The sequence below is a fragment of the Peribacillus sp. NPDC097198 genome, assembly GCF_044762055.1.
Taxonomy (GTDB): Bacteria; Bacillota; Bacilli; order Bacillales; family DSM-1321; genus Peribacillus.
In genome coordinates, this window is sequence record NZ_JBIWDO010000003.1 from 57,672 (window position 1) to 115,342 (window position 57,671).

Below are 57,671 nucleotides of genomic sequence, written 5' to 3' on the forward strand. Positions count from 1 at the left end.
ATTAAAGCCTGACGTATATTTATTGGATGAGCCAACATCCGCTCTTGATGAAGAGTCAGAGTTGGATGTCATGAACCGGTTTTTAACTAAAGTGAAACAGGAAATGGGAACCGTGGTCATGATTACTCATTCCAGGCAACTTGTGGATGAATATGCTGAGGAAAGGATCGTTCTTAAAAAGTCAAAGGAGGGGGACTATTAATGGAGAGTAGTGGGATAATAAATATTGAGCTTTGGCGTTTATGTGCGGCCTATGTATTCGTGGTTCTCCTGCTTATCATTGTAAAATGGCGAGGGATATCGAGGGAAAAACAAATTTTGCTCGCTACAGTACGCATGACGGTCCAACTTATTCTTGCAGGGTATGTATTGACGTATATATTCGAGAATCCCCATCCCTTGCTTTCAATAGGATTTTTATGTTTGATAGCCTGGTTCTCTATCCGAAATATTTTTAAACAAATATCCTTTACGCTCAGCAAGAAAATCAAACGAATGGTCATTTTGAGTATGCTCACAGGTCCGATAGCCGCTTTGCTTTATTTTAACTTGGTCGTCATCCATTTCACGCCATGGTATGAACCACGTTACTTTATCCCGATTGCTGGTATGATTGTGGGGAATGCGATGACCGGCGTTACGTTAGCTTTAAAGAACCTGCACGACGGCATCACAAGTAACCGCGATAAGGTGGAGGCGATGTTGATGCTTGGCGCCACGCCGCAGAAAGCCGTCAAAAAATATGTGGATGCCGCTTTCGATTCGGCAGTGCTGCCGACTTTGAATAATATGTTGGGTATGGGGATCATTTTCCTTCCGGGAATGATGACTGGGCAAATTCTATCGGGAATCAGTCCGCTCATCGCCATAGAATATCAAATTGCCATACTTATTGGGATTCTTGGTAGTGTCTCCATAACGGTCATCCTCTTTATCTTACTGAGTTTTAAGGCGTTTTTCACAAAGTCTGCACAACTGTCCATCTAAAACTTTTTAAAGGAAATAAATTAATTGTTGCAGTTTTATCCTAATTTTTGTACGATTCTTTAGAAACAGGATAGTTATGGTTTGTTTGTTGAGAATGATAATGATATTCTGAAAAGGAAATCGTAGATTTTCGTATCTTTCTTAAATGAATAGGGAAAAACCTTACATATCCTATTCTTGTTAGTTTATTTTATATTAAAGGAGAATGATTTATATGGTAGAAAAAACGTTTACAGTAACTGCAGAAACAGGAATTCATGCTCGTCCCGCTACATTGCTTGTACAAGCAGCTGGTAAATTTGATTCAGAAATTAACCTTGCATATAAAGAGAAAAAAGTGAATCTTAAATCCATTATGGGTGTTATGTCTCTTGGAATCGGTAAAGGTGCAGAAATCACGATTACTGCAGAAGGCAGCGATGAAAATGATGCTCTAAAAACACTTTCTGACACATTGAGCAGAGAAGGTTTGGCAGAATAATGTCCACGCTGATAAGTGGAATCGCAGCGTCAAGCGGCATAGCCATCGCGAAAGCCTATCGTCTTATCGAACCGGAATTGTCGGTTGAAAAAAGGAGTATTGAGGATGTTGAGGCTGAAGTAATCCGTTTCAAGGAAGCCATCCAAAAATCTACTTCAGAATTGGAAATCATCAGGAACAAGGCCGAGCAGGATTTGGGGGCCGATAAGGCAGCCATTTTTGATGCCCATTTACTAGTACTTTCCGATCCGGAACTTTTGAACCCTGTTCAGGATAAAATCAAGTCCGAAAACATAAATGCTGAATCTTCTTTACATGAAGTTGCAAGCATGTTCATTACGATGTTTGAACAAATGGATAATGAGTACATGAAGGAAAGAGCCGCTGATATCCGTGATGTAACAAAACGTGTCCTATCTCATCTTTTGGGTATACATATTCCGAATCCAAGCATGATTGCAGAAGAAGTGATCATCATTGCCGAGGATTTGACGCCTTCTGATACGGCCCAGTTAAATCCGATGTATGTTAAAGGGTTCACGACTGATATCGGTGGCAGAACATCACATTCAGCCATTATGGCTCGTTCATTAGAGATTCCGGCAGTTGTAGGAACTAAAACGGTGACCGCTTCCATCGAAAATGGGGACTTGGTCATCATAGACGGGCTTAATGGCGAAGTGCATATTAACCCGACCCCTGAACTTGTGCAACAGTACGAGGAAATGCAGAAAAAATATGCCTTGCAGAAGGCTGAATGGGCAAAGTTGGTCCATGAACAAACGGTTACAAAAGATGGGCACCAAGTAGAGCTGGCAGCCAATATTGGGACACCAAAGGATTTAGATGGTGTTCACAAAAATGGTGGGGAAGGAATCGGTTTGTACCGGACAGAATTCCTCTACATGGGAAGAAATGAAATGCCTAGTGAAGAAGAGCAGTTTGAAGCCTATAAGACGGTGCTGGAAGGGATGGCCGGAAAGTCGGTTGTCGTCAGAACACTTGATATAGGCGGGGACAAAGAGTTACCCTACTTGCAGTTACCTAAGGAAATGAACCCATTCCTTGGCTATCGGGCAATTCGTTTATGCTTAAATGAGCAAGAAATTTTCCGTATCCAGTTACGGGCGTTGCTACGGGCAAGCATATACGGAAACTTGAAAATCATGTTCCCAATGATTGCGACCTTAACGGAATTCCGCGAAGCCAAAGCTGTGTTGGAAGAAGTGCGGCAGGAATTACTTGAAAAGGATATCCCGGTGGCAGAAAAGATTGAAATCGGCATCATGGTTGAGATTCCTTCCACTGCGGTCATGGCAGATATTTTTGCCAAAGAGGTCGATTTCTTCAGCATTGGTACGAATGACTTGATTCAATATACAATGGCAGCGGACCGGATGAATGAGAGAGTCTCGTATTTATATCAACCATATAACCCGGCAATATTACGACTTGTTAAAATGGTAATTGATGCTGCCCATAAAGAAGGAAAATGGGCAGGAATGTGCGGCGAGATGGCGGGAGATGAAGTGGCTGTCCCTATTTTAATTGGGTTGGGCCTTGATGAATTCTCGATGAGTGCCACCTCTATCTTAAAAGCTCGATCTCTAATCAGGAAACTTTCACTTGAAGAAATGAAAAAACTATCACAAGATGTCTTGGTGATGGATACAAACGAACAAGTGAAAGAAGCTGTACTTGAAAAAGTGAATAAATAGCATGACAAACGGCGCTTTCGTCCAATGAAACTTCAATGGATGAAAGCACCGTGTTTATTTTTTTGAAATCTTCCAAAAGATGTTTAACAACGTTATACATGGGTAAATAAAGGACAAGCACAGTTGTTTAGCTCGATATGAGCAACTGACATTCTCATTTCCCCCTTTTAAAGCCGGCTGGGTTTTCCAGCCGGCGATTTTTTTTGGGGGGATAGGATAAAACTCTCCGGGGAATTGGGATATTGATAATTCAGATTTTTCACTTTATACAATAAAGGATATAATAAAATCATGTTTGGTATTTTTTATGAAAAAGGGGGAAGTACAGTGGATTTATATTTACAAAAGAAAAATGCTTTAATTCTGGCCTCGAGCCAAGGGTTGGGAAAAGCAATAGCGGAAGAGCTTGTTAAAGAAGGTGCCAACGTCATGCTCGCTGCGAGAAGTGAAGAAAAATTGGTGGCAGTTCAAAAGGAATTATCAAAGATCGGCAAGGGGAAAGTGTCGTATAAAGTGACGGATATTACAAAACCTGATGATATTAAGTCGTTGGTGGAGAAAGTGGCTGAAGAATTTGGCGGGCTAGATATCCTTATCAATAATGCCGGAGGTCCTCCAGGGGGGACATTTAATGATTTTAGTGATGCAGACTGGCAACATTCATTTGAACTGAATTTATTGAGCTTTATCCGAACCATTCGTGAAAGCTTACCGCTTCTAAAAAAACAAGGCGGCAAGATCGTTAACATTGCATCGTCTTCTATTAAAGAGCCAATACCTGGCCTATTGCTATCGAATACTTTCCGCACGGCAATCGTGGGATTGGCGAAAACATTGGCTACTGAGCTAGCACCAGACAAGATATTGATCAATACGGTTGGACCGGGTCGAATCTCAACCGAGCGCATTCAACATCTGGATCAATTCAATGCCGAGAAACAGGGTGTCTCAACTGCAGATATCACAGGGAAAGCCCTTAGTAACATCCCGCTTGGGCGTTATGGCGAACCAGAGGAATTTGCGAAGTTCGTAACCTTCCTCGTTTCTGGGGCCAATACATATTTAACCGGCCAATCTTATTTGGTAGATGGAGGGATGGTTAAATCCATCTAGTTTGCATTAATTCACAGATGATTCGAAGGGAGAATGAACATGAAAGAGAAAAACACAGTAATCGGATTTATTGGTACAGGGGTTATGGGAAAGAGTATGGCGGGAAACTTGCTTAAAGCAGGTTACAAGGTACATGTTTATACCAGGTCCAAGGAAAAGGCAGAAGAGTTGATTGGTAAGGGGGCAAAGTGGGCAGCAACACCTAGGGAGATTGCCCAACAAACGAATGTGATCATTTCCATGGTCGGGTATCCGAGTGATGTCGAGGAAATTTATCTGGGGGAACAGGGACTTATTGAATGTGCAAAAGAAGGGACACTTTTAATAGATATGACAACCTCCACACCCTCCTTGGCCATGAAGATAGCGGGAGAAGCACGGAAAAAGGGGCTGGAAGCTCTTGATGCCCCAGTTTCCGGAGGAGATGTGGGTGCCCGTGATGGCAATCTAACCATCATGGTGGGCGGAGATCCTGCTGCATTTGAAACAGTACGCCCAATTCTTGAGTGCATGGGAAGCAATATTGTTCATCAAGGCCCTGAGGGTTCAGGTCAGCATACGAAAATGTGCAACCAAATAGCGATTGCCTCCAACATGATCGGGGTTACGGAAGCCATCTCATACGCTACAAGGGCAGGGCTTGATCCGGAAAAAGTCCTCCAAAGCATTTCCTCGGGCTCTGCCGGCAGTTGGTCCCTATCCAATCTTGTCCCACGAATGGTCAAAGGTGATTTTGAACCAGGGTTTTATATCAAGCATTTTATTAAAGATATGAAAATTGCACTTGATGAAGTGGAGAAAATGGGGTGGGATGCGCCTGGATTAACTTTGAGCAAATCTCTGTATGATGGGCTTGCAGAGGCTGGTGAGGAGAACAGCGGCACCCAGGCTTTATATAAACACTATAATTAAAAGTGCTATCCGCTCCTTTTTTGAATAAGCTGTAAGCGACAGCCTTTACAAAAAGGAGAGATACGTATGGGTGACTTTGACGATATCCACATGAAGTTCCAGGAACTTGAAGATGGCATATATATTGTCCGAATCGAGGGGTATAAACGGGAAAAAACGATTCACCAAACAAAGCCCATTCGTTGGGAATTGAAATTGATGAATGAGAGCCCCTTGATCTTACCGGTGAAATTCAGTCATATCGAGACCGATGCTGGTTTTCAAATATTAATGAGGGAGTTAAAAAACCTAGGGCATTCGAAACCGCGAAACGCCAGGGAATTTGAAGAGGTGATGACGGATCTATTGGGTTCAATAGTCGAGGTCAGCCTTACGACAACCAATAAGGAAGAAGGCTATCGCGAAGTGCGATTCTTACGAAGGTTGTATTAATATTGCCATACTCTCTTTTTTACAAAGAAAATGGCCTCAACGGTTCCTACTGTTGATGGCCATTTTTTTGTGCATACTATATTCACAGTTATTTTAAAAAGGCTGCGATACGATCCAATCCTTCTTTAAGTGTTTCCATGGAATAGGCATAGGAAATCCGGAAGTATCCTTCCCCCAGTGGCGAGAAGGCATCTCCAGGAACGACAGCTACCTTTTCCTGTTTTACTAGTTCCAGGCAGAACTCCAAGGAGGATGGGTAGCCTTCAGGCAGTTTTACGAAAAAGTAAAAGGCACCATCCGGTTTGACCACATCCAGATCCATTGCTTGTAATCGGTTGTACACGTAGTCCCTCCTACTAGCATATTCCGTTTTCATGGACATGCTATCGTCTTTTCCAACTGTTAACGCAGCTAAGGCAGCACGTTGCGAGATGGAGGAGGCACAAGTTACGTTATACTGATGGACCTTTAACAAATGTTTAGAAATCGACTCGGGAGCAAATAACAGACCAATCCTCCAACCAGTCATTGAATGGGATTTTGATAAACCATTTAACACAATGGTTTGTTCCCTTAAAAAAGTGGCGATTGAAACATGATCCTGGTCAAAAACCAACTCGCTATATATTTCATCGGCTAAAATGAAAATATCCTTGCCACGCACGAGCTCTGCGATGTCCTGTAGCTCTTCTGCCGTTAGTGTGACCCCGGTTGGATTTGAAGGGTAAGGCAAAACGATGCAACGGGTTTTTTCGGTTATGTATGCTTTTAGGATATCAGCGGTCAAACGAAAACCGTTCTTAGTCGTGTCAGCGTAAACAGGCTCGGCCCCGCTCATTTTAATGATCGGCTCGTAGCCTGGATAGACAGGGCCTGGGAGGATCACTTCATTTCCAGGGGTGAGGATGGTCCGAAATGTAATGTCGATTCCTTCGCTTGCTCCCGAAGTGACGATGACTTCATTGACTGGATTGTATGAAAGCTGGTATTTATCTTTTACATAAGCGCTCGCGGCTTCCCTTAATTCCAAATATCCGGCATTATGGGTGTAAACCGTATAATCATCATCAATCGCCTGTTTTGCGGCTTCCTTAATATGTCGCGGTGTAGGGAAGTCGGGCTGACCTATCGTTAAAGAAATGGTCCCTTTAATATCGGCTACTAGATTATAGAATTTTCGGATTCCAGATATTTGAACCTCTTTTACAAGCGGGTTTACTAAATGTTCCATTTGAATATCCTCCTTGTTCTTATCAGTTTGTGAATGGTTATATGAATGTATCAAATCCATTCTATTTTATCATTTTGTAAGGGGAGAGGAAAAAATACTTTTTGTGATTAATGTATTGAAGGTATAATGAAGTTCAAGATCAAGAAAATTTTGAGGATTGATATAAATGATTAGAACCTGTGCCATAACAAAAGAAAAAGAGGTCATTTTTGATTTAGAGCTAAAAAAATTAGGTGATGATTATATTGAATGGTATTGGGTGGATTTTTCAAAACCTACTGTAGAGGAAATAAAGGTGCTATCGAGCCATTTCCACTTTCACCATTTAGCCATCGAAGATTGCCTTGATGACTATAACCAGCGGCCAAAAATGGATTTTTATGAAGGCTATCAATTCCTCGTGATACATGCCATAAGGCAGAAAATCTTCAAGGCTGTCGAATTGGGTCTTTTTATCGGGGAAAAATGGTTAGTCACATTTCATAAGGAAGAACTCCAGGAACTAGAAGAGGTTTGGAGGGAAATCCCTGAGTTGGAAACCTTAAAGCAAGGGCCGTTCTTCTTGATGCATAGACTGATTGACCGGGTCGTCGATGAATTCTTTCCTCCTGTTTATAAAATGGAAAGCGAGCTTAACAGTATCGAGGATAACACGGAGAATGAAACGATATCGGAATTGATGAATCAGCTATTCGATTTGAGAACGGATTTGTCGAAGCTTCGTCGTACAATCCTGCCCATGCGTGACTTATTGTATCGGATGATTACTTCTGATAGGTTGAACTATTTAAAGGATCAGCATCTATATTTTCATGATGTATATGATCATCTTATTAAACTAACGGAGATGCTTGAATCCTATCGGGATTTTTCTTCAGATATTCGCGATAGTTATCTATCGGTCAATTCGAATAATATGAATTCTACGATGATGACTTTGACTGTCATTACGACCATTTTCATGCCACTCACTTTCATAGTGGGCGTGTATGGTATGAACTTTAAGTATATGCCTGAATTGAATTGGCACTATGGCTATTATGTAATCCTTGGGATGATGGGTGGCATTGCTTTTATGATGTTTTTATATTTCGTCAAAAAAGGCTGGTTGGAAATAGGTAAAAAGTCTCGTAATAGGTAAAATCGATTAAGCGATCTGCCATATTGATGGAACAATGATAAAAGTCTTTGTTATAATGGATAGGTTATCATTAATTTCCAAAAATGTGAAAGGGAGGTAGTTTATTATGGAAAGATTAGTAGAGGTTTATCCAGATGAAGGAAGAGAGTATGCAGGTTTTTGGATACGATTTGGTGCCAATATCATTGATGGAATCATAATCGGTATCCCCACAGGAATCCTGATGACCATCGTGAATCTAATTTGGCTCGGCAGCATGTCAAGCGTTCAGGAAGACATGCTTGATCCCAATTATGAGCCGGGAGGCGGAGAAATCTTGGCCTTCATGGGCGGGACTTTCATCACCTTATTTTTAGCTATACTTATTAGCTTTCTATATTATACTCTATTACACTCTTCGAAATGGCAGGGGACTGTCGGGAAAAAACTGCTTAATATTAAAGTGGTGGATTTAAATGGAAATCGTATCGGTTTCGGCAAGGCTGCGGGCCGCTATTTCGCTACGATTATTTCAGGAGTCATCCTTTATATCGGCTATATCATGGCCGGGTTCACGGAAAAGAAACAAGCGCTCCACGATATGATAGTCGGAACGCTTGTCGTAAAAAAGTAAATGAATCAAAGTAGGGAGGCTCAAAGGTGGGCCTTCTTTTTTTCGTGTGCCTCGGTAATTCATTTTCACAATATTATTTTTTGCCCAGGATTCTAAACAATCGGCGTAAATAACCGAATTATTAGGTAGAAGTCATTTATCTATAAGGTATAGGTCTTTTTTGCTAAAATGTATTATTTTTCAATCTAGAAAAGTAGTATATTGAATAAATAAATGATAGATGTAAGGGAAGGGCGAGATAAATAAATGGAAGCCAATAAAGGAATATTACTTGAAAGCGGTACGAATGAACTTGAAATCGTCGAATTCGGGATTGGAAAGAATAAATTCGGCATAAATGTAATTAAAGTGAAGGAAATCATAAATCCTGTACATATTACCCTTGTGCCTCACTCCCATCCGAATGTGGAGGGGATCATTGAGCTTCGTGGTGAAGTGCTTCCTGTCGTTAATGTAGCTGATGCCTTAGGGTTTCCTGCATCGGAAAATCCAGAACAGGATAAATTCATAGTCGCTGAATTCAATCAGCAAAAAGTCGTCTTCCATGTCCATACGGTGACACAGATCCATCGTATCTCATGGACACAAATCGAAAAGCCTTCGGATATGTATCAAGGCTTGGAAAGCCAGATTATCGGCGTTATCAAACTAAACAGTGAAATGATATTATTGCTGGATTTTGAGAAAATCGTCGTCGAAATCAATCCTGAGTCAGGAATCAATGTTCAGCAGGTTAGAAAACTTGGTCAACGTCAAAATTCCGAAAAGAGAATCTTGATTGCTGAGGACTCGCCATTACTGCGTAAGTTGCTGTTCGATACATTGACTGAAGCCGGATTTAAGCAATTGGAGTTCTACGAAAATGGTCAGGATGCCATCAATTATTTGGAAGGGCTCGTAGAAGCCGGCAAAACGATTGTGGAGGAAATCCAACTGGTGATTACGGATATTGAGATGCCTCAAATGGACGGGCATCATCTTACTAGAAGAATTAAGGAGAATGGCAAACTCGCTGAATTGCCGGTCATTATATTTTCATCGTTGATTACAGATAGCCTACGCCATAAAGGGCAGGTAGTCGGTGCGGATGCACAGATCAGCAAACCGGAGATTGCGGAACTGATAAGATTGATCGATCAATTTGTTTTATAACCTATGAAAATGGGACGAGGATATTAGATCCTCGTCCCGTTTTTTTCTTTTAATACTTTGAACCTTTTCCTAAAAAAGAAGAGGGGAATGGATTATGAAAGGGCTGTTTAACTTGACTCCGTCCATATGACTTTTTTTCGGCCTTTACAGGGCTGGTTTGTTTTTCGCCAGCTTGTCCAACGTAAGTTTGTAAAATTTGCTTTGCTTTTGATAGTGACAAGGCAGCTTTAGGATTTCGTATGGACGCTGCGCGACTGCCGAGATGGGGGAGGGTTTTTAAGTCTTCCTTCGTAGGCGGTAGGTGAAAGACGTATGATCCACATTCAACAATGACATCGGATTGTTGCGCGGCAAAGCGAGGGTTGTCAGAAAAATGGAGTCCCATCTTCTTCGCTTTTCCTTCTTGCATGAGCTTATTTAATGCGAGCTTCTTTAGATTGTACAGATTTTTAGGCTCCAATGCAGTCTTAGCATGTTTATTTACTATAAACACGGCTTGGGCAAGGGAGTTTATCGAAAACTCATCCATTTCAGAATGTCCTTTCGTTTGATTCATAGTAGAAACTCCTTTTCATCATAGGTTTAGAAGTAATGCTATTGAAATAGATTTCTTCAATCAAGTCTACCGTTTATTTATATTGGTGTGATATTAGGCTTGTAAGGTAGAGTCGGATGGAAAATAGTTCAAAAATTTATAATTTAAAGTTATTCCCAACACTTTACCATCTATGCATTTCATATTATACCACTACAAAATATATAAGGAAGCAAATTCTAATACTGTGACGCTTTAATTTGTGAAAAACTATAAGGTAAAGAACTTGTATCCATTAAGAAAAGAAGGCGGTTCATTCCGCCTTCTGTGCAACCCTTATTGGGTGTAGATATTAATATTTTCATTGACTGCGGCTTGTGCGCCGAATTGTTGTGGGTAGCCCTGAAAACCTTGGTACCCCGGATATCCCTGATTGCCTGGATAGGGAGGGGCAGGATAAGGAGGGTAAGCGGGCGGATAGGGAGGATACGGCGGATACGGCGGCGGGTACGGTGGACGGTTGTTGAATAATAACGGACCTACTGCTAATCCAGCCACAAATGATAAAGGGAGCAATAAAGGAAAGAATGGAAAGAAGCGTTCATCGTTCCCATATTCAATTCCCATTTCATCCCCGTATCCGTTACGATATACATTTTGCGGATGTGGATATTGTTGGTAGGGATAGAAAGGATAATAATATTGTGTTTGCATGGTTGGCCTCCTTTTCTCTATGTCTTTACATAGTATGGTTTATTTTATGAAAAGAGCCTGTTCCAGCTGAATCTGTTATAATGAATCTATTCGTTTTTCAAATAGTTGAGGTGGTTTTATGGAGCCGTTTAAGAAGGTTTTGGCCGTAGGTTTTGGAGGTGCGGGTGGAGCATTAGTACGCTATTCAATTAGTGCCTCGACATCCGTTTTTTTCTTTCCATTTGGGACGCTCCTTATAAATATAGTAGGGTGTTTTTTGCTTGGAACGATAAATGGGTATTTCGCCTCTAAAAAAAAGTCACTCGTTTTTTTAGCTCTTGGTAGTGGGTTTTGCGGAGGGTTTACCACGATGTCTACATTTTCTCAGGAAATGGTAACGCTTATGCGGCATTCCATGATTCAAGCAGCGATTTATCTAGGAGCTACGCTTGTAATGGGACTGTTTGCTGGTTTTATAGGGCTGCGTCCTTTTACTGACAAAAGAGGTGAGACCTTGTGATTCATGTTTTCTCCGTTTTGATTGGAGGGTTTTTCGGTGCAGCCTTCAGATATATGTTTCAGACTTTATTTAATAAGCTTCTGCCTTCGAAGCCCATACCATTTAGTATTTTGCTGATTAATCTAATTGGGTGTTTCGGGTTAGGATGGATCTTTCCAAGAAAGGAAGAATGGGAACTTTCTATGCAGTTGATGCTTTCAATGGGATTTTTCGGTGCTTTTACGACTTTCTCCACTTTCAGTATGGAAGCTCTTGACCTTATGAAAAAACACCGCTACATAGAATGTCTTATCTACATAACGGTATCGGTTATTGGTGGCATCTTGGCGTTCCTATATGGTTATATGCTTTAAAGGTCTTATCCATTAACACTTTTGCAGGATGGTAAAATTATCGAGGTGTTTCCATTCACCATCTAATGCTATAATTCACTACATAGGAATTTTCACGCACAGGCTTTGTTAATGAGTCTGGCGATTTTCCCCTGTATTTCTTGTTATTCTGCTCTTAGTTCATAAATGGTCAATTCAGGGCGCGATAAAAAGCGATAAGGAAGTCGGGTTGTGCCAAGACCTCGGTTAACATGTAGAGTCAAGGAACCAAGATCAAAGGTCCCCTCCGTATACTTTTCGGCATATGGGGGAGTGACAAGGGCACCAATCAAAGGAATTTGAACTTGCCCGCCGTGACTGTGCCCGCTAATCTGATAGTGGATATCATAAGTGCTAGATATATCTGCCAGGTCTGGAGCATGGGAGAGCATAATGGTGAACCCCCCTTTTGGTATACCTGAGAGAGCCTTTTCAAAGTCAGGTTTTCCGAGCATCGCATCATCCACACCAGTTAGGAATATTTCTTCTGCTGAAAGTAATGAAACCCGGGCGGAATTATTTTGCAACATGGTGAAATTCGATTTTTCCATGATATCTCGATATATCTCGGAGCCATACCCACCGTGATCATGGTTACCGAAAATGCTGAACTTGCCCAAGGGCGCTTTAAGTTGATTCAACACAGGTGGGATTTCATTTTGAGCATTATATTTATTGGGCTCGTCCATCAAATCACCGGTAAATAAAACAATATCCGGATCCATTTGGTTTATCTTCTCGACTATCGCTTGCAAGTCACTAAGCTGAAATTGAAAGCCTAAGTGGGTATCGCTGAACTGTATCATCTTCATACCATCAAAACCTTTAGGAATAAGAGGGTGGCTGATAAAATTGTGCTTTATTTCTAACCACTTTGGCTCTAAGTTATGGGCGTAATATCCGCCCCCAACGCTTAAACCAGTTACAGTCGCCAGCGTACGCAGGCCATTTTTTATAAATGTTCTTCGGGAAATACTTTTACTCAAATTAATCAACCTATCTACATTAAGAATGTTACTTCCTCATATTAACAAACAATGTACATAATTAGAAGAAATCTCTTCTATAGGCAAAGGGAAACCTAGTTTATTGGAGTCGAATGGTTAATATCCAGTTTAAAACTGACATTTACACGGAGGTAGCATGATGACCGAACCAATGTTTATTACACTGATTATACTTCTATGCGCGTTCGCGCTTTTTATACAAGGTAAATTTCGTGCGGATTTAATCGCTCTTTGTGCCCTTGCTGTTCTGGGGCTGACTGGCATACTTACATTTAATGAACTGGTGGCGGGGTTTGCCAATCCCGTAGTGATTATGCTAGCGGCCCTATATATCGTCGGGGCAGGATTATTCAATACTGGAATCATAGAAAAGATAGGAAACAAATTGCTTAACTATTGTGGTGGGAATGAGTGGAAGTCACTATTGATCGTCATGGTAACGGCAGGCCTATTAAGTGCACTATTAAGCGGTACCGGTATTGTTGCCATTTTGCTTCCACTTGTAATGAGCATGGCTTTGCAACAAAAAACAAGTCCGACCCGCTATTTATTGCCACTGGCCTATGCATGCAGTATTGGCGGACTCATTACACTAACCGGTACCCCGTCAAATATGATTGTAGCCAATGTATTGAGGGAAAATGGGTTAGAGACATTTTCTTTCTTTGATTTCGCACCAATCGGTTTGATTGCATTTATAGCTGGGCTTTTCTTCATGCTCACACTGGGACGTTTGCTATTACCGGAAAAAACAATTGCAGCCAATAATAGTGTGAAGGGCTTATCCGCGGGGGAACTGGCTGGGATGTACAAAGTGTATGATCTTTTGCATTACCTACACATTCCTGCTTCATCGGATATTGTCGGAGAAAGGCTATCCGACCTTCAGCTTCCCATTCAATATGAATTGACATTAATTGAAATTCAACGGAAATCCAAAGACAAGCAGTTGCCGTTGCTTCAAAAGCAACAAACGATATCTGCCAGGGCCAATGAGGTACTGCATCCGGATGACATCATTTTGGTTTTTGGTGAAGAAGACGCCGTTCAGAGATTAGCGGAGCACTATGAATTGGAATTCAAACACTTTAATACGGAACAAATTAAGAAACATTTCCTTAGCAGTAAATTTGGTTTGACGGAAATATTGATCGTCCCGAACTCGGACTATGAAAATCAAACTCTTATTGATGTTCATTTTCGTGAAAAATACCAATGTAACGTGCTTGCAATCAATAGGAATGGTGAATATATCCAGGCGGATGTCGGAACAGAGCGTTTGAAACCTGGCGATGCGATATTGATTCACGGGGAGTGGGAGAATATCGAGAGGATTTCTTCCGATCTAGAGGATGTGATAGTGATAGGTACAACCTCAGAAGAAAGTTCCGCTGTGGATCCAAAATCCAAAACGTGGATTGCCTTGACCATAATGGGCATAATGATCGTTCTATTATCGATTGATTCAATTCCTCCTGCTTTGTCGGTCCTTACCGCTGCCTTGCTGATGATCGTAACTGGCTGTGTCCGTTCCATGGAAGATGCCTATCAAAAGATAAATTGGGAACCTATCCTATTAATTGCGGCCATGCTGGGGCTGACCGCTGCTTTTGATGATACAGGTGGTGTCAGGATGATAAGTGATTGGATGGCTTTATTATTCAATAATATTGGTGCACATGGATTATTGGCGGTCTTTTATCTCTTGACCCTGATCCTGAGCCAATTCATCCCGTATGGGGCAGCTACAGTCGTTATGACGCCCCTGGCATTAACCTCGGCAGTCAATCAGGGAATCGATCCCGTTCCGGTTTTCCTCTCACTGGCGGTTGCAGGGAGCCTGGCCTTGGCGACACCAAGAGTGGCGACTACAAATGCGTTGGTCATGACTGCGGGCGATTATAAATATGAAGATTTCACCGTCATAGGCATTGCGACACAAATCTTCATCGGTGTCATCGTGGTCATAACGATTCCATTGTTCTTCCCATTTTAATCGTGCATTAAAAAGGCCATTGTTCGATTTTAGAACAATGGCCTTTTACTATATCCGAGTAAAATAATAGAGATTCCTTCCTATATTTTTACCCATATAAAGGGTGAAAAGGGAGGATTGCGAAAGTTAGTATTATCAACGCCAACAACTAATGGTATAATTTTTGCATATTGATGTTTCGTAATTAGGGGGAATACATCATGGATGCAGAAAAAATATTAAAGAATTTAGACAGGGTAACACCTTTTTTTCAACCCATTTTCAGTGCAGATCAACATCAGGTCATCGGGTATGAAATACTAGGGCGCTATGAGGAAAAGGGCGAATATGAAAGTCTTGGTACTTTTTTTCACGATTCTTCCGTGCCTGAAGAATATCGGATAGAAGTGGATAATTATGTGTTGGAAATAGCTCTCGAACGAATAAGGGATTATGGTGAGGATTTTCTCATTTTTATTAATCGCGATCCCAATTTGCTTATGCTCGATCATGGCGAAGAATTTATGGAAATTCTCCATCGTCACTTTCAACCGGAGGAAATGAATAGAATCGTTCTTGAACTATCGGATACGATCAGCCCGGAAAACTACGAACCATTACAACATGTACTCGCCTATTTTAAAACATACGGCATTAAAATAGCATTTGATCATCTTGGGGAAGATAGTCAACTCGATCATATTGCTCAGATTTCTCCGAATATTTTAAAAGTGAATTTGAATCAACTTCGAATATCAGGGGGAGACGCATACCAGGTCATTCTCTTCTCGCTCAGTATGCTAGCACGTAGGATAGGGGCCAATTTACTGTTTGAAAATATCGAGTCTGAGTACCAGCTCCGTTTCGCTTGGAAGAATGGGGGGCGTTATTATCAGGGGTATTTCTTAGCAAAACCTGACGGGGAATTTATTGATAAAGATTTACTTCGAGAAAAATTTCATCAGGAATGCCAATCTTTCATATCTCTGGAAACAAAAAAGATGGAAGCCGTTTATCAAAAAACCCTGCAGTTTAATGAAGGGATGCAAGATTTCATCAAACAACAAAAAGGAAAAGGTTCGCATGAGGAATTCCTCGGAATCCTGGCGAAAAAATTGGATTCAGTATGTTTTCGGTTATATATTTGTGATGAAGAAGGGTATCAGAAATCGCCTAATATTCTTCATAAAGACGGACAATGGGTGGTCCAACCTAAATATATGAATCATAATTGGAGCTGGCGCCCTTATTTCCTTGAAAATATCGTTAAAATGCGCAATGAAAAAAAAGGCATTTTATCTGATCTGTACAGTGATATCGAAACGGGGGAGACGATTAGAACCTTTTCATATCCGCTGAATAATAAAGAATATATTTTCTTTGATTTGTCCTATAGCTTCCTCTATGAAAACGAAGCCTTGTTATAAAAGCGGATGCAGGTATAATATTGTTCAAAATGTGTAACGATAAGCAAAAATAATGCTTGGAGGAGACATATTTTGAGTACATATATTTGGATTCTACTCATTGTCGTAATCATCATGTCGATATATTTACTCTTTTATACCTATTCTGTTGCAAAAGGGCAGAAAGCGGTCAAAGGGAAGTACGATTCGTCTCTCGATGATTCAGTAAAAGAGCATCCATATTTGTGGAATCCGATTTTTATTTCTTTATTGGTTGCAACGGTCTTGATTGCTGGTTTCATTTTTTATTATGCATTTAAATAATTCATAAGAAGGAAGATTTCGGAAATTATGAAATCTTCTTTTTTTTATGGAATAGCGAGAAGAAAACTACCAATATTCGGGTGGTTTTCCAATATGGTATTTTTTTTCAGTTTGGTCTTATCCATGGCGGGTAAGGAAAAGTATAGACAAAAACCGGTATGATTCGGATATTATACTACCTAGGAGATGAAACTATGAAAAAATATTTAGTTGCTTGCGTCTTTAGTGCCCTTCTTTTAATCGGAGGCTTACCTGTTACTGCAGAAGAAGGCATACATAGGGAACAAGTATTTTCGTTAATGCAGGAAGCATTAAATGATCAAGGTTCACTCAGTGAGGAAATAAGAACGGAGAAAGACATTAAAGGAAAACTGAATGATCACTTCACGGAAGAGTTCATAGATAAGTTTTATAAAGCCAATGTCGTGCAAGTCGAGGGAGGTTATATGGCCTTCGGTTCGGATTTCGCACCCTATTATATTCCTTTCTTTAGCTATGATGATCATACAGAAGTAATCTATGGGGAAAACTTGGACTACATGTATGTACAAGAGTCATTTGAGGCGTCAGAAGGGGGCCCTGTCACTTCCGGGAAACATGTAGAGACAGTTACCTTGAAAAAAGAAAATGACGTCTGGAAGGTTGCCGACGTTTCATATGAAAGCGCAAATCAAAAAGAACAGGCAGATAAGTAATATATTTGATTGGATGATCGAATATCCAGCATGAAAAAAAGTCTAAAGAAGATCATCCTTCTTTAGACTTTTTTAAAATTAAAGATTCAATTCCTTTTCAATGGCATCGATATTAAAACCAATGATGGCTTTTCCATCGATGACTACTGTAGGTGTGGAATATGATCCATATTTATTAGTCAATTCTTTGCGGGCATGCCCATCTGCTTTAATATCTTTTTCCTTATATTCGATATTGTTATCATCCAGAAACAATTTCGTTATCTTGCAGGGAGGGCATTCGGGTTGTGTATATAGGGTAATGTCTTTCATGATTTCCTCCAAATAATCTTTAATTGAGTTCTTATTCATTATAAAGAATGGCATTACTTTTGGATAGGATTATATCCTGGGTTATCACGTTTGACCAAATAGTCGATTAACCCCATGGAACAGACTTCCAGGTCCATCCTAATAATTTCGAACACGGGATGGTCCCCCGTTATGCCCATTGATGCAAGGTGGGTGGTGACTTTATCGAAAATCATTTCTATAGATGCATCTACTTGTTCCTTGAACGTCTTGTATTCGTTGAAGGCAGTTTCAGCTGTTTGAACGAAAATGGGCAACCAGTAGCGCAATTGTTTATATACTTCCGTTGGATTATCCGAAACGCCGTAATGGCCAAAATATATCCGATTCACATCCAAACTTTCATACAAATCCGCAGCGGCAAGCATCGCTATGGGATTAAATTGATTAGGTGATGTAGAAGGTAAATATAATTCGATGCCATCTGGTTCAAGTTCACGATAGTACACACCGACCGTATCACCGGAAAACATTCCTTTTGAAACTGAATCGTATATGCTGAGATGGTGGTTTGCGTGGCCTGGGGTATCATAAAAGGTCAAGGTACAGTTGTCGCTCGTTTCAAGGGATTCCTTGTTTCCCTTAATGATGATTTTTTCGTGCGGAACTGGAAGGATGGGGTTGAAAAGTTTGTCGAAATCCGCACCGTAGACCTCTTTTGCCCCTGCAACCAATCGCGTTGGATCTTCAAGATGGCGCGCACCTTTTGGATGGACAACCACTTTTGCGTTCGGGCAATGCTGTAAAAAAAGGCCAACACCCCCTGCATGGTCCAAATGAATATGGGTTAGAATGATATATGTAATGTCTTCTAAAGCAATCCCCAGCGCTTGCAACCCCTTGAGTACATGAGGGATGGAAGGGCTGGCGGATGTCTCAACTAAAGTAATATCCCTATCGGCCATTACATACGTACCAGTTCGGTTCTCCCTACCTAGATCAAAACCGTCAATGAGAGAAACACGATAACCGAGATCACTAACCTTAACCAATAAAATGCACCTCCGGAAAATTTTTTGTGTACAAAATTCATTCCTTATTTTATTCTGATAATAGTAGCATGTAAAGAATGAAGGTTTTAATTATTCTGAATTTATTTCAGCGTGGCTACTGTATAGAAAAGTATGGTATAGTGAAACCTATCGAAAAGGTTTTATTCAGAAAGGAGAGGGAGTATGTCTCAATTACAGGGCATTCTTACCAGATTGAAAAGTCTTCAAGAGCAAGCAAAGGAATCTGAATCTGCTCAGCGTTTTTTTGAAATAGATGGTGTGAAAAAATGCCAGGTTACATATTTCAGCAAAACAGAAATGTTCGAGCTTGAAGTATACAGTGATAAAGGGAAATCATCAAAATATCAATTCGATAATGTTGATATGATTACCATTGAAATCTTTGATCTTCTTCAATCTTAATTTAATTTGTAAAAGCTGCATTCCATTAGGAAAGCAGCTTTTTTATTTTGTTTATTAGTGTGATTTAGGGAGCCAGGTGGTTTGAATGAATACAATGACTTTATGACACATTATAAAGAGGAGGGATGAAGATGAAAAAACCAAAAGCGATATGCCCTGTTTGTTCCGATGAGAGGATATTAGAGGATGTTTTAACCGCCCAGTCCAATCAAAATGTTATTTATCGATGCCCTGAATGTGGTTATGAAAAAGGTGATATCAAAACAAGCAAGGGGTAATCGACCTTTTAAAAGGTCCCTTTTTTTGGAATTGAAGGGGTGTTTGATTGGGCCTTTTCTGCGTGTTTATGTTAAACTAGAATAAGGGATATATATATAAAAACATATGGTAAGGGGTTTTAACATGATCGGTACTCATGATGGGGATTTATTGGAATCCAGCGTGAAAGACTTAATGATTTCTTCTGAACGCGTGGCCCACGTGCAGGTAACCAATAATTTAGAACATGCGCTATTGGTATTAACGAAGAGCGGTTATACGGCCATTCCTGTGTTAGATCCAATGTACAAACTGCATGGCTTAATCAGCACACCAGTCATTCTCGACTCTATCTTGGGACTTGAGAGAATTGAATTTGATAATCTGGAGAATAAAAAAGTTTCCGAAATTATGAATATAGATATACCTCGTCTGAATATAGACGATCCATTGATAAAAGGGGTAGAAATGTTAATTGATCATCCATTTGTCTGTGTTGAGAATGACGAACATCTATTTGAAGGCATTCTTACGAGAAGGGCGATTTTGAAGAAAGTCTTTAAAGAACAATTGTTGCCTGAATGAGGAAATATCCATAGTAAATGAACAGTTTACCTCAGACTCGCCAAGTGGCGAGTTTTCTTATTCTACATAAATCACTAAAAATGGGTTAACCATAGATATCATATTAGTTGAGAGGATGCGTAACTTGGTACAAGCAATAAATACTTCGAACGGTCAAAACTTAAAATTAAAGCGGCCATTCATCCTTGCAGCAATCATGATGGCGATGTTCATGAATGCAATTGAAGGTACGATTGTGTCGACGGCCATGCCTGCCATTGTCAGTGACCTGGGTGGCTTTTCATTATATAGCTGGGTTTTTTCCGGCTATTTACTTATGAATGCCGTGACGGTCTTAATATATGGAAAGTTATCCGACATAGTCGGTCGAAAGCCTGTTCTTTTATTTGGCATTATCGTCTTCCTGATTGGTTCGGTTCTATGTGGCTTTGCTGACTCGATGACGGAGCTCATATTTTATCGATTTCTGCAGGGGTTTGGTGCCGGGGCGGTCGCGCCAGTCGCCTCAACCATTGTCGGGGACATTTATAAGAATGAAGAGAGGGCCCGCATCCAAGGATACCTCTCAAGCGTATGGGGTATTTCTGCTGTCATGGGACCGGCATTGGGCGGGTTGATTGTCGAGTCTCTTTCTTGGAGACTTGTATTCTGGATCAACATTCCCCTGGGTTTACTATCATTTGTTGGAATCTGGATGTTCCTTCATGAAAATATTGAAAAGAAAAAACGTGATATTGACTATATAGGGGCGGCATTGTTAACTTTATCGATATCAACCTTGATGGTGGTCCTTGTCCAAGGTGGAGTAAAATGGTCCTGGGCTTCTACTCCAGCCATTTCACTTGTTGGAATTGCCGTCGTTTCGTTTGTTTTATTCATCGTTCAGGAAAAAAGGGCTTCCGAGCCAATGATGCCATTTGAAATATGGAAAGAGCGCTCAATTTTAATAGCGAACCTTGTTTCCCTGACAACAGGGGTGATGATGATAGGGTTGTCGAGTTTCCTTCCAACGTTTGTTCAAGGGGTAATGGAACGCTCACCGACAGTTGCAGGTTTTACACTGACTGCCATGTCCATTGGTTGGCCAATTGCTTCGGTTTTTGCTGGTAGACTCTTGTTAAAAATAGGGTTTAAGGCTACATCACTCCTTGGTGGGGTTTCTTTGATTCTGGGAAGCGCGATTTTAGTTTTGATGAAGCCAGAAGCTGGTCCACTTATTGCAGCAATGGGATCTTTCTTTGTTGGGGTGGGGATGGGTTTGACATCGACATCTTTCATCGTCGTCATACAAAAGACGGTCAGTTGGGAACGCCGGGGGATTGCAACTGCCTCGAATATGTTCATGCGGAATCTTGGGAATACTGTGGGAGCCGCTTTACTCGGGGGAGTCATGAATACAAGGCTGCAAGCCTATTTGAATGAACATGCAGCAGTTGAATCAAAAGTGACGATCGACACAGCCAATAAATTATTGGATAGTGAAGAGCGTGCTATGCTGCCTAAAGATGTAGTAGAGGTATTACAGGAAGGACTTACGACGTCCCTGCACACCATTTATCTCATCGTCCTACTTTTTGCCGTTATCAGTCTAGTGACTCTGACAAGACTAAAGAAAAGGGAAAAGGGAACTGAATAGTTAGAAAGAAGAGGCAATCTACACATGGGTTGCCTCTTTTTTTGGATGCTCAAGGTCATGCCTACACGAGTGACAAGATGAATCACTGAGGCGTTGGCCATGTAAAATAAATTTGAACTGTTGGGTGGGGGGGGTTCTTTCGAGAATTTAGATCATGGCACTCTAGACGCCGCAAACCCGATGATGAGCAATAAAACATCATCATGAGTATCATTCCATTTCTTTTCTCTTGTAATATAGGTGATCTTTGTTGATAATTAAATTTATATAAAATGAATCAATGTGATAAGAATTAATTATCAAGAGGTTGGTGTGTATGTCTTTTTCAGAATATCATTTATTATCCGTTTTGGCCCAGGAGATGAATATGAGGAAAGCTGCGGAGCGTTTATTCGTTTCCCAGCCTGCGCTTTCACAACGTCTGCAAACAATAGAGAAGGATTGGGGATCAAAGTTGTTCCTGCGTTCGCAAAAAGGGCTTTCCTTGACACCTGCTGGTGAAGCGGTCATTCGATTGGCTAATGATATATTGGCCAAGGAAGAAACGGTGAGGGAAAGTATCCAGGCAATGGATCATGAAGTATATGGTACCTTGAAAATTGCTTGTGCTTCAATAGTCGGACAGAACTGGTTACCACAAGTTTTGAAAAAGTTCGTACAAAAATATCCCTATGCCAAAATTTCTTTAATCACTGGCTGGAGCAGTGAAATTTTAAAGTCCTTATATGAGGGGCAGGTACATATCGGCATCATCCGTGGGGCACCAGATTGGAAAGGCGTAAAACAGCATTTGTTTACGGATATGCTTTACCTGGTGGACACAGAGATGAAGGAACTGGACCAGGTATTCGAAACGGATCGCCCTTTTATCCAGTTTAAAAGTGATTCGAATTATTATCAGGAAATACAGGATTGGTGGCATCGTCAATTCAAGACCACCCCTAAAAATACGATAGTCGTCGATCAAATTGAAACATGTAAGCAAATGGTATTCAATGGGATTGGCTATGCGATCCTACCTGCCATCACTTTACATGATAAAGACACGAATATCTTTAAGATTCCCCTCTTGGATGGACAAAACCATTCAATCGAACGGGATACATGGCTTTGTGGATATGAATCTGCTTTTCAGCTTAAACAGGTACAAGCCTTCACGGAAGTGGTCAAAGAACATATACGTGATCAAGGCATGTTGTGAGTCTTCGAAAGATGGTGTCACGCTAGTAAAAACCATTTATAAAAAGATATTCATTCCTTGTCTTGTAAGCTGTTGTCTGTTAAATTTAAAACGAGTAACGATACATAATTAGGAGGTTTTACCGAGCATGAACAAAATGGATGCAAATGAAATTATTTCTTTTATCTCCAATAGTAAAAAGTCAACACCAGTAAAGGTATATGTCAAAGGTGAATTAGATGGCGTAGATTTTGGCCCTGCTGCTAAAACTTTCATTACAGGCAACACCGGCGTTGTATTCGGTGAGTGGTCTGAAATTGAAACGGCTATCGAAACAGCTGGATCGAAGATTGAAGATTATGTGATTGAAAATGATCGTCGCAATTCTGCTATACCACTATTAGATTTAAAAGGCATCAAGGCCCGCATCGAGCCAGGTGCAGTGATTCGTGACCAAGTTTCAATTGGTGACAATGCGGTTATCATGATGGGAGCATCAATCAATATCGGTTCTGTTATTGGTGAAGGTACAATGATCGACATGAATGCAACTCTTGGAGGACGTGCAACAGTGGGCAAAAACTGTCATGTGGGGGCTGGAGCTGTCCTTGCTGGTGTCATTGAGCCACCTTCAGCAAAACCTGTCGTGTTGGAAGATGATGTGTTAATTGGTGCTAACGCAGTCGTTCTGGAAGGCGTTACAATCGGGAAAGGTTCAGTTGTGGCGGCAGGAGCCATCGTCACGAAAGATGTCCCTCCATACTCAGTGGCTGCTGGTATACCGGCTAAAGTCATTAAACAAATAGATGAAAAAACAAAATCAAAAACTGAAATCATGCAAGAGCTTCGTCAACTTTAATTCCAACCTGAAATATGTTCAAGAGCGTGGATACCTATATCCACGCTTTCTGTATAGGGAGTGAAAAAATATGGAACAGAGCCCGTTTGTTACGATACGGCGCGATTTACATCAAATACCGGAAATAGGTTTTCAAGAATTCAAGACGCAACAATATTTGCTTACATACATAATGAACTTGGCTTCAGAACGAATGGAAGTCGAAACTTGGAAAACAGGGATCTTCGTGAAAATCAAAGGAAATAATCCCAATAAGGTAATTGGCTACCGAGCTGATATCGATGGTTTGCCAATTATAGAAGAGACAGGATTGCCATTTGCCTCTACACATGACGACTATATGCATGCGTGTGGACATGATTTCCACATGAGCATAGGCCTCGGTCTACTGACACATTTTGTTGAATATCCAATCGATGATGACTTAGTATTCATTTTTCAACCGGCTGAGGAAGGGCCTGGCGGGGCTGAACCGATGTTGAAATCTGAGACTATGAAAAAATGGAAGCCTGACATGATACTTGCTCTCCATGTGGCACCTGAATACCCGGTTGGGACGATTGCGGTTAAAGAGGGGCTTTTATTTGCAAATACATCTGAACTATTCATCGATCTGGAAGGCAAGGGCGGACATGCAGCATATCCGCACAATACGAATGATATGGTCATTACTGCCTGTTCACTTGTGGGACAATTGCAAACCATTGTTTCCCGTAATGTGAACCCATTGGATTCAGCGGTCATCACCATTGGAAAGATTACGGGAGGAACCGTTCAAAATATCATTGCGGAGAAGGCTCGTTTAGAAGGCACTATAAGGACCCTGGACCCTGAAACGATGGTTAAGGTTAAGTCGCGGATCGAAGCCCTTGTAGAGGGCATTGAAGTGGGATATGAGTGTAAAGCGACAATAGACTATGGCTGCATGTATCATCAAGTATATAATGATGAGAAGTTGACCAGTGAATTCATGGATTTCACCGAACAATCATCAGAGGTTCAATTGCATCGCTGTACAGAAGCGATGACGGGGGAAGACTTCGGTTATATGTTGAAGGAGATTCCGGGCTTCATGTTCTGGCTTGGTGTAGCATCCGATTATGGGTTGCATCATGCCAAGTTAATGCCCGATGAGAAAGCCATTCAACTTGCCATCGATCATTTAGCAAAGTATATAACGTATAAAGGTAAAAGAGCATAACAGTAGAGGGTATGACCATGGTAAATGATGATATATCCTGTAAGACGAATGGAAGAGTTTGGAGGGCTTACTGTGAAAAAGGAATTTGCAGTGATAGGGCTTGGCCGTTTTGGCGGCAGTATTGTTAGGACCTTGGCAGAAGAGGGAATGGGTGTGCTAGCCATCGATGTGGATGAAGACCGCGTTAATGAATATGCCAGAATAGCTTCGCATGCCGTCGTTGGAGATACGACTGATGAAAACGTACTTAGAAATATCGGTATCCGGAATTTTGAACACGTCATTGTCGCTATTGGGGAAAATATTCAGGCAAGCATTTTAACGACCCTCATGCTTAAAGAACTGGGTGTCAGCAATGTTACGGTCAAGGCCCAGAATGACTATCATGAGAAGGTGCTCCGAAAGATTGGAGCGGATTTCGTGGTTCATCCAGAACGGGATATGGGAAGGCGTATTGCCCATAACATCGGTTCTAATAACATCCTGGATTATCTTGAGCTTTCCGATGAACATTCCATTGTGGAAATCGTGGCAAGCCAAAAGATGAACGGAAAATCGATATTCGATCTAGACATCCGGGCCCACTACGGGTTGAATATTGTCGGGATTAAAAGAGAAAATGAAATTAATGTTTCGCCCCAGGCCAATGATTTGATCCATAAAGGGGATATCTTGATAGTCATTGGAGCCGATTCTGACATCAATCGGTTTGAAAAGAAAATCGTCGATTAAAAAAAAGGAGGACCTGCCGATTTCTGCAGGTCCTCCTTTCCTTTAAACTAAAAAAAACCCCAGCCATTCGGCTGGGGTTTCTTAATTATTGTACCTCCATGATGATCGGAAGGATCATCGGGCGGCGTTTTGTTTTTTCATATAAGAATGGTGATAGAGTATCTGTAATCTCATTTTTGATTTCAGACCATTGAGTGGTCTTGCGCTCCATCACTTTATTCAGGTGCTTGGTGATGAGGGACTGAGCATCATTGATCAGGTCTCCAGATTCTCTCATGTAAACGAAACCACGTGAAATGATATCCGGACCGGAAGCGATTTTGAATTCCTTCATATTGATGCTGACAACGACAACAACAAGTCCTTCTTCGGAAAGGATTCTACGGTCACGTAAAACGATGTTCCCGATATCGCCGATGCCGCTTCCATCGATATAAACCGATCCTGAAGGGATTTTCCCGGCGATTTGAGCCGTATTTTCACTTAATGAAAGTACCTCACCATTATCCATGATAAAGCAATTTTCCTCAGGTACACCGCAATCCATTGCATGACCTGCATGAAGTTTTTGCATACGGTATTCACCATGAATCGGCATGAAGAATTTTGGCTTGATTAAACGAAGCATTAACTTTTGTTCCTGTTGACCGCCATGACCGGAAGTATGAATATTATTCAATGGACCGGAAATGACATCTGCGCCCGCACGATATAATTGGTTAATGGTTCTTGATACGCTGATCGTGTTACCTGGAATTGGTGAAGAAGAGAAAACGACAGTATCTCCAGGTATAATTTGAATTTGACGGTGAGTTCCGTTTGCAATTCTTGAAAGAGCTGCCATTGGTTCACCTTGGCTACCTGTACAAAGGATGGTCACCTTGTTTGCAGGCATCCGGTTCAATTGCTGTACATCGATAAATGTATCTTTAGGTGCAACGATATAACCAAGTTCTTGACCGATAGCGATAGCTGAATCCATACTACGTCCAAAGACGGCAATTTTACGGCCATTTTCAACAGCTGCTTCAACGACTTGTTGAAGGCGATGGATATTGGATGCAAAGGTTGCAAAGATGATCCGACCATCTACTTTACGGAAGATATCTTGAATCGTATCGCCTACGCGGCTCTCTGACATCGTAAAGTTCTGCACTTCACTATTCGTGCTGTCGGATAGTAAGCACAATACGCCTTCTTTTCCGATTTCGGCCATTTTTGTCAAATTGGCCGGTTCTCCTACAGGTGTAAAGTCGAATTTGAAATCACCAGTATGGACAATTTGTCCAGGAGGAGTTTTAACCACGATTCCGTAAGAATCCGGGATACTGTGAGTCGTACGGAAGAAAGAGACAGAAGTCTTCCGGAATTTGATGACTTCATCTTCACTGATTTCAATCATCGTTGTCTGGCGTAATAGACCATGTTCTTCCAATTTATTGCGAAGTAGTCCAAGTGCCAGCTTGCCGCCGTATACAGGGACATTCACTTTTCTTAGTAAATATGGAATTCCGCCAATGTGATCTTCATGACCATGTGTGATGAAGACACCTTTAATTTTATCTACATTTTTTTCTAAATAGCTGTAATCTGGTATCACATAGTCTATTCCGAGGAGTTCGTCTTCCGGGAATTTAATTCCCGCATCGATGACGATGATCTCATCTTGGAATTGAACAGCATATGTGTTCTTACCGATTTCGCCTAAACCGCCCAAGGCGAATACAGCAGTTTGATCGTTTTTCACAAATTTCATAAATTATCCTAGCTCCAATACTTTAAAATCTTCACTTTGTTTTTCGTATTCCAAATATGCGCCAGCTACTGGTGCTACTAACTCTACGTTATAAGGTTTTTCCTTTAGCTTTAAACGGACGTCGCGGACGGATTCACCTTCCACATACATCGTTTGCGTATTCTCCCTGATGGGAACCTCAGATATGGTTACTTGATAGTATACCTTAAAAACCATTTTAATCTCTCCTCACTTGTTTACATTGCTTTTTTCATTATATATAAAAACAACAATTTTTACATGTTTTTCAACATCATGGAAAAACAAACCCAACTTACCTTTTGGAAGAGGGGTTTTTATTTAACTTATTATACCAATACGGAATAGTATATAAAAATAAATAGCTGAATTCGTAGGTTTAACCAACCTCTATCCTTTATCCTTTCCGTTTTTACTACGTGTAAAACTTAATTGGATAAAGAAATGTTCCGGAATGGGCCTCTTTAAAAGGAACATCTATGTATTTAAAAAATAATCCTTCAATCAATGCTTGGTGAAATCGGTTTCTTGCTAAAAGAAAGGGAATCACCGGATATGTGAATCTGTGCAAAGAGATGGATATTATAGTATGTACATGTAATCTTTCAAAGTAGGCTTAATAAGAACTGTACAACAAGGAAGAAGCCCTCCGCAAGTTTTTGAAGGGCTGTACAAAAAAATCTCGCAAATGGATGACGGCCATTGGCAGAATGAAAATGGCATCATGCGATTGATTTTTTTCTTAGAAGATCATTCCATTGTTTTACAAGCTTTTTACGAAGCTTCTTTAACATGGCGATCACGCTCCCTTAGTTATTATTGTATAGGATTATTCAATAAAGTAAATACGTCTTTACAGGTAAAAGGCTTATTTATGAAAAAAAGGCCGTCATTTCTATCATATGCTTGGCTATCTTGGGAGAGTGTGAAGGGGGATTTAGATGTCTCATATATAATATATGCTGAACCACGAATGAAAAACCTGGATAAATGTGGTGTTTTTGAAAAGGAGTTACTTGACTTATTTTAATGACAATTATTAAATGGGTACATATTAAAAAAAGGTAAACTGAATGAATTGGAAGTGAATAGTCAGTGAAAATCGTATTCTTTGATATTGATGGAACATTACTGGATCATGAAAAAAAATTACCGGCTTCAACAAAGAAAGCAGTGAAGCAACTGCAGGATAGCGGAGTCTTCGTAGCCATTGCGACGGGACGTGCTCCATTCATGTTTGAAGACTTAAGAGAAGAACTTGGTATCGATACATTCGTTAGTTTTAATGGACAATATGTCGTTTTTGAAGGGGAAGTCATCTATAAGAACCCGTTGAATCTATCTGAAATCAGAAGGCTGCATAAGGCTGCGGAGGAAAATGAAGTGCCTATCGTATTCATGAATGAGGAAACGATGCAATCAAGCGTTCCGTATCATAATCGGATTGAAGAAGCCTTGAGCACTCTAAAATTCCCACATCCGGGGCATCAGGCGGATTTTTATGAAAATAATGACATTTATCAAGCCTTATTATTTTGCTCTGAGGATGAAGAATCGGAGTACGTGGGTATGTACGATAAATTTAACTTTATTAGATGGCATACCTATTCAACGGATGTTTTGCCTTTTGGGGGTTCAAAGGCTGAAGGGATAAAGACTTTGATGAAAAAGGTCGGATTTGACCTTGAGGATGTATATGCATTTGGAGATGGCTTAAATGATATAGAAATGCTTAAAGCTGTGGGGTATGGAGTGGCTATGGGCAACGCAGGACAGCTCGTCAAACAGGAAGCTGATTACGTGACAACGGACGTCGATAAAGACGGCATCCTCCATGGGCTAAAAGAACTTGAATTGATTTAATGTAAGGCAGGCAGCAAAGACCCCCACTTATATAAACGGTGGGGGTCTTTGCTGCCTTTACTGGGATGAAACTCATCTTTCAATTGGAATGTAACTTTCTGGGACGTTGAAAGGATCGTCATGATTGATGTGATCATAAAACATAATGCCATTTAAATGATCGATTTCATGTTGGAAGCAGATGGAGGCCAAACCTTTTAACCGGAGCTGAACATATTCTCCTTCTATGTTTGTACCGGATACCTTTATACGGGCATAACGAGGTACATAACCAGAAATGGGCCGATTAACGGAGAGGCAGCCTTCGCCGGCGGTAAGATAGGACCTTTCAACGGAATGGCTTACGAGTTTTGGGTTGAATAGAGCATAGCTAATTAATTCGCCTTTTTCATTTTTAAGATGTACGGCGATCATGCGTTTGGATATATTCACCTGTGGTGCGGCCAAACCAATTCCTGCCCTCAAACCATATTTCAAAGCGATTTCAGTATCCTGGCTATTTTGTACATACTCCATTAAGTCGGCCAAGACCTTTTTGTCCTCTTCAGAAGCAGGTAATGGAACTTCTTCAGCCACTTTCCTTAATATTGGATTGTCTTCTTCAACAAAATCATCCATTGTAAACAAGTTCTTTCACCCCACTAAGTTTCATAAATATATGTATGGGATTATTTTAACAAAAATATGCTCGGAAGTTAATATAAGAGACAATGATAGGGAAGAAGGACCATCCCTATCATTATATTATTTACGGCATTATAGTCTGTTTCTTTTTCATTTTCATTTATAATTTTCTTTAATAAGGGTATTTAGATGATATTTTGGGTAAAGGGAGAGGGTGATTATCTGTTTAGCATAAGCATGCGCCGACAATGATCAGTAGTATGAATAAGACTACGATTAAAGCGAAGCCGCCGCCGAAACCACAACCGCCACCGCCACCGCCGTAACCTCCATAACCATAACTTGGTGCAGCGGATACTGGATAACAACAATCTTGGGTGTAACCTCCATAATACATAATTATACCTCCGTTTTATATTTTGGGATTCAACCATCTTGATTTGAAATGGTTTAATACAGCCTATGCGGTAGGGGTTGAATCGTGTAGGCTCTAACCCAGACTTGAAAAATATCCTGTTTTCGGTAGTGGAACGCGTGTAGTGACTGCTATTAAATTCAGATGTGGGAATTTCTTAAAAACATCCTAATAGAAGGATCAGAGGGAGTGTTAGTTTTGAAGCTTTATCGTCTATACGTCGTTTTGTTTGTTTCTGTCATAATGATGACCGGATGTATGAATAGCGGTTCACCTGAGGAAAGAGTCGTTAAAATTCTAGACAAGACAGTTGAGAAAGAAAGTAATTTTACAGAGAAACAAGAGCCTTTAAATGATTTGGAAAAAGAAGAAAAAGAAATATATGAAAAGATCATCAAACTCGGGATGAAAGAGTATGACCAAATCGTGGAACTTTCCGACGAAGCATTAAAAAATATCGAAAAACGAGAAGAGTTAATTGAAAAAGAAAAAGATAGTATGGATGCCTCGAAAAAGCAATTCGACAAAATGGAAGGGCAAACTGATAAAATTGAAGATCAAAAGGTAAAAAAAGAAGCTGTCAAAATGGAAAAGACAATGAATGAACGATATGAAAAATATGAGGACGTATACAAAACCTATCAACAAAGCTTAGCGAATGATAAGCAACTATATGAACTATTCAAAAAAGAGGATTTAAAAATGGATGAACTCCAAAGTCAAATTGATAAAATTAATACAACATATGAAAAAGTTGTGAAAGCCAATGAGAAATTCAATGCAGTAACAACAAAATATAATCAAGAAAAAGATAGCTTTTATGAAACGGCAGGCATAAAAAAAACGGACTCTGACAAAGATTAAAGAAGAGGAATAAGGCTATGGGCATTGCTCATAGCCTTATGTGCGTTTGGGTAAGAAAATAAAATGATCAGATTTCCGTTAAAAAGTGAAAAAACTCAACGAAAATATTTACTGACCTGTACTAAGGGAAAATAAATAAAGAAATTCTAACAGTTGAGACGATTGAAAGCATATAAAGTTTTCTTACAATACTATTCAAAAGTTGGAAATGCCTTTAGATAAAGGTCATGATTGATTCTTTAGGAATAGGAGTTGAAGCGAAATACTATCCTTTGGCACCTTACGGGAGCTAAAAGTGGCAAAGTTTATAGTACAGATGTATAATGAAAACTATAACAGAGGGTCGATTAGTGGAAAATAAAACTAATAAAATTTTGAATGTAGGGAAGTATAAGTGATTGACTTGATGTTAATTCATCTTGTACACTAAATTTACCAAAGTTCTTGTATCATATTTCTTGATTATTTTATTGGTACAGCTTAAGATTAAGACATAAATACGATTCCCTTGTTTGAGAGATTATTCTTAAGGGGAAAATAAAACAATAAGTTCTTGAAGAAACTATAAGACAAATCATTTTGCTTTATAGAATAATAATTACTAACCTTTTTAATGAAAGGATGAGGTGCCAAATGGCTCAGAAAACTAAACAGGCTAAAATTAATGTTCAAGACCAGCTGAAAAAAGTTGAAGAACAATTTGAAATGTTTCAAATCTTAAATGAAGAGGGAGAAGTCGTGAACGAAGCGGCAATGCCTGACTTAAGTAATGAACAATTACAGGAATTGATGCGCCGTATGGTATATACACGGATATTGGATCAACGTTCTATTTCCCTTAACAGACAAGGAAGATTAGGTTTTTATGCGCCTACCGCAGGGCAGGAGGCCTCTCAGATAGCTTCTCAATTTGCTTTGGAGAAAGAGGACTTCATTCTTCCAGGGTATCGTGATGTTCCACAAATCGTTTGGCATGGCCTGCCACTTTGGCAAGCTTTCTTATTCTCAAGAGGACATTTTAAAGGGAATCAAATACCGGAAGATGTGAATGTCCTTTCACCACAGATCATTATCGGCGCCCAATATATTCAAGCTGCCGGCGTAGCACTTGGTCTTAAGAAGCGTGGTAAAAAAGCTGTCGCGATAACATATACGGGCGATGGAGGAACTTCACAAGGGGATTTCTATGAAGGAATCAACTTTGCCGGAGCATTTAAAGCGCCAGCTATATTCATTGTACAAAATAATAGGTTTGCAATCTCAACACCTGTCGATAAGCAGTCTGCAGCTAAAACATTGGCCCAAAAAGGGGTGGCTGCTGGTATTCCAGGCATTCAGGTAGACGGCATGGACGCATTAGCGGTTTATACTGCAGTGAAAGAAGCACGTGAGCGCGCCATAAATGGAGAAGGCCCAACACTGATTGAAACCTTGACTTACCGTTATGGACCTCACACTATGGCTGGGGATGATCCAACGCGTTACCGGACAACGGATTTGGATAATGAGTGGGAACAAAAGGATCCACTTGTTAGACTTCGGAAGTTCTTGGAAAATAAAGAGCTTTGGAATGAAGAATTAGAGAATGAAACGATAGAGAAAGCAAAAGAAGATATAAAAGAAGCAATCAAAAAGGCTGACGCAGAACCAAAACAAAAAGTGACAGACCTTATTTCAATCATGTTTGAAGAAATGCCTTACAACCTAAAAGAACAATATGAAATTTATAAAGAAAAGGAGTCGAAGTAAGCCATGGCTCAATTGACGATGATTCAAGCAATTACAGATGCATTACGTACAGAACTTAAAAATGATGAGAATGTACTCGTTTTTGGAGAAGATGTCGGCGTTAATGGAGGAGTGTTCCGGGCGACTGAAAATCTTCAAAAAGAGTTCGGTGAAGAACGTGTTTTCGATACACCCCTTGCAGAATCAGGCATCGGTGGATTGACAGTCGGTCTTTCCTTACAAGGTTTCCGCCCTGTTCCTGAATTACAATTCTTTGGATTCATTTATGAAGTAATGGATTCAGTCAGTGGACAGCTTGCTCGTATGCGTTACCGTTCAGGCGGTCGCTACAATGCACCGGTTACCATTCGTTCTCCATTTGGCGGTGGAGTTCATACTCCAGAAATGCATGCGGATAGTCTAGAAGGATTAATGGCTCAGCAACCTGGATTAAAGGTAGTTATTCCTTCCACTCCATACGATGCAAAAGGTTTGTTGATTTCAGCAATTCGCGACAACGATCCTGTCATCTTCCTTGAACACATGAAATTATATCGCTCTTTCCGTCAGGAAGTTCCTGAGGAAGAATATACGATTCCATTAGGAAAAGCAGATGTAAAACGAGAAGGAACGGACTTATCCATTATTACGTATGGTGCGATGGTGCAGGAATCCATCAAGGCTGCGGAAGAATTGGCTAAAGAAGGACATTCGGTAGAAGTGGTCGACCTTCGTACTGTTTCTCCATTGGATATTGATACGATTATTGCCTCTGTTGAAAAAACGGGACGGGCCATTGTCGTTCAAGAAGCCCAAAAACAAGCTGGTGTAGCAGCACATGTTGTAGCAGAAATTAACGAACGTGCTATTTTAAGTCTGGATGCTCCCGTTTTACGAGTGACGGCTGCCGATACAGTTTTCCCATTTTCTCAGGCTGAAACGGTATGGCTTCCAAATTATAAAGATATTATCGAAACAGCGACAAAAGTGTTGAAATTCTAATTACTTTTAATGAGAAGAATGAAAGTAAAGGCTTTGGAGAGTCTTTCTCATTAGTAGAAATACATGACAAAGGGCTTTATTCAAAGCCCTAAGTATGATTTAATATAGGAGGTTGAATTCAGTGGCATTCCAATTTAGACTCCCTGATATCGGAGAAGGTATACACGAAGGTGAAATAGTAAAATGGTTTGTTAAACCAGGAGATACGATTCAAGAAGATGACGTACTTTGTGAAGTTCAGAACGATAAAGCTGTAGTCGAAATTCCATCACCGGTGAAAGGTACCGTTGAAGAAATTCTTGTTCAAGAAGGAACGGTGGCTGTAGTCGGAGATGTACTTGTCACTTTTGATGCTCCTGGGTATGAAGATCTTCAGTTTAAAGGGGATCATGGGGAAGAAGCGAAAGCAGAAGGTGATAAAGATACTGAAGCTCAGGTTCAAGCTACTGCTGAAGGCGGACAGAAAGTCAATAAAGAAGCTGCACCGGTTCAGGAAAATAGTGAAGAAACGGGCGCAGGAGCTCAACCAAAGGCGGGATCTCAGCCACAGGTTGAAGCAGATCCTACACGACGTATCATTGCCATGCCTTCTGTTAGAAAGTATGCACGGGAACAAGGGGTAAATATTCGCGAGATTACTGGCTCAGGAGATAATGGCCGCGTCATGAAAGAAGATATAGATGCTTTCAAAAATGGCACATCCGCTTCAAAAGAACCAGCTCGTCAAAGTGATGATGCTTCACAACAAATAGATTCGGATACGAAAGAAGATAATACGAAAGTGGCAATTCCAGAAGGGCAATACCCTGAAACGCGCGAAAAAATGAGCGGCATGAGAAAAGCGATTGCCAAGGCAATGGTTAAGTCGAAACAGACGGCTCCTCATGTTACATTAATGGATGAAATTGATGTGACGATGCTAGTTGCCCATCGTAAGAAATTCAAGGATATTGCTGCAGAAAAAGGAATCAAGCTTACATTCCTACCTTATGTTGTTAAAGCCTTAACTAGTGCATTACGTGAATTTCCTATGCTTAATACATCATTTGATGATGAAACAAGTGAGATTATCCATAAACACTATTACAATATCGGAATTGCGGCAGATACAGAAAAAGGTCTGTTAGTTCCAGTTGTAAAAGATGCAGATCGAAAATCAACTTTTGCTATTTCACAAGAAATTAATGAATTAGCTGCGAAAGCTCGTGATGGTAAGTTGGCTTCCAATGAAATGAAAGGCGCTTCTTGCTCCATCACGAATATCGGTTCCGCAGGCGGTCAATGGTTCACACCTGTAATCAATCATCCAGAAGTTGCCATTCTAGGGATTGGACGCATTGCCGAAAAAGCAATTGTTCGCGACGGGGAAATTATCGCCGCTCCAGTTCTGGCATTATCACTTAGCTTTGATCACCGTATTATTGACGGGGCCACTGCTCAGCATGCATTAAATCACATCAAAAAGTTATTGAACGACCCAGAATTATTGTTAATGGAGGCGTAAACAATGGTAGTAGGAGATTTTCCGATCGAAACAGATACATTAGTAATAGGTTCAGGACCTGGGGGGTATGTTGCCGCAATTCGCGCAGCACAGCTTGGACAAAAAGTAACAGTTGTTGAAAAAGGATCAATTGGCGGAGTTTGTTTGAACGTAGGTTGTATCCCTTCAAAAGCGATGATCTCAGCAGGTCACCGTTTCCATAATGCTCAGCATTCAGAAGATATGGGGATCTTTGCGGAAAAGGTTTCTGTTGACTTTTCTAAAGTGCAAGCATGGAAACAATCTGTTGTAAATAAATTGACAGGTGGCGTAAGTAACCTATTAAAAGGAAATAAAGTTGAGGTCGTGTCAGGAGAAGCTTACTTCGTAGATGAAAATAGCATCCGTGTCATGAATGAAGACTCAGCTCAAACATATACATTTAAAAACGCGATTATCGCAACTGGTTCTACACCAATCGAAATCCCGTCATTTAAATATACTAAACGTGTACTTAATTCTACTGGTGCTCTTGCTTTGGAAGAATTACCAGGTTCAATCGTCGTTATCGGCGGAGGGTACATTGGTACAGAGCTTAGCGGCGCATTAGCAAGCTTTGGAACGAAAGTAACGATCCTTGAAGGTACAGAAGAAATTCTTTCTGCAGGTTTTGAAAAACAAATGGCAGCCCTAGTTAAAAAGAACCTTAAAAACAAAGGTGCTGAAATTGTTACAAAAGCTCTTGCTAAAGGCGTGGAAGAAACTGAAACTGGCGTTACGGTTACTTATGAAGTAAAAGGCGAAGAGAAAAAAGTTGAAGCGGATTATGTGTTAGTGACAGTAGGTCGCCGTCCGAATACATCTGAAATCGGTCTTGAACAAGTCGGCATCAAAATGACGGACAGAGGCTTGATTGAAATTGATAAACAATGTCGTACAAATGTGAAAAACATTTACGCGATTGGTGATATCGTTTCTGGACCTCAATTAGCACATAAAGCTTCTTATGAAGGAAAAATCGCAGCGGAAGCTATCGCTGGCGAGTCTTCTGAAATTGACTACCTAGCTATTCCGGCTGTGGCATTCACTGAACCGGAACTTGCTTCTGTAGGTTATAATGAAAAAGACGCGAAAGAAGCAGGAATCGAAGCATTAGCTTCTAAATTCCCATTCGCTGCAAATGGACGTGCTCTTTCATTGAACAGCACGGACGGTTTTGTGAAGCTTATTACCCGTAAAGAAGACGGATTGGTAATTGGAGCACAAATCGCAGGACCAAACGCTTCTGATATGATTGCAGAACTTGGTTTAGCTATCGAGGCAGGAATGACTGCTGAAGATATCGCGATGACAATTCATGCGCATCCAACTTTAGGGGAAATCACAATGGAAGCTGCTGAAGTAGCCCTTGGAACTCCTATCCATATCATCAAATAATTGTTTTCCCAAAAAGCATACTGCCCTTCCTGGGCAGTGTGCTTTTTTTTCGTTATAAGTTAATGTTACCGATCCGAAATACTTAATGAAATGTGAAGACGGGCATATATTTATAAAGAACATGATCCGTTTTAATAGGGAAAAAGGTTTGAAATTTGTAGAATAGGATAAAAAAATAGCAGGAGCGGTGTGACTTGAGAACAAGTTTGCCGAAATAAAGCAACGGCCAATTGTTCATATAAATGGGGTGGATCACTTGAAAGATTATCTTGTCATCCTTTTTCAACTAATTGTTTGGAGTGGATATACAGTGGTTGAATGGCTGTCGGTCAATGATCGTTTTGTTTTTAAAGTATTCATGTTTTTGGTCTTTTCTTATTTAGCCATTTATATCGGAAAAATGATACTGAAATCCAATAGAAGGACGTTGCTGGTCACCGTTATCAGTTTACTCTGTTATGGTGTATTGCAAATCCTTTTAGAAACATTAGTACCTGTTTATTGAATGAGGTTTAAGCCGTACTGCCACTTATACCAATGGAGGAATTATGCTTAACAGACCCTTGTGCATGTTTGCGATCATATCACTTGTATTGATGGGGTGTAATGGAATGGATGTTACCCCTGTACAAAATCAAAAAACCGTCGAAACATCGAGCCATATCAAAGATGAACAAAAAGAAGTAGAGCTTAGTGAGAAACAGGAGAAACCAATTGAAAAAGGGAAGGCAGAAGGGGAGAAGGTTCAAGTCCAATATCGTTTGAATGAGGCAAATTGGTCATTTGAACCAATTAAAGATGCTGATCCGAAAGTTGTCCTTTTGACATTTGATGATGCACCTGATAAATATTCACTAGACATTGCTAAAACGCTCCATGAGCTTCAAGTGCCAGCTATATTTTTTGTGAATGGCCATTTTATTGAAGATGATGAAAAGAAAAAAATATTGAAGGAAATCCATGATATGGGCTTCCTAATTGGGAACCATACATATTCTCACGTTAACTTGAAGGAACAGACTGATGTGGTTCAAAAAAAAGAAATCGTTAAATTAAATGATTTGGTAGAAGAAATCGTTGGGGAGCGGCCCAAATTCATCCGGGCTCCGTTCGGGACGAATACCGAATATTCCAAAGGAATTGCGAAACAAGAAAAAATGTTGGTTATGAACTGGACCTATGGCTATGATTGGGAAAAAGAGTATCAAAATGATAAGGCTTTAACGAATATCATGTTAAATAGTCCATATTTATCGAATGGAGCGAACTTATTGATGCATGATCGGAAATGGACGCATGACGCGATTGAAGATATCGTAAATGGTTTTCAAAAGAAAGGCTACACATTCCTTGATCCCGGATTAATAGAAACCCCTGCATAAAGTATCTATTAATCATTCGAAATCTGTCTCATTGATTATTACTTTGCGATTAAAAAGGCACTCGGGAAATATTCCGAATGCCTTTTATGATGAACAACCAGTTCACCGGACTTTGCTTTTATAGAATCTTATTCGCTTGTCTATAGCTGTCAATCATTGCACATATTATCACAATAGGGGCAAGAATGAACCCTATGGAAACGAACGCAAGTAAGCAAGACACTAAATATGCCAAAGCAAAAAATATACCTCTTTTAAATAGCTTTCTGTCTCTTGATGCCCATTCCCAACTAGGATGTAAGCTTAAGAATAGATGCCCAGCACCAGGAACCCAAAAAGATATTATGAGTGTGATTAGTTTCTTCAAACCATTTCCTCCTAATAATACAAATAATACATCCATCAACATTAAGTTAATTCACTTGATAGGTCAATAATCATGACTCATTATTATTGTAACCAAAAGAAAAAAGCATTCAAGGAGAATGCTTTTGGTTCCTTTTTCGAATAATCTACCCGTTTTGATAAGTTGAGATTCGAAATAATGCTCATAAATTATTATTTCAGAAGTATAACCATCCATTAAATAATGATTCTTTCGCGTACCTTACCAAAGAAAAAATGATTGGAAATTGTGACTATTTTAGACTTATCCTTAATATAGATGTCTATATCCTTATACGAATGCCTTAAGTGGTGTTCATTACTTTCTGGGATAATAATACATGATTCGTTTATTAAAGAGGTGGAGTTGGCCTTGCAATTTTTTTGCGAGGAATTTACATAATTCATTAGCTTTGCCTTTATCCCCGAATGTAGCTGTTTCAGGAAGAGTGAATTGGATATATGATTGAATCCGTTCCATGCCGTCCTCATCTTGAATGATTTCTTGGTCGACCCCAATTAATATCATATGATAACGGTCGACATTGGACTGTAAATAAATCATGTTCCCCTTCATTTCATCCGGCTCTTTCATATCATAAGGAAAGGCTTTTTTATCATAGTCCCAATCCAGTTGCTTTCCTGTTTTTGAGGTGACCATTTGGTAATAGGTGAGTAATTCCTTCACGTCCTCAATCGTGACATTGGTTTTCACAGACTCCGGGACTAGTTTGATATAGGCATTTTCAATCATTATTCAGCCTCCTTTTCCCTGTTTTCTTTATAATAGATTAACATTAAATGGATATTTTATATACCTATCTATATGTAACTGTAATTGGGATAATTCCTTCCTCACATTCTCAAACCAGATACATGTTTATGGTAAAAAAATGTAATAATAGGTTGACAAACAGCTTTTTTTATTTGTAAAATTTAAACAATTAATACTCTTCCAGGAGTGAGATGAATATGACTATACATGGTATCGATTCAATTGTAGTTGCTACAAAAAAAGGGGCTGTATCGCTTTATTTAAAGTGATGCAGCCCCTTTACTATGTTAAAGGGGTGTAGGGCATGATTCTTACTGGTGAGGATTTAACGGTAAATCTATCAAAAAAGGTCATATTTGAGAAGGAAAAGGTCACCCTCTCCCAAAATGCTCTGGAAAATGTTTTGAATAGCAGGAAAGCAGTCGAAAAAATTGTCTTGGATAAACGCATAATATACGGGATTACGACTGGGTTTGGGAAATTCAGTGATGTATTTATCGATACCGAAGATGTAAAACAACTACAATATAACCTCATCCAATCTCATGCCTGTGGAGTAGGAAGCCCATTTCCCGAAAGTGTTTCCAGAGCTATGCTACTACTTCGGGCAAATGCTCTGGCTAAAGGCTTTTCAGGCGTGAGACTTGAAGTCATCTCTACTTTATTGGCCCTTTTACATGCAGAGATACATCCGGTTATCCCACAGCAGGGATCTCTTGGTGCAAGTGGGGATTTAGCTCCACTTTCACATTTAGCGCTTGCATTAGTGGGGGAGGGAGAGGTCTTTTATAAAGGAGAGATTGTGAATGCTTCCGTGGCCATGAAACTGGAAAGCATTTCACCAATCGAGTTGGAAGCCAAAGAAGGGCTCGCACTAATCAATGGTACGCAGGCCATGACGGCGATGGGGGTGGTGGCCTTTCTGGAAGCGGAAAAAATCGGATGGTTGTCTGAAGCGATTGCCGCGATGACTGTCGAAGCATTAAATGGGATTATAGACACGTTTGATGAAAGGATTCACCTAGCAAGAGGATACCCGGAACAGATCGCTGTTGCCAAGAGAATGAGGAAGTGGCTCGAAGGAAGCAGGCTTACTTCCAGGCAAGGGGAAGTTCGGGTGCAAGATGCATACTCGCTCCGGTGCATCCCCCAGGTCCTAGGGGCCTCCTGGCAGGTATTCGGATATGTAAAAGAAAAATTGCAAATTGAAATGAATGCAGCCACCGATAATCCGCTGATTTTTGATGAAGGTGACCATGTAATATCCGGGGGGAACTTTCATGGACAGCCGATTGCCTTTGCCATGGATTTCTTAAAGTTAGGGGTTGCGGAAGTTGCAAGCATATCGGAAAGAAGGATTGAGCGGCTCGTTAATCCCCAATTGAATGATCTCCCTCCCTTTTTAAGTGCCAGACCTGGACTGGAGTCAGGTGCGATGATCATGCAATATTGTGCAGCATCACTCGTCTCTGAAAACAAGACGCTAGCTCATCCTGCGAGTGTCGATTCCATTCCCTCATCAGCTAATCAAGAGGACCATGTGAGCATGGGGACCATCGCTGCTAGACATGCTTATGCAATAATCCAGAATACATGGAGGGTCTTGGCGATTGAATGCATTACGGCGATGCAAGGCGTTGAATATAGGGGTACAGAATATATGAGTCCGAAGACTTTTCAATTTTATGAAAAGGCCAGGGAAATTGTACCGACCATTAAGTCTGACCGAATGTTTTCCACTGATATTGAAGCCTGTACCACGTGGTTGAAAACGTATGACTTTACGGAATGGATGCATGACTTTTAGATAAGGGGTGAAAAACATGGGAGCTAAGGAACAAAGGGAAATTGTGAACTACAAAGGCTCTACTCTTCATGCGAAGGGATGGATTCAAGAAGCGGCGATAAGGATGCTGATGAACAATCTTGACCCTCAAGTAGCTGAAAATCCAGAAGAACTGGTTGTATACGGAGGGATAGGCAAAGCAGCTCGAAATTGGGAAAGCTATGACAAAATCATGAAAACGCTACATGAATTGGAGACGGATGAAACCTTATTGGTTCAATCAGGGAAACCTGTGGCCGTTTTCAGAACACACCCGGATGCGCCTCGAGTTTTGTTAGCTAATTCCAACCTCGTGCCGGCCTGGGCCAATTGGGATCACTTTCATGAACTCGATAAAAAAGGATTGATGATGTATGGACAAATGACTGCTGGCAGCTGGATTTATATTGGTAGCCAAGGAATCATTCAGGGGACGTATGAAACATTCTCGGAGCTTGCCAGGCAACATTTCCAAGGGTCATTAAAACATACCATCACCTTGACTTCCGGCCTTGGTGGAATGGGAGGAGCGCAGCCGTTAGCGGTTACCATGAATCAGGGGGTCTGTCTCGCCATTGAAGTGGATGAAACCAAAATCGACCGGAGAATAAAAAATGGTTACCTCGATCGTAAAACATCCGATATGGATGAGGCGATTGCCATTGTGAAAAAAGCAAGGCAGGCGGGTGAACCTTTATCCATCGGTCTGCTTGGAAATGCAGCAGATATTTTGCCACTTCTGATTGAACGTGGATTCATCCCTGACGTATTGACGGACCAAACATCCGCCCATGACCCGTTACATGGCTATATCCCTTCAGGAATGACGGTAGCACAAGCCAGACGTTTTCGACAAGATAATCCGAAGGCATATGTTGTTGCCTCTAAACAAACGATAGCCAGCCATGTTAGATCCATGTTGAGTATGCAGGAAAAGGGGGCCATCACCTTTGATTATGGAAACAACATTCGTCAGATGGCAAAAGATGAAGGCGTGGATCAGGCATTTAGTTTTCCAGGCTTTGTTCCGGCTTATATTCGTCCGCTTTTTTGCGAAGGGAAGGGCCCATTCAGGTGGGCTGCCTTATCGGGAGATCCCGAGGATATTTATAAAATTGATGCAGTCTTGCTCGAAGAATTCAAAGAAAACCAGAATCTATGCAATTGGATAAAACTGGCGCAGGAGAAAATTCCCTTTCAAGGCCTTCCAGCCCGAATTTGTTGGCTTGGATATGGAGACAGGGCCAGGCTCGGGAAAATGATTAATGACCTGGTCAAAGCTGGGGAATTGAAAGCGCCGATTGTGATAGGAAGGGATCATTTGGATGCAGGTTCTGTTGCTTCGCCTAACCGTGAAACAGAAGCGATGATGGATGGCAGTGATGCCGTTTCCGACTGGCCAATCTTAAATGCATTAATCAATGCTGTTGGCGGGGCAAGTTGGGTCTCGGTTCATCATGGAGGCGGTGTCGGTATGGGCTATTCGATTCATGCTGGCATGGTGATAGTGGCGGACGGTACGAAGGAAGCGGAAGCAAGGCTTGAGCGGGTACTTACATCAGATCCTGGAATGGGTGTGGTGCGCCATGCTGATGCCGGTTACGAACTGGCGATTATGACAGCCAAGGAAAAGGGAATTCATATGCCGATGTTGGGAGAGAAGTAGATGAGTAGACCCATTTTCATAAAAAACGCGGCCCAATTGATCACACTCGACGGAAAGATGAAAGCCCCCAGGATTAAGGCAGAAATGTCAGACTTGCAAATCATCGAAAATGGAAGCGTCTGGCTCGAAGCCGGAATCGTTCAAGCGGTAGGCAGAACGAGTGATTTACTGGAAAAGTACACGCATCGTCTAGCTCAAGCCGAGACCCTAGATGCAACGGGCAAGTTGGTTACGCCTGGTTTGGTAGATCCACATACCCATTTAGTATTTGCCGGAAGCAGGGAAAAGGAGTTTAATCAACGCCTGGAAGGTGCCACTTACATGGATATCATGAATCATGGCGGGGGCATATATGCGACGACCGAGGCTGTGAAAAAAGCGAGTCACACCCAGTTGCTTGAAGAGAGCTTGGAACGCATGAACGGATTTCTTCTACAAGGGGTGACGACAGTCGAGGCGAAAAGTGGCTATGGCTTGGATTGGAACACGGAGAGAAAACAGCTTGAAGTGGCAAAGTTACTTCATGAACAACATCCAATTGATGTTGTTTCAACCTTTATGGGTGCCCATGCCGTCCCCCTACATTTTAAAGAAAACCCTGAAGTTTTTGTTGATTTAATCATTAATGAAATGATCCCTGCAGTTGCACAAGCTAAATTGGCGGAGTTTAACGATGTATTTTGCGAAGAAGGCGTATTCACCCCCGAACAGGCAAAGAAAATCTTGGAGGCCGGAAAGAAATTCGGACTGAAGGCTAAAATTCATGCGGATGAAATCGAGCCGTATGAAGGAGCGGAGCTTGCGGCTGAATTAGGGGCCATTTCAGCAGATCATTTGCTAGAAGCATCGATTACGGGGATGAAGAAGATGGCAAAAGCGGGGGTGGTTGGTGTTTTACTACCGGGAACAGCCTATTTCTTAATGAAAAAATTCGCCGATGCCAGAAAGATGATTGATCTAGGTGTACCGGTCGCCCTTTCCACGGATTGTAATCCGGGTTCTTCGCCGACGGTATCTCTACCTTTCATGATGAATCTTGCTTGTATGAAGATGGGGATGAGTCCTGCTGAAGCGATAACGGCCGTCACAATCAATGCAGCCCATGCCATTGATCGTGCTGAGGAAATCGGGAGCATCGAAGTCGGCAAAAAGGCGGACATCACGATTTTTGACGTAGATCACTTTGCGAAACTTCAGTATTTTTATGGAGTCAATCACACAGATACCGTCATAAAAAAAGGAAGAGTCGTTGTGAAAGGGGGAGCGCTTGTTGAGTGACGTTCATCTTCAACCGGCAACTTTTACTTGGAGGAAGGAAGCATTCCCGGCAGCCCACCCAGCAAAGGTCCACCAGTGGATTCGGACAATTGATGAGCAGAGAATGGCAGGAGATATGGATGAACCGGATTGTGTCTTTTTTGGGGCCCCACTATCCAGGTCATCCATCAGCCCATCGGGAGCATCGGAGTTCCCTGATTATTTTCGTCGTTCATGGAAAGGCTTTTCTACCTATAACATGGATTATGATGTGGATTTCTCTGGGATGCAGGTATGGGATTTAGGTGATGCACCCATGCATGGAACGGATATCAGCCTTTGTCATCAGTCGATTAGGGAGACATCCGCTGCTGTTCACGATATGTACCGGAATTCCTTGATTGGTGGAATTGGCGGTGATCATTCTACAACAGCCATGCTGGTGAAAGGAATGAAGCAAATCTATCCTGATAGTAAAATAGGTATCCTGCAATTCGATACGCATCTTGATTTGCGGGATCCTTCAGAAAACGGTCCTACTAATGGTACACCCATGCGTCAGTTGATTGAAGCGGGCATTGTCGAGGGAAAGCATATCCACAATATTGGCTTGCATGGGTTTTATAACACCAGGGATTTAATTGACTATGCAAAGAAGAAAGGAGTCAGGTATGTCCCTTTACGATTAGCCAGGAAGCAAGGTCTTGAACAGGTGATAAAAGAGGCATTAGCTCATTTAAATGATCAAGTGGATATGATTTACGTGACGATTGATATGGATGTTCTCGACATGGCGTTTGCTCCTGGTGTTCCAGCAGCGACTACTGGTGGGATGCATCCGGGGGAATTGCTGGAAGCTGTATTTCTTGCCGGAAGCCATGACAAGGTGAGGGCTTTTGATATCGTATGTTTGGACCCGCTCAGGGATACGCTGAACCAGGCAACGGTACAGATGGGTACTTCTGTTTTTCTGACGATGATATGCGGTCTACAAATCAGGGGGGAATAGCAACGCTAATCAGGACTTGTTTTCCTGAAGCCAATGAAAACAATGGGGAATTTCTAATATTGGAATTTATGAAATAACGAATTGGAAAAATCTATATATGACATACTTTATAGCTTGAAATATTAAATGTGCTATATTATAATGAAATAAAGCGGTTACATTAATCGTTTCATGCATACAATATAGAGGAAGGGGTTGTAAAAATGGGAACTATCGTTTGTCAAACTTGCAACAGCACGATTGATCATTTTGAAGATGAAAAAGTAAGTGTACTTTATACACATAATCACAACTGCCACAGCTGTGATACAGCTGCCTCTAAGGAATAGGACATACAACATTGACTGATAATAGATTTTGAGGGTGTTCCAGGAAATATAACCTGGACGCCCTTTTTCCATGAGGGAAGACCCAATTAAGGAACGATTATGATTGTAAACGACGAGTAAAAACCAGAGCGTATGTCTGATTGCTCTGGTTTTTACCGTTTCTTTAATGTTTAATGATCCGTAAGTATTTAATTTCTGGATCCTCAGGACCTTGGACGGGAAGGCCCACCTCGATATTTTTCTGGATATAGGCAATGTTGTCCTCGGTGATCAGTTCGCCCGGTATGAAAATCGGGATCCCAGGGGGATAGACCATAATGAATTCTGCACTGATCTTTCCTACGGATTCCTCTATAGGCACCACCTCGGTTTCCGCATAGAAGGCCTCTCTTGGCGATAGGGCAAGTGGCGGAGTATCGGGAAGCAGGACTTCGATTCTTCCATGATCGGCTGCCCACTCCTTAAATTCTTCCGATAAGTCTTTAAGGGCATTGATTAATATATCCACTTCCGTTATGGAATCCCCTGGGGTGATCAAACAAAGGATATTATATAAATCAGAGAGCTCCACCTCGATATTATGTTTCTCACGCAACCACTTCTCCACGTCATATCCGGTAATGTCCAATTCTTTAATAGAAATGATTAATTTTGTCGGATCATAACTAAAGGCAGCTTTACTCGCCAATATTTCTTTCCCTACACAATATAAATAAGGAATTTCATTGATTGCGTTCCTTGCATATTCAGCAAGCCTTATTGCACCATCGATCATTTCCCTTCCGTTCGTTGCTAGTTGCCTTCTGGCTGTATCAAGTGATGCAAGAAGGATATAGGATGTCGAGGTCGTTGTGAGCATGCTTAAAATTGCCTGGACCCGATTTGCGGAAACCAGTCCGTCCTTTACATTTAAAACGGAACTGCCCGTCATCGAACCTCCAAGTTTATGAACACTCGTAGCTGCCATATCGGCTCCAGCTTGCATGGCGGATAGTGGCAGTTCTTCATGAAAATGAATATGGACCCCATGTGCTTCGTCAACGAGCACCGGCATATGGTAAGTATGTGCCAACTCCACTATACTCTGCAAGTCTGCCGAAATGCCGAAGTAAGTCGGGTTGATTACCAAAAGTCCTTTGGCATCGCTGTGTTCCTTTAGTGTTTTTTCAACGGCTTCTATAGTTATTCCATGGGAGATTCCCAGGTCTTTATCGATTTCAGGATTAATGAAAATGGGAACGGCACCGGAAAATACGATGGCTGACATAACGGATTTATGTACGTTCCTCGGAACGATGATTTTATCTCCGGGTCCGCAGACCGACATGACCATCGTCATGATTGCACCGCTTGTTCCTTGTACCGAAAAGAATGTATGGTCAGCCCCGAAAGCCTCAGCTGCTAGGTCTTGAGCTTTTTTGATTATTCCTTTTGGCTGATGGAGGTCATCAAGTGGGGCAATATTGATCAAATCTATCGATAAGGCATTTTCCCCGATGAAATCACGAAAATCGGGATCCATCCCTTTCCCCTTTTTATGACCTGGAATATGGAATTGAACAGGATTCTTTTTTGAGTGCTGTAACAAAGCAGTATATAAGGGTGTTTCATTCTGTGACAAATTCTTGTAGCCCCTTTTCAATATAATATATAAAAATACTCCATTTACTGCAGTATATTATTCTGCGTGTCAGCCTCTATTAAATCGGGCTGCGAATTATGGGTAGACATAAAACAAAAGAATTATAGCATGTCTAACAATAAATGCCTAGTTATACTTTTAAACCCTAAAATAGCAAGCTAAGGCGAAAGAATCTATGAAACTAGGCAAATGAAATGTATTAGCGATTGTTGAATGAACTTCCTGATATAGGTGAGTTTATGATTTGAATAAATAAACAGTATTTGCCATAATGATTCGTGTAGAGTATTAAAGAATGGACAAGGGGGAAGATGTTCTTGAAATGGAAAACTCGCGTGACTGATTTATTGGGGATACAGTATCCAATTGTGCAAGGGGGATTGGCACACCTTGCCTATGCGGAATTGGCTGCAGCGGTTTCGAATGCTGGGGGTTTGGGACAGGTAACGGCCATGTCGTTGAATGACCCGGATCAATTGGTTCAGGAAATCCGAAAGACAAAAGCTATGACGGATAAGCCTTTTGGCGTCAATTTCGCCATTGGTCAGCATGGCAGGCCCTATGAACATATGCTTGAGGCAGCGATGAAAGAAGGAATTGCCATTGTCTCGGTAACTGGTGGCAACCCTGCTCCATTTCTAGAATTTCTTAAAGATACGCCTGTAAAGAAGCTTGTGCTAGTTGCCGCAAAGAGGCAGGCCGTCAAAGCCGAACAATTGGGTGCGGATGCTGTGATGGTGGTCGGGCAGGAAGGCGGAGGTCATTTAGGAAGGGATGATATCGGTACATCCGTATTGATACCGCAAGTGGTTGACTCCGTGCGCATTCCCGTAATCGCTTCAGGTGGATTCGGGGATGGACGTGGGTTAATGGCTGCATTGGCCCTTGGAGCCGAAGGTATCGAGATGGGTACAAGATTCATTGCTGTCGAGGAATGCGTCCATGCCCATGAATTATATAAAAATGCCTTGGTTTCCGGAACAGAAAATGATACCGTTGTCATTAAGCGTTCAATTGGTGCTCCTGCCCGCGTCATTTCTAATAGCTGGACGGATAAGATTCTTGAAATTGAAAAAGAAAACGGTGGATACGAGCAATTGAAGGATTACATAAGCGGAGAAGCAAACCAAAGGTATATTCATGATGGAATCGAGGACGAAGGCTACGCTTGGGCAGGACAGGTCATGGGGATGATCCATGATGTACCAACGACGGCCCAGCTATTCAAACGTATCATCAGTGAGGCGGAGGCCATTCGCTCAAAGTGGGCTGAGTGAGAAAGTTACCCATTCAACAGGATTTAACTAGAAGGAGTGAATAAGTATGGATTATCAATATCCTATGGATCTTGATTGGTCAACGGAAGAAATCGTCGACGTCATTAAATTTTTTGAAGCAGTCGAGAAAGCTTATGAAAGTAAAATTGAAAAAGAAGCATTCATGAATGCCTATCGCCGTTTTAAGGTGATTGTCCCCGGTAAGGCGGATGAAAAGAGGTATACGGACGAATTCGAATCGGCCAGCACGTATTCTGCCTATCATGTTATTAAGAAAGCGAAAGCTCTTGCAGATGGTGATTGGATTAAAATGAAATAAAATTTTCAATTGTTAGAAAACTTTATTGACTTCCTGCAAATTATGTTTTAACATAATAAACAAGAAAAGATAAAGGCAGTGACGAAGAATAGTACCTTAATATTGTTCTGTAGAGAGCCAGTGGTTGCTGAAAACTGGTGAACAAGTTTAAGCGAATGGACTTCCGAGCCCCAAACCGAAACGGATGACGGAGTAGGCTTTGGCGATTATCTCATCGTTAATGGAGACAGGCATGTAATGTTTTTTGTGCCGTAAAGTGAGCTATTATAGCTAATTAAGGTGGTACCACGGGTTCCTCGTCCTTTGGATGAGGGGCTTTTTTGCGTTTTTCTAAAATGGATAATTAAATCTTTGATTAAGAGTAGTAATCTTTCTTTAGCATCGTCACAGAGAGCCGGATCAGCTGAAAACCGGTACGAAGTAGGAAGATGAATGGACTTATGAGTGGTTTCTTGAAATGAAGTAGGGAAACCCGGTTGCCTCCGTTAAAGGGTGTGCAGGATATATCCTGCTGTAAGAGGGAAAAAGAGTGATTTTTCCAACTTGAGGTGGCACCGCGGTATTCCGTCCTCTGCAAGCACAATATTTGTGTTTGCAGGGGATTTTTTTATATGTTCCATTTCTGACAATGTTGTGACGAAGGATTAAAAAGATAGGCTCCACCTCCTATTCTGACGGCGGGAGAAAAAATAAACGTATAACGTAATTGACATAAAGGGAGGGATTGTTCATGAATTCTTTGAATGAGAAAAAGAAACTTCATTTTAAAATGGAAACAATAGAAGGGGATATTCACACACCAATCTCCATATTTCGCAAATTAAATGATAAGAAAAAATTCCTGCTCGAAAGCTCAAATTCACATCATGATAATGGTCGCTATTCCTATCTAGGGTCCAATCCTTATTTGGAGGTCACTTCATTAGCCAATCAAGTTCACGTCAAGGATTTTGTATCCGGGGAAGAGGAAGTGAAGGAAGCGAACATCATCGAGTTCCTGAAGGATCAACTGTTGGTTGAACTTGAGGGTATCCCGGTGAATATTCCCCCATTTAATGGGGGTGCAGTCGGGTACCTGGGGTATGATGTTATTCGTTTATTTGAAAAGATTGGTGATGTACCCCCTGATCCACTTCAGATGCCAGATGCCCATTTTCTATTCTTTAAGGAATTGTACATATTCGACCATGTCCTGCAAAAGATTCATCTTTTGACTGCCGAAGACGATGGAAAAAAAAGTTTAGCGGATATGAAGGAGAAAATCAATCAACCGAGTAAACCGTCACAAGAATTATCGTCGGAATTTTTGGAATTCGATTCGAACTTCAGTCAGGTGGAGTTCGAGAAAATGGTGCTTGAAGCCAAGGAAGCGATTGTAGCGGGTGAAGTGTTCCAAATCGTGTTATCACAAAGGTTCCAGGCTGACTTTGATGGAGAGCCGTTCGATGCATATCGACGACTTCGCTTAGCCAATCCATCACCATACATGTTCTATATTGAGTTTGGAGAATACACCATTCTGGGTTCTTCGCCGGAAAGCTTAATCAGTGTTTCAGCCGGTATGGTGCATGTGAATCCCATCGCGGGTACACGACCTAGGGGAAAAACGGTTGAGGAAGATAAGGGGTTAGAAAAAAGCTTACTGATGGACGAGAAGGAATTGGCTGAACATAGGATGCTTGTAGACTTGGGAAGAAACGATCTCGGGCGGGTTTGTGAAATTGGTTCGATTCATCTTACGGAAGAAATGGAAATTCAGAGATATCAGCATGTGATGCATATTGCCTCCAAGATTAGCGGCAAGCTTAGGGAGGAATTTACGAGTTTAGATGCTTTAACGGTCTGTCAGCCTGCTGGGACTGTATCTGGTGCCCCAAAAATCAGGGCCATGGAATTGATCAACGGACTTGAAAACTGTAAGCGAGGCGTCTATTCAGGATCAATTGGATTTATTGGTTTCGGAGGTGACCTGGATATGGCCCTTGCCATACGGACGATGATTATCAAAGAGGGGCATGCCTACGTACAGGCCGGAGCGGGAATTGTATATGACTCGGATCCGAAAACCGAATATGAGGAAACACAGAATAAAGCTCGGGCGTTGATGGAGGTAAATAAAAAATGATTTTGTTGCTTGATAACTATGATTCATTTACTTACAACTTGTATCAATATTTAGGAGAAGTCGAGAAAGATTTGATTGTGAAAAGGAACGATGAAATCACCATTGCTGAAATTGAGGACATGAACCCAACGGCAATCATCATCTCCCCAGGTCCAGGACGACCTGAAGATGCGGGAATGAGTATGGAAATCATTCGTTCCTTTTATAAGAAGCTTCCTATCTTGGGAATCTGTCTTGGTCATCAGGCGATTGGCGCAACTTTTGGTGCGAAAGTGGTTGGAGCACAAGTAATCATGCATGGAAAGACATCGGTTATTGAGCATGATGGGACGGGGGTTTTTGTTAATCAGGAACATCGATTCCCAGTGATGCGTTACCATTCCCTGGTAGTTGAGAGGGAAAGCGTGCCTCCTGAGTTACTAGTTACGGCGAATGCGTTGGACGATGGAGAGATCATGGCATTGAAACACCGGGATTATCCGCTGTATGGTCTCCAATTTCACCCTGAATCAATTGGAACAAAGATTGGCAAAGAACTGTTACATGAATTTTATAAGATTGCGGATGCATATCAATTAGAGAAGGAACAATCCATTTTATAATTTTAAAACGAGTGGGGGAGTCAGTTGTGAAGGAGTATTTAGTGAAGTTAGCAGAGCGTCAAACATTGACGGAAGATGAGATGAGTAGAGCAGCCCAAGCGTTATTTTCTACAGATATTACAGAAAGCGAGATGGCGGCTTTTCTTATAGCATTAAAAGCAAAAGGAGAAACGGCGGGAGAAATCGCCAGTCTGGTCAGGGTCATGCGAAAAAAAGCAAGAAGTGTACATTCGACTAGTTTAAACGTGATGGATAATTGCGGGACAGGTGGAGATGGCTCACAAAGCTTCAACATCAGTACTACTTCTGCATTTGTTCTGGCCGGTGCCGGAGTAAAGGTTGCCAAACATGGAAATCGTAGCATTTCGAGTAAGACGGGAAGTGCGGATGTTTTGGAAGAGCTAGGGGTCAATTTATACCTTGAACCTGGAATGGTGAAAGAACTGCTGGAGGAAAACGGCATCACTTTCTTGTTTGCGCCGTCACTCCATCCAAACAGCGCCCGGATTATGAAAGTGAGAAAAGAATTGAAGATCCCAACTGTCTTTAATTATTTAGGTCCATTAACAAATCCAGTTCAACTCGAAACGCAACTATTGGGAATTAACCGTCGGGATATGCTTGAGCTATTTGCCGAGGTGCTCCACAAATTAGGCAGAAAACGTGCGGTTGTCATCCATGGAGCAGGTTCTATGGATGAAGCAAGTCTACAGGGAGAAAATTCTCTCGTCCTTTTGGAAGAAGGGGACATCATCCCCTTTACCCTGAATCCGGAAGAAGTGGATTTGCCCATCTACGGAAATGAGGAAATTCGTGGAGGAGACGCTAAGGAAAATGCTGATATTATGCTACGTGTCTTAAAAGGAGAGAAAGGGGCTTACCGGGATACCGTTTTGTTGAACGCAGGGCTGGGATTATTCGCCCATGGAACGGCGCCCACAATTAAAAAGGGCATTTCTCTGGCCAAAGATAGCCTGGACAGCGGTTCAGCTCTTGCGAAATTAGAAAATTTAATTGCCTATGGCAACCGTAATAAGGTGGTAATGTAAATGGAAAATATTTTAACGAAAATCATTGAAAGGAAAAAAGTGGAGGTTGCCCATTATAAAGAAGGAAGCGGCTTTCCACAGTCGGAGGCGGTCCGTTCAACAAGGCCATCGCTAGTGGAATCTTTGAAAACAGCCGCCTCCATTTCGGTTATAGCAGAAATAAAACGTGCTTCTCCGTCAAAGGGTAAGATAAACATGGATGTTGACCCCAACAATCAAGCCCTATCTTATGAAAAAGGGGGAGCTGCTGCCATATCCGTTTTGACGGACGAGTCTTTCTTTAAAGGAACGATCGATGATTTACGAAACGTGAGCCAACTTGTCAAAATCCCTAGACTCTGTAAGGACTTCATCATTGATGAAATCCAGATTGACCGGGCCTACCATGCAGGTGCGACCATTATTCTTTTAATTGTGGCAGCTCTTTCGAAAGAGCGCCTACATGAGTTGTATCAATATGCAAAAAGTAAAGGGCTCGAAGTATTAACTGAAGTCCATGATGAATCAGAGCTAAAACAGGCGGTGGACCTCGGAGCAGAATTGATTGGGATCAACAATAGAAATTTAAAAACATTCGAAGTGGACCTGGCTGTAACGGAACGGCTTGCGAAACTGCTTGATCCGAACATTCATATGATTATCAGTGAAAGTGGAATCAAAACGAAAGCAGATGTCCTGCGTGTGAAAAAAGCGGGTGCCAGGGGGATTTTAGTGGGTGAAACCTTGATGACTTCCACCAACCTTTCGGATACGATGAATGAACTTCAAGTGAACTTTTAAGAGGTAAGGAGATAAATATGTTCGTCAAAATTTGTGGATTGAAAACATTGGAGGATGTCCAATCGGCTGTAGGGGCAGGTGCTGATTTCATCGGGTTCATTTTTGCAGAAAGCAGCCGGAAAGTCCAACCTGAGGTGGTGCGTGAAATTGGACGAAACCTTCCTGGACATGTGAAAAAAGTAGGGGTGTTTTCTAATCAGGCCGAACGGGATGTGATTAGGACGGCTGGCATCGCTGGATTGGATTATATTCAGCTGCACGGAAACGAGTCTACTAGTTTTGCCGAAAGGATGCCGCTACCTGTCATTAAGGCATTCGCCATACATTCAGAAGAGGACCTTGAAAACCTTAACGATTATCCCGCTGAGTATCTTCTGGTCGATTTGCCGAAAGGTTCCTCGGGAAAAGGAATGACATTAGATTGGGATATGCTCCAAAAAGCCAAGCTTCCACTGGACAAGGTTATTCTTGCAGGTGGCTTAAATCCGGATAATGTGGATAAAGCGATTTTGGCCGTATCCCCATTCGGGGTTGATGTCGCTAGTGGTGTGGAGATTGATGGGGTGAAGGACGCAACAAAAATAAAGGCATTTATAAGGAAGGCAAAAAATATACAGGAGAAGAGGAATGAATAGATGAGTACGTATATACAACCTGACCAAACTGGACACTTCGGGGCATATGGTGGCCGTTTTGTCCCTGAAACCTTGATGGCTGCAATCACTGAACTTGAAGAGGTCTATGAACAATCAAAAAATGATCCGGATTTCCAAAAGCAGCTATCCTATTACCTGACTCAATACGTTGGTCGGGAAACACCTCTTTATTTTGCTGAGAACCTGACGAAACTTGCAGGTGGTGCCGATATCTACCTGAAACGTGAGGATTTGAACCATACAGGTGCCCACAAAATAAATAATACGATAGGCCAGGCTTTATTGACTCAAAAAATGGGCAAAAAAAAGGTCATAGCCGAAACAGGTGCAGGACAGCATGGCGTAGCGACGGCGACAGTCTGTGCTTTATTGAAGCTCGAATGCATCATCTTCATGGGTGCAGAAGATATCAGAAGGCAGAAATTGAACGTATTCAGAATGGAATTGTTAGGGGCAAAGGTTGTTTCCGTTACACAAGGGAGCTCCACTTTGAAGGATGCAGTAAATGAAGCATTACGATACTGGGTTGCAAATGTAGAGGACACTCACTACATTATGGGTTCTGTCCTCGGTCCACATCCGTTTCCCGTCATTGTTCGCGATTATCAAAGCGTCATTGGCAATGAAACAAAGCGCCAGTATTCAGACTTGGTAAATGGGCTTCCTGATGCAGTGGTCGCTTGTATTGGGGGTGGCAGTAATGCAATGGGCATGTTTTACCCTTTCATAGAGGATGAAACGGTGAAGTTATATGGAGTAGAAGCTGCAGGTCATGGTCTCCATACACCATTACATGCTTCAAGTTTGACTAAGGGAAGGCCCGGCGTGCTTCACGGGGCATTCATGTATGTCTTGCAAAACGAAGACGGCCAAATCCAGGAGGCCCATTCGGTCTCAGCGGGGTTGGATTATCCCGGAGTAGGACCGGAACACAGTTACCTAAAGGATACGAATCGGGTCACATATACTTCCGTTACTGATCAGGAAGCCTTGGATGCCCTTGTATTGCTTTCAAGGGAAGAAGGGATTATTCCAGCTTTAGAAAGCTCTCATGCCCTTTCTTATGGGTTAAAACTGGCTAAAGAAATGGAAAAAGGGACAGGGTTGGTCATTTGTCTCTCTGGTCGTGGTGACAAAGATGTTGAACAAGTCCAATCCATTTTAGGGGGCAGCGATCATGAATAAGTTAACGAAAGTGATGCAAGATTGTGTAAACAAGGGAGAAAAGGCGTTCATCCCCTATATCATGGCAGGCGATGGAGGTTTGGATCGATTAAAAAGCCAGCTGATGTTCCTAGAAAAAAACGGGGCAACCGCTGTTGAATTGGGCATACCCTTTTCCGATCCAGTTGCTGATGGGCCGGTTATTCAACAGGCAGGGATTCGTTCTTTGGAGAAGGGCACGACTTTGAAGGATATTTTGAAAAAGGTAACGGAAATCAAAAACGATGTGAATATCCCGATTATACTAATGGGGTACACCAATTCCATCATGGCATATGGTCTAAAGGAGTTTATAGAGGATTGCCTTCATGCTGGAATAGCAGGATGTATCATTCCTGATTTGCCGATTGAGGAAGAAACGGTGTTTTCATCCATCAAAACAGCGGGTATCACACTGATTCGACTTGTGACCCTCACGTCTTCAAGGGATCGAATCACGGAGATTACAGCAGGAGCTGAAGGCTTTATCTACGCAGTTACGGTAAAGGGTATCACGGGTACCCGTGATACCTTCGGGGGCGATGTCGGTGAATATCTTAAACAGGTAAAAGAACTGAGCCCTGTCCCGGTTCTTGCCGGGTTTGGCATCTCAACGCCCGAGCATGTAAGGAATGCGATTCAATCCTGTGATGGGGTCATCGTCGGAAGCAAGGTCATAGAATGCTTTGAAACGGGAAAAGAGGAACACATCACCGAGCTCATCAGCGCAAGTAAAATATTGGTTCAAAAATAAAAGCACGGAGGTACCTATAAAGGCACCTCCGTGCTTCCATCGTTTTGTCTATATTTTGTAGATATACGTCATATTACGACATAAGCGTTTATTTTAATTGATATAGGGGTAAAAGATGTTCAAACGCATCTTGAATGATTTGGATGAATTCATCTTCTTTTAATTGAATGGCCTCTTCGCGGGGGATTTGTATTCCGCAAAGGATCTCGGCCTTCTTGACCGTTTGCAAACGGGAAAACATGGAGTGTAAATCTTCACTAGAAAGCCCTTCATGTGGAATGACTTCAGGCTTTGTGTGGTCCATTGACCAAACGTAGTCAGAAGGGATATTTTCTTTTAACCGGTTAATGTTTTTCTCAAGATGCTGTCCTATTTCTACCTTATTGGGGGCCTCATAAATGACGGCGTACCATATGAACAAATGTGTCTCCCATAAACCTATCTGAAAATGGGGCATCATTTTATAGCCCCGGCTATTAGCGGCAAAAGCAACCCATGTATCGTTAGGAGGGTTCACTTTCCGTCTGGCATGCCTTGCTACATGAGGAAACATTTCTTCACCAGTCATGATAGATAGCTGATGTGAAAAATGTTCGCCCAATGCATGAAGCTTAGGTTGTATCTTTTCTTTTAAAGCTTCCATTCGCGGTTCTAATCCATCAATTTTAAATACGTTAAAATCATCAGAAGTGAAACTTAATAATTTCATCATTTATCTCTCCTACCGTAAATATCTGCACATATTGTAGCATAAGTATAAGGTAATTTCGAAAATAGCGTTTTGTAACTTGATTTCAAATAAATTGATGGGTAAGAACACAAATTAGTTGCTATTTGTTGGTGGAAGACATATGATAAAATAAAATTAAATTCTGAAAATTAAGTTTATTGATGAAGGGAGAATGTTAATTATGAAACAAGTCATGAACCAAGCATTAAAAGCTAAAGAAGTAGAAAGACATAGAGCTGCAGTGTTAAGAATGGAAATGGACTATGAATTAGCAACCCTTTTTGAAGCAATCAGTGAAGAAAACGATCAGATGAGGTCACTATGCAAGCAAAGATTAGAGCGTATCCGTTTGGAGTTGCTAAAGCTTAAGGCTTTGTAAATGAATAGTTGTAAAGATCAATAAGGAGCATATGAATTAAATGGATAATGAAATCTATAATAGTTGAACGGACACTTATTTTTTTAGAAAATAATGTGTCCGTTTTTCATTATATACCTGAAGTGTTCCCAATAGCGGATTTGAATATTTCTATTGAGGAATAAAGGATAGAAGTCTTGATGTGGTGGACTGTTCATTTAAGTGGATTGAATTTTAAATTTTTAAAAAGCTTAAAATATGAAGATGTTAAAAACTTGAAGTCATGGTATATTTGCATTACTCTTTAGAATATCTATTTAATGTAGTTTTGATGACAAAGGACGGGATATTATGATGGCATCGGTTAAAGAAATGGATACATATGCGAAGGTATGGATGAGGGAAGCGGGGGTCAAGCTTCGGGCGTCCTTTGAAACCAAGCTGAATATCGAGGAAAAAACGAATCCCAATGATTTGGTAACGAATATGGATAAGGCAATAGAAAAATTCTTTGTTGAACATATAAATGAAACATTTCCTGACCATCGTATTTTTGGAGAAGAGGGTATGGGGAATCAGATAAAGGATTTAAAGGGGACGGTGTGGATTATTGATCCCATCGATGGTACATTGAACTTTATCCACCAACAGCGGAATTTTGCCATTTCTCTCGGTGTATACCAGGATGGCATCGGGAAAATCGGCATGGTCTATGATGTTGTGCATGATGAATTATACCATGCTGTTAAAGGGCAGGGAGCTTTTATGAATGAACAAAGGCTTGCCCCGTTAGAAGAAGGTTCTGTCAGTACATCCATTCTATCGATGAATGCGAG

Annotated in this window: 62 protein-coding genes and 2 other annotated features (2 of these 64 cut by a window edge); of the genes, 49 read left to right on the forward strand and 13 right to left on the reverse strand. The window is 41.2% G+C overall.

Annotated features, from left to right (window positions below; genetic code table 11):
• The 7 genes from ACIQXQ_RS05730 to ACIQXQ_RS05760 all read left to right on the forward strand — a co-directional run.
• A protein-coding gene (locus tag ACIQXQ_RS05730; protein WP_402956101.1) for an ABC transporter ATP-binding protein crosses the window boundary here: on the forward strand, nt 1-202 show its 3' portion. The gene continues 428 nt to the left of window position 1, outside the view; only the last 202 of its 630 coding nucleotides appear in the window; its start codon lies beyond the left edge, outside the window; it ends in the stop codon at nt 200-202.
• Nucleotides 202-987 carry an ABC transporter permease gene (locus ACIQXQ_RS05735; RefSeq protein WP_402956104.1) on the forward strand — a complete coding sequence of 262 codons (786 nt, stop codon included), beginning with the start codon at nt 202-204 and terminating at the stop codon, nt 985-987. The genes ACIQXQ_RS05730 and ACIQXQ_RS05735 overlap by 1 nt, the downstream gene beginning before the upstream one ends.
• 214 nt (nt 988-1,201) lie before the next feature.
• A complete protein-coding gene (locus tag ACIQXQ_RS05740; protein WP_402867991.1) occupies nt 1,202-1,468 on the forward strand; it encodes a phosphocarrier protein HPr in 267 nt (88 codons plus the stop codon).
• The gene (gene ptsP, locus ACIQXQ_RS05745) at nt 1,468-3,186 is read left to right on the forward strand and encodes a phosphoenolpyruvate--protein phosphotransferase (protein ID WP_402956106.1); all 1,719 of its coding nucleotides are present in this window, start codon (nt 1,468-1,470) and stop codon (nt 3,184-3,186) included. The genes ACIQXQ_RS05740 and ptsP overlap by 1 nt, the downstream gene beginning before the upstream one ends.
• 327 nt (nt 3,187-3,513) lie before the next feature.
• Nucleotides 3,514-4,299: an SDR family oxidoreductase gene (locus ACIQXQ_RS05750; protein WP_402956108.1), complete on the forward strand. Its 786-nt coding sequence runs from the start codon at nt 3,514-3,516 to the stop codon at nt 4,297-4,299.
• A gap of 39 nt (nt 4,300-4,338) precedes the next feature.
• The gene (locus tag ACIQXQ_RS05755; protein WP_402956110.1) at nt 4,339-5,211 is read left to right on the forward strand and encodes an NAD(P)-dependent oxidoreductase; all 873 of its coding nucleotides are present in this window, start codon (nt 4,339-4,341) and stop codon (nt 5,209-5,211) included.
• Nucleotides 5,212-5,277: 66 nt separating this feature from the next.
• Nucleotides 5,278-5,643, forward strand: coding sequence for a hypothetical protein (locus ACIQXQ_RS05760; RefSeq protein WP_402868000.1), 366 nt, complete (start codon nt 5,278-5,280; stop codon nt 5,641-5,643).
• Between the two features lie 88 nt (nt 5,644-5,731).
• Here the strand turns inward: ACIQXQ_RS05760 and ACIQXQ_RS05765 are convergent, their stop codons facing one another.
• Complete coding sequence (locus tag ACIQXQ_RS05765) at nt 5,732-6,874, reverse strand: aminotransferase A (RefSeq protein WP_402956112.1); 1,143 nt, start codon at nt 6,872-6,874, stop codon at nt 5,732-5,734.
• Nucleotides 6,875-7,040: 166 nt separating this feature from the next.
• Here ACIQXQ_RS05765 and corA point away from each other — a divergent pair, with 166 nt between their 5' ends.
• The 3 genes from corA (at nt 7,041) to ACIQXQ_RS05780 (ending at nt 9,780) form a co-directional block, all read left to right on the forward strand.
• Nucleotides 7,041-8,015, forward strand: coding sequence for a magnesium/cobalt transporter CorA (gene corA / locus ACIQXQ_RS05770; protein ID WP_402956114.1), 975 nt, complete (start codon nt 7,041-7,043; stop codon nt 8,013-8,015).
• A gap of 106 nt (nt 8,016-8,121) precedes the next feature.
• Nucleotides 8,122-8,628: an RDD family protein gene (locus ACIQXQ_RS05775; protein ID WP_402956116.1), complete on the forward strand. Its 507-nt coding sequence runs from the start codon at nt 8,122-8,124 to the stop codon at nt 8,626-8,628.
• Nucleotides 8,629-8,874: 246 nt separating this feature from the next.
• On the forward strand, nt 8,875-9,780 hold the full coding sequence (locus ACIQXQ_RS05780; protein WP_402868006.1) for a chemotaxis protein: 906 nt from the start codon (nt 8,875-8,877) through the stop codon (nt 9,778-9,780).
• Between the two features lie 49 nt (nt 9,781-9,829).
• On the opposite strand, the gene ACIQXQ_RS05785 is transcribed toward ACIQXQ_RS05780, so the two are convergent.
• Nucleotides 9,830-10,336: a YkyB family protein gene (locus ACIQXQ_RS05785; RefSeq protein ID WP_402868007.1), complete on the reverse strand. Its 507-nt coding sequence runs from the start codon at nt 10,334-10,336 to the stop codon at nt 9,830-9,832.
• Between the two features lie 315 nt (nt 10,337-10,651).
• Entirely contained in the window at nt 10,652-11,029 is a 378-nt protein-coding gene (locus ACIQXQ_RS05790) for a hypothetical protein (RefSeq protein WP_402956118.1), read from the reverse strand.
• Nucleotides 11,030-11,147: 118 nt separating this feature from the next.
• Between ACIQXQ_RS05790 and ACIQXQ_RS05795 the strand changes: the two genes are divergently transcribed.
• Entirely contained in the window at nt 11,148-11,528 is a 381-nt protein-coding gene (locus ACIQXQ_RS05795) for a fluoride efflux transporter FluC (RefSeq protein WP_402868010.1), read from the forward strand.
• Nucleotides 11,525-11,881, forward strand: coding sequence for a fluoride efflux transporter CrcB (gene crcB, locus ACIQXQ_RS05800; RefSeq protein ID WP_402868011.1), 357 nt, complete (start codon nt 11,525-11,527; stop codon nt 11,879-11,881). The genes ACIQXQ_RS05795 and crcB overlap by 4 nt, the downstream gene beginning before the upstream one ends.
• Nucleotides 11,882-12,024: 143 nt before the next feature.
• Here crcB and ACIQXQ_RS05805 read toward each other — a convergent pair whose 3' ends face one another.
• Nucleotides 12,025-12,885 (reverse strand): metallophosphoesterase, encoded by an 861-nt coding sequence (locus tag ACIQXQ_RS05805; RefSeq protein ID WP_402868013.1) that lies wholly within the window; start codon nt 12,883-12,885, stop codon nt 12,025-12,027.
• Between the two features lie 160 nt (nt 12,886-13,045).
• Between ACIQXQ_RS05805 and ACIQXQ_RS05810 the strand changes: the two genes are divergently transcribed.
• The 4 genes from ACIQXQ_RS05810 to ACIQXQ_RS05825 all read left to right on the forward strand — a co-directional run bounded on the left by ACIQXQ_RS05810 (nt 13,046) and on the right by ACIQXQ_RS05825 (nt 17,306).
• Nucleotides 13,046-14,902 carry an SLC13 family permease gene (locus tag ACIQXQ_RS05810; RefSeq protein WP_402956120.1) on the forward strand — a complete coding sequence of 619 codons (1,857 nt, stop codon included), beginning with the start codon at nt 13,046-13,048 and terminating at the stop codon, nt 14,900-14,902.
• 200 nt (nt 14,903-15,102) lie between these two features.
• Nucleotides 15,103-16,308 carry an EAL domain-containing protein gene (locus tag ACIQXQ_RS05815; RefSeq protein ID WP_402868016.1) on the forward strand — a complete coding sequence of 402 codons (1,206 nt, stop codon included), beginning with the start codon at nt 15,103-15,105 and terminating at the stop codon, nt 16,306-16,308.
• A gap of 72 nt (nt 16,309-16,380) precedes the next feature.
• Nucleotides 16,381-16,611 carry a hypothetical protein gene (locus ACIQXQ_RS05820; RefSeq protein ID WP_402868018.1) on the forward strand — a complete coding sequence of 77 codons (231 nt, stop codon included), beginning with the start codon at nt 16,381-16,383 and terminating at the stop codon, nt 16,609-16,611.
• A gap of 194 nt (nt 16,612-16,805) precedes the next feature.
• Nucleotides 16,806-17,306: a DUF3993 domain-containing protein gene (locus ACIQXQ_RS05825; protein WP_402956122.1), complete on the forward strand. Its 501-nt coding sequence runs from the start codon at nt 16,806-16,808 to the stop codon at nt 17,304-17,306.
• A gap of 78 nt (nt 17,307-17,384) precedes the next feature.
• On the opposite strand, the gene ACIQXQ_RS05830 is transcribed toward ACIQXQ_RS05825, so the two are convergent.
• Nucleotides 17,385-17,618, reverse strand: a complete 234-nt coding sequence (locus ACIQXQ_RS05830; RefSeq protein WP_402868022.1) for a glutaredoxin family protein — start codon at nt 17,616-17,618, stop codon at nt 17,385-17,387.
• 53 nt (nt 17,619-17,671) lie between these two features.
• A complete protein-coding gene (locus tag ACIQXQ_RS05835; protein WP_402868024.1) occupies nt 17,672-18,649 on the reverse strand; it encodes an MBL fold metallo-hydrolase in 978 nt (325 codons plus the stop codon).
• Between the two features lie 183 nt (nt 18,650-18,832).
• Here ACIQXQ_RS05835 and ACIQXQ_RS05840 point away from each other — a divergent pair, with 183 nt between their 5' ends.
• The 8 genes from ACIQXQ_RS05840 (at nt 18,833) to ACIQXQ_RS05875 (ending at nt 25,523) form a co-directional block, all read left to right on the forward strand.
• Nucleotides 18,833-19,072 (forward strand): YkuJ family protein, encoded by a 240-nt coding sequence (locus ACIQXQ_RS05840; RefSeq protein ID WP_402868027.1) that lies wholly within the window; start codon nt 18,833-18,835, stop codon nt 19,070-19,072.
• A gap of 131 nt (nt 19,073-19,203) precedes the next feature.
• On the forward strand, nt 19,204-19,350 hold the full coding sequence (locus ACIQXQ_RS05845; protein WP_402868029.1) for a hypothetical protein: 147 nt from the start codon (nt 19,204-19,206) through the stop codon (nt 19,348-19,350).
• A 124-nt stretch (nt 19,351-19,474) separates the two neighbouring features.
• Complete coding sequence (cbpB, locus tag ACIQXQ_RS05850; RefSeq protein ID WP_402868031.1) at nt 19,475-19,915, forward strand: cyclic-di-AMP-binding protein CbpB; 441 nt, start codon at nt 19,475-19,477, stop codon at nt 19,913-19,915.
• A 91-nt stretch (nt 19,916-20,006) separates the two neighbouring features.
• A complete protein-coding gene (locus ACIQXQ_RS05855) occupies nt 20,007-21,551 on the forward strand; it encodes an MDR family MFS transporter (RefSeq protein WP_402956494.1) in 1,545 nt (514 codons plus the stop codon).
• 316 nt (nt 21,552-21,867) lie between these two features.
• Entirely contained in the window at nt 21,868-22,752 is an 885-nt protein-coding gene (locus ACIQXQ_RS05860; RefSeq protein WP_402868033.1) for a transcriptional regulator CcpC, read from the forward strand.
• A gap of 127 nt (nt 22,753-22,879) precedes the next feature.
• Nucleotides 22,880-23,590 carry a 2,3,4,5-tetrahydropyridine-2,6-dicarboxylate N-acetyltransferase gene (gene dapD, locus ACIQXQ_RS05865; RefSeq protein WP_402868035.1) on the forward strand — a complete coding sequence of 237 codons (711 nt, stop codon included), beginning with the start codon at nt 22,880-22,882 and terminating at the stop codon, nt 23,588-23,590.
• A gap of 70 nt (nt 23,591-23,660) precedes the next feature.
• A complete protein-coding gene (locus tag ACIQXQ_RS05870; RefSeq protein ID WP_402956124.1) occupies nt 23,661-24,791 on the forward strand; it encodes an N-acetyldiaminopimelate deacetylase in 1,131 nt (376 codons plus the stop codon).
• A gap of 72 nt (nt 24,792-24,863) precedes the next feature.
• Complete coding sequence (locus ACIQXQ_RS05875) at nt 24,864-25,523, forward strand: potassium channel family protein (protein ID WP_402868561.1); 660 nt, start codon at nt 24,864-24,866, stop codon at nt 25,521-25,523.
• Between the two features lie 85 nt (nt 25,524-25,608).
• Here ACIQXQ_RS05875 and rnjA read toward each other — a convergent pair whose 3' ends face one another.
• Both rnjA and ACIQXQ_RS05885 read right to left on the reverse strand, forming a co-directional pair.
• Nucleotides 25,609-27,279, reverse strand: coding sequence for a ribonuclease J1 (rnjA, locus tag ACIQXQ_RS05880; RefSeq protein ID WP_402868038.1), 1,671 nt, complete (start codon nt 27,277-27,279; stop codon nt 25,609-25,611).
• Nucleotides 27,280-27,282: 3 nt separating this feature from the next.
• The gene (locus ACIQXQ_RS05885; protein WP_402868040.1) at nt 27,283-27,495 is read right to left on the reverse strand and encodes a DNA-dependent RNA polymerase subunit epsilon; all 213 of its coding nucleotides are present in this window, start codon (nt 27,493-27,495) and stop codon (nt 27,283-27,285) included.
• 897 nt (nt 27,496-28,392) lie between these two features.
• On the opposite strand from ACIQXQ_RS05885, the gene ACIQXQ_RS05890 reads away from it, so the two are divergent.
• Entirely contained in the window at nt 28,393-29,160 is a 768-nt protein-coding gene (locus ACIQXQ_RS05890; protein ID WP_402868042.1) for a Cof-type HAD-IIB family hydrolase, read from the forward strand.
• Nucleotides 29,161-29,232: 72 nt separating this feature from the next.
• Here ACIQXQ_RS05890 and def read toward each other — a convergent pair whose 3' ends face one another.
• Together def and ACIQXQ_RS05900 are read right to left on the reverse strand one after the other, a co-directional pair.
• The gene (def, locus tag ACIQXQ_RS05895) at nt 29,233-29,787 is read right to left on the reverse strand and encodes a peptide deformylase (protein WP_402956126.1); all 555 of its coding nucleotides are present in this window, start codon (nt 29,785-29,787) and stop codon (nt 29,233-29,235) included.
• Between the two features lie 223 nt (nt 29,788-30,010).
• Nucleotides 30,011-30,181 (reverse strand): YjcZ family sporulation protein, encoded by a 171-nt coding sequence (locus ACIQXQ_RS05900; RefSeq protein ID WP_402956130.1) that lies wholly within the window; start codon nt 30,179-30,181, stop codon nt 30,011-30,013.
• 216 nt (nt 30,182-30,397) lie between these two features.
• On the opposite strand from ACIQXQ_RS05900, the gene ACIQXQ_RS05905 reads away from it, so the two are divergent.
• The 8 genes from ACIQXQ_RS05905 (at nt 30,398) to ACIQXQ_RS05940 (ending at nt 38,532) form a co-directional block, all read left to right on the forward strand.
• On the forward strand, nt 30,398-31,063 hold the full coding sequence (locus ACIQXQ_RS05905) for a YkyA family protein (protein ID WP_402956133.1): 666 nt from the start codon (nt 30,398-30,400) through the stop codon (nt 31,061-31,063).
• A gap of 633 nt (nt 31,064-31,696) precedes the next feature.
• Nucleotides 31,697-32,812 carry a pyruvate dehydrogenase (acetyl-transferring) E1 component subunit alpha gene (pdhA, locus tag ACIQXQ_RS05910; protein WP_402956135.1) on the forward strand — a complete coding sequence of 372 codons (1,116 nt, stop codon included), beginning with the start codon at nt 31,697-31,699 and terminating at the stop codon, nt 32,810-32,812.
• Between the two features lie 3 nt (nt 32,813-32,815).
• Nucleotides 32,816-33,793 carry an alpha-ketoacid dehydrogenase subunit beta gene (locus tag ACIQXQ_RS05915; protein ID WP_402956137.1) on the forward strand — a complete coding sequence of 326 codons (978 nt, stop codon included), beginning with the start codon at nt 32,816-32,818 and terminating at the stop codon, nt 33,791-33,793.
• 121 nt (nt 33,794-33,914) lie between these two features.
• Nucleotides 33,915-35,297, forward strand: a complete 1,383-nt coding sequence (locus ACIQXQ_RS05920) for a dihydrolipoamide acetyltransferase family protein (RefSeq protein WP_402956139.1) — start codon at nt 33,915-33,917, stop codon at nt 35,295-35,297.
• Nucleotides 35,298-35,300: 3 nt separating this feature from the next.
• Nucleotides 35,301-36,713: a dihydrolipoyl dehydrogenase gene (gene lpdA, locus ACIQXQ_RS05925; RefSeq protein WP_402956141.1), complete on the forward strand. Its 1,413-nt coding sequence runs from the start codon at nt 35,301-35,303 to the stop codon at nt 36,711-36,713.
• A gap of 247 nt (nt 36,714-36,960) precedes the next feature.
• Nucleotides 36,961-37,218, forward strand: coding sequence for a hypothetical protein (locus ACIQXQ_RS05930; protein WP_402868055.1), 258 nt, complete (start codon nt 36,961-36,963; stop codon nt 37,216-37,218).
• A 43-nt stretch (nt 37,219-37,261) separates the two neighbouring features.
• On the forward strand, nt 37,262-38,095 hold the full coding sequence (locus ACIQXQ_RS05935; RefSeq protein ID WP_402956143.1) for a polysaccharide deacetylase family protein: 834 nt from the start codon (nt 37,262-37,264) through the stop codon (nt 38,093-38,095).
• 194 nt (nt 38,096-38,289) lie between these two features.
• Entirely contained in the window at nt 38,290-38,532 is a 243-nt protein-coding gene (locus ACIQXQ_RS05940; protein ID WP_402868059.1) for a hypothetical protein, read from the forward strand.
• A gap of 266 nt (nt 38,533-38,798) precedes the next feature.
• On the opposite strand, the gene ACIQXQ_RS05945 is transcribed toward ACIQXQ_RS05940, so the two are convergent.
• On the reverse strand, nt 38,799-39,233 hold the full coding sequence (locus tag ACIQXQ_RS05945) for a DUF1885 family protein (RefSeq protein ID WP_402956145.1): 435 nt from the start codon (nt 39,231-39,233) through the stop codon (nt 38,799-38,801).
• A gap of 325 nt (nt 39,234-39,558) precedes the next feature.
• Between ACIQXQ_RS05945 and hutH the strand changes: the two genes are divergently transcribed.
• The 5 genes from hutH to ACIQXQ_RS05970 all read left to right on the forward strand — a co-directional run bounded on the left by hutH (nt 39,559) and on the right by ACIQXQ_RS05970 (nt 45,340).
• A complete protein-coding gene (gene hutH, locus ACIQXQ_RS05950; RefSeq protein WP_402956147.1) occupies nt 39,559-41,061 on the forward strand; it encodes a histidine ammonia-lyase in 1,503 nt (500 codons plus the stop codon).
• Between the two features lie 16 nt (nt 41,062-41,077).
• On the forward strand, nt 41,078-42,745 hold the full coding sequence (hutU, locus tag ACIQXQ_RS05955; protein WP_402868065.1) for a urocanate hydratase: 1,668 nt from the start codon (nt 41,078-41,080) through the stop codon (nt 42,743-42,745).
• Nucleotides 42,746-44,023, forward strand: a complete 1,278-nt coding sequence (gene hutI, locus ACIQXQ_RS05960; RefSeq protein ID WP_402956149.1) for an imidazolonepropionase — start codon at nt 42,746-42,748, stop codon at nt 44,021-44,023.
• Nucleotides 44,016-45,011, forward strand: a complete 996-nt coding sequence (locus ACIQXQ_RS05965; protein WP_402956151.1) for an agmatinase family protein — start codon at nt 44,016-44,018, stop codon at nt 45,009-45,011. The genes hutI and ACIQXQ_RS05965 overlap by 8 nt, the downstream gene beginning before the upstream one ends.
• A gap of 203 nt (nt 45,012-45,214) precedes the next feature.
• Nucleotides 45,215-45,340, forward strand: a complete 126-nt coding sequence (locus ACIQXQ_RS05970) for a GapA-binding peptide SR1P (RefSeq protein WP_402868072.1) — start codon at nt 45,215-45,217, stop codon at nt 45,338-45,340.
• Nucleotides 45,341-45,503: 163 nt separating this feature from the next.
• Here ACIQXQ_RS05970 and ACIQXQ_RS05975 read toward each other — a convergent pair whose 3' ends face one another.
• Nucleotides 45,504-46,961, reverse strand: coding sequence for an aminotransferase class I/II-fold pyridoxal phosphate-dependent enzyme (locus tag ACIQXQ_RS05975; protein WP_402956153.1), 1,458 nt, complete (start codon nt 46,959-46,961; stop codon nt 45,504-45,506).
• A gap of 338 nt (nt 46,962-47,299) precedes the next feature.
• Between ACIQXQ_RS05975 and ACIQXQ_RS05980 the strand changes: the two genes are divergently transcribed.
• The 9 genes from ACIQXQ_RS05980 to trpA all read left to right on the forward strand — a co-directional run bounded on the left by ACIQXQ_RS05980 (nt 47,300) and on the right by trpA (nt 55,747).
• Entirely contained in the window at nt 47,300-48,259 is a 960-nt protein-coding gene (locus tag ACIQXQ_RS05980; RefSeq protein ID WP_402956155.1) for an NAD(P)H-dependent flavin oxidoreductase, read from the forward strand.
• 46 nt (nt 48,260-48,305) lie between these two features.
• The gene (locus ACIQXQ_RS05985; RefSeq protein WP_402868078.1) at nt 48,306-48,578 is read left to right on the forward strand and encodes a UPF0223 family protein; all 273 of its coding nucleotides are present in this window, start codon (nt 48,306-48,308) and stop codon (nt 48,576-48,578) included.
• Nucleotides 48,579-48,647: 69 nt separating this feature from the next.
• Nucleotides 48,648-48,885, forward strand: a binding site (T-box leader).
• A gap of 35 nt (nt 48,886-48,920) precedes the next feature.
• Nucleotides 48,921-49,153, forward strand: a binding site (T-box leader).
• 155 nt (nt 49,154-49,308) lie between these two features.
• Nucleotides 49,309-50,703 carry an anthranilate synthase component I gene (gene trpE / locus ACIQXQ_RS05990; protein ID WP_402956157.1) on the forward strand — a complete coding sequence of 465 codons (1,395 nt, stop codon included), beginning with the start codon at nt 49,309-49,311 and terminating at the stop codon, nt 50,701-50,703.
• A complete protein-coding gene (locus tag ACIQXQ_RS05995) occupies nt 50,700-51,305 on the forward strand; it encodes an anthranilate synthase component II (RefSeq protein WP_402956159.1) in 606 nt (201 codons plus the stop codon). The genes trpE and ACIQXQ_RS05995 overlap by 4 nt, the downstream gene beginning before the upstream one ends.
• 26 nt (nt 51,306-51,331) lie before the next feature.
• Complete coding sequence (gene trpD / locus ACIQXQ_RS06000) at nt 51,332-52,354, forward strand: anthranilate phosphoribosyltransferase (protein WP_402868083.1); 1,023 nt, start codon at nt 51,332-51,334, stop codon at nt 52,352-52,354.
• Nucleotides 52,355-53,134, forward strand: a complete 780-nt coding sequence (trpC, locus tag ACIQXQ_RS06005; protein ID WP_402956161.1) for an indole-3-glycerol phosphate synthase TrpC — start codon at nt 52,355-52,357, stop codon at nt 53,132-53,134. It begins immediately after the preceding gene.
• Nucleotides 53,135-53,151: 17 nt separating this feature from the next.
• Nucleotides 53,152-53,769 carry a phosphoribosylanthranilate isomerase gene (locus tag ACIQXQ_RS06010; RefSeq protein WP_402868087.1) on the forward strand — a complete coding sequence of 206 codons (618 nt, stop codon included), beginning with the start codon at nt 53,152-53,154 and terminating at the stop codon, nt 53,767-53,769.
• Nucleotides 53,770-54,975 carry a tryptophan synthase subunit beta gene (trpB, locus tag ACIQXQ_RS06015; protein WP_402868088.1) on the forward strand — a complete coding sequence of 402 codons (1,206 nt, stop codon included), beginning with the start codon at nt 53,770-53,772 and terminating at the stop codon, nt 54,973-54,975.
• On the forward strand, nt 54,968-55,747 hold the full coding sequence (trpA, locus tag ACIQXQ_RS06020) for a tryptophan synthase subunit alpha (RefSeq protein ID WP_402868089.1): 780 nt from the start codon (nt 54,968-54,970) through the stop codon (nt 55,745-55,747). The genes trpB and trpA overlap by 8 nt, the downstream gene beginning before the upstream one ends.
• Before the next feature lie 88 nt (nt 55,748-55,835).
• On the opposite strand, the gene ACIQXQ_RS06025 is transcribed toward trpA, so the two are convergent.
• On the reverse strand, nt 55,836-56,456 hold the full coding sequence (locus tag ACIQXQ_RS06025) for a YktB family protein (protein ID WP_402956495.1): 621 nt from the start codon (nt 56,454-56,456) through the stop codon (nt 55,836-55,838).
• 202 nt (nt 56,457-56,658) lie between these two features.
• Between ACIQXQ_RS06025 and ACIQXQ_RS06030 the strand changes: the two genes are divergently transcribed.
• Nucleotides 56,659-56,856, forward strand: a complete 198-nt coding sequence (locus ACIQXQ_RS06030; protein ID WP_402868093.1) for a hypothetical protein — start codon at nt 56,659-56,661, stop codon at nt 56,854-56,856.
• 333 nt (nt 56,857-57,189) lie between these two features.
• On the forward strand, nt 57,190-57,671 hold the 5' portion of the coding sequence (locus tag ACIQXQ_RS06035; RefSeq protein ID WP_402956497.1) for an inositol monophosphatase family protein. Its footprint extends 322 nt past the window's final position; only the first 482 of its 804 coding nucleotides appear in the window; the start codon lies at nt 57,190-57,192; its stop codon lies off the right edge, out of view.

Bases quoted from the DNA above. Each gene is read 5' to 3' on its own strand.
- ACIQXQ_RS05735 (WP_402956104.1), top strand. From the start codon at position 202: ATGGAGAGTAGTGGGATAATAAATATTGAGCTTTGGCGTTTATGTGCG.
- ACIQXQ_RS05740 (WP_402867991.1), top strand. From the start codon at position 1,202: ATGGTAGAAAAAACGTTTACAGTAACTGCAGAAACAGGAATTCATGCT.
- ptsP (WP_402956106.1), top strand. From the start codon at position 1,468: ATGTCCACGCTGATAAGTGGAATCGCAGCGTCAAGCGGCATAGCCATC.
- ACIQXQ_RS05755 (WP_402956110.1), top strand. From the start codon at position 4,339: ATGAAAGAGAAAAACACAGTAATCGGATTTATTGGTACAGGGGTTATG.
- ACIQXQ_RS05760 (WP_402868000.1), top strand. From the start codon at position 5,278: ATGGGTGACTTTGACGATATCCACATGAAGTTCCAGGAACTTGAAGAT.
- ACIQXQ_RS05765 (WP_402956112.1), bottom strand. From the start codon at position 6,874: ATGGAACATTTAGTAAACCCGCTTGTAAAAGAGGTTCAAATATCTGGA.
- corA (WP_402956114.1), top strand. From the start codon at position 7,041: ATGATTAGAACCTGTGCCATAACAAAAGAAAAAGAGGTCATTTTTGAT.
- ACIQXQ_RS05775 (WP_402956116.1), top strand. From the start codon at position 8,122: ATGGAAAGATTAGTAGAGGTTTATCCAGATGAAGGAAGAGAGTATGCA.
- ACIQXQ_RS05780 (WP_402868006.1), top strand. From the start codon at position 8,875: ATGGAAGCCAATAAAGGAATATTACTTGAAAGCGGTACGAATGAACTT.
- ACIQXQ_RS05785 (WP_402868007.1), bottom strand. From the start codon at position 10,336: ATGAATCAAACGAAAGGACATTCTGAAATGGATGAGTTTTCGATAAAC.
- ACIQXQ_RS05790 (WP_402956118.1), bottom strand. From the start codon at position 11,029: ATGCAAACACAATATTATTATCCTTTCTATCCCTACCAACAATATCCA.
- ACIQXQ_RS05795 (WP_402868010.1), top strand. From the start codon at position 11,148: ATGGAGCCGTTTAAGAAGGTTTTGGCCGTAGGTTTTGGAGGTGCGGGT.
- ACIQXQ_RS05810 (WP_402956120.1), top strand. From the start codon at position 13,046: ATGACCGAACCAATGTTTATTACACTGATTATACTTCTATGCGCGTTC.
- ACIQXQ_RS05815 (WP_402868016.1), top strand. From the start codon at position 15,103: ATGGATGCAGAAAAAATATTAAAGAATTTAGACAGGGTAACACCTTTT.
- ACIQXQ_RS05825 (WP_402956122.1), top strand. From the start codon at position 16,806: ATGAAAAAATATTTAGTTGCTTGCGTCTTTAGTGCCCTTCTTTTAATC.
- ACIQXQ_RS05830 (WP_402868022.1), bottom strand. From the start codon at position 17,618: ATGAAAGACATTACCCTATATACACAACCCGAATGCCCTCCCTGCAAG.
- ACIQXQ_RS05840 (WP_402868027.1), top strand. From the start codon at position 18,833: ATGTCTCAATTACAGGGCATTCTTACCAGATTGAAAAGTCTTCAAGAG.
- ACIQXQ_RS05845 (WP_402868029.1), top strand. From the start codon at position 19,204: ATGAAAAAACCAAAAGCGATATGCCCTGTTTGTTCCGATGAGAGGATA.
- cbpB (WP_402868031.1), top strand. From the start codon at position 19,475: ATGATCGGTACTCATGATGGGGATTTATTGGAATCCAGCGTGAAAGAC.
- ACIQXQ_RS05860 (WP_402868033.1), top strand. From the start codon at position 21,868: ATGTCTTTTTCAGAATATCATTTATTATCCGTTTTGGCCCAGGAGATG.
- dapD (WP_402868035.1), top strand. From the start codon at position 22,880: ATGAACAAAATGGATGCAAATGAAATTATTTCTTTTATCTCCAATAGT.
- ACIQXQ_RS05870 (WP_402956124.1), top strand. From the start codon at position 23,661: ATGGAACAGAGCCCGTTTGTTACGATACGGCGCGATTTACATCAAATA.
- rnjA (WP_402868038.1), bottom strand. From the start codon at position 27,279: ATGAAATTTGTGAAAAACGATCAAACTGCTGTATTCGCCTTGGGCGGT.
- ACIQXQ_RS05885 (WP_402868040.1), bottom strand. From the start codon at position 27,495: ATGGTTTTTAAGGTATACTATCAAGTAACCATATCTGAGGTTCCCATC.
- ACIQXQ_RS05900 (WP_402956130.1), bottom strand. From the start codon at position 30,181: ATGTATTATGGAGGTTACACCCAAGATTGTTGTTATCCAGTATCCGCT.
- pdhA (WP_402956135.1), top strand. From the start codon at position 31,697: ATGGCTCAGAAAACTAAACAGGCTAAAATTAATGTTCAAGACCAGCTG.
- ACIQXQ_RS05915 (WP_402956137.1), top strand. From the start codon at position 32,816: ATGGCTCAATTGACGATGATTCAAGCAATTACAGATGCATTACGTACA.
- lpdA (WP_402956141.1), top strand. From the start codon at position 35,301: ATGGTAGTAGGAGATTTTCCGATCGAAACAGATACATTAGTAATAGGT.
- ACIQXQ_RS05935 (WP_402956143.1), top strand. From the start codon at position 37,262: ATGCTTAACAGACCCTTGTGCATGTTTGCGATCATATCACTTGTATTG.
- ACIQXQ_RS05940 (WP_402868059.1), top strand. From the start codon at position 38,290: ATGGAAACGAACGCAAGTAAGCAAGACACTAAATATGCCAAAGCAAAA.
- ACIQXQ_RS05945 (WP_402956145.1), bottom strand. From the start codon at position 39,233: ATGATTGAAAATGCCTATATCAAACTAGTCCCGGAGTCTGTGAAAACC.
- hutH (WP_402956147.1), top strand. From the start codon at position 39,559: ATGATTCTTACTGGTGAGGATTTAACGGTAAATCTATCAAAAAAGGTC.
- hutU (WP_402868065.1), top strand. From the start codon at position 41,078: ATGGGAGCTAAGGAACAAAGGGAAATTGTGAACTACAAAGGCTCTACT.
- hutI (WP_402956149.1), top strand. From the start codon at position 42,746: ATGAGTAGACCCATTTTCATAAAAAACGCGGCCCAATTGATCACACTC.
- ACIQXQ_RS05970 (WP_402868072.1), top strand. From the start codon at position 45,215: ATGGGAACTATCGTTTGTCAAACTTGCAACAGCACGATTGATCATTTT.
- ACIQXQ_RS05985 (WP_402868078.1), top strand. From the start codon at position 48,306: ATGGATTATCAATATCCTATGGATCTTGATTGGTCAACGGAAGAAATC.
- trpE (WP_402956157.1), top strand. From the start codon at position 49,309: ATGAATTCTTTGAATGAGAAAAAGAAACTTCATTTTAAAATGGAAACA.
- ACIQXQ_RS05995 (WP_402956159.1), top strand. From the start codon at position 50,700: ATGATTTTGTTGCTTGATAACTATGATTCATTTACTTACAACTTGTAT.
- trpC (WP_402956161.1), top strand. From the start codon at position 52,355: ATGGAAAATATTTTAACGAAAATCATTGAAAGGAAAAAAGTGGAGGTT.
- ACIQXQ_RS06010 (WP_402868087.1), top strand. From the start codon at position 53,152: ATGTTCGTCAAAATTTGTGGATTGAAAACATTGGAGGATGTCCAATCG.
- trpB (WP_402868088.1), top strand. From the start codon at position 53,770: ATGAGTACGTATATACAACCTGACCAAACTGGACACTTCGGGGCATAT.
- trpA (WP_402868089.1), top strand. From the start codon at position 54,968: ATGAATAAGTTAACGAAAGTGATGCAAGATTGTGTAAACAAGGGAGAA.
- ACIQXQ_RS06025 (WP_402956495.1), bottom strand. From the start codon at position 56,456: ATGAAATTATTAAGTTTCACTTCTGATGATTTTAACGTATTTAAAATT.
- ACIQXQ_RS06030 (WP_402868093.1), top strand. From the start codon at position 56,659: ATGAAACAAGTCATGAACCAAGCATTAAAAGCTAAAGAAGTAGAAAGA.